Genomic DNA, 57,485 nt, shown 5'->3' with positions numbered 1-57,485 from the left:
CAAAGGCGCGTTTGCGCCGTGCCCACCTTTTTGTTGCGCTAGATCATGGTGGGCACGCTACGCTTTGCCCATCCTGCGGCTCTTCATTGATTGGCAGGGAATGCATCATGGGCAATGACTACGAAGACTCGCTGTCGATAGACGCACTCAACGATCGCATCGCGATCCTCGAGGACAATATCCGGCAGCTCATCGAGCAGGCCGCGGCCGCCTCCGGCGAGCAGAACGAGTCGCGGATCGCCGACCGGATCAACCAGCAGAACGATGAGCTCGACCGTCTCATCAAGATCCGCGAATCCCGCCAGAAGAAATAGCGGCCGCGGCACCGCGCATGCGGCCATACCCCGGCCGCCCTTGCGTGCGCGGCGTCGCTGCCCTTAGCTGGACCGAAATCGCAGGGCCAGGTTGAGCCCGCGCAATCGGGAGCGAACGGATGGGGCCGCTGAAGGGCATCAAGGTCGTGGATATGACCACCGTGCTGATGGGTCCCTATGCGACCCAGATGCTCGGCGACTACGGTGCCGACGTGATCAAGGTGGAATCGCTCGACGGCGACGTCACCCGCCTGATCGGCCCGATGCGCCATGCCGGCATGGGCCCGGTGTTCCTCAACACCAACCGCAGCAAGCGCTCGATCTGTCTCGATCTGAAGAAGCCCGCCGGCCGAGAGGTCGTGCTGCGGCTGCTGAAGGACGCTGACGTTCTCGTCTACAATGTCCGCCCGCAGGCGATGGCGCGGCTTCAGCTCGGCTACGACGTCGTCGCCGCAATCAACCCGCGCCTCGTCTATGCCGGGGTGTTTGGCTTTGGTCAGGACGGGCCCTATGCAGCAAAGCCCGCCTATGACGATTTGATCCAGGGTGCGACCGCGCTCCCCGCCTTGATGGCGCAGACCGGTGACGGAGTGCCGCGCTATGTGCCCAACGCGCTGGTCGACCGCATCGTCGGTCTCACTGCGGTCGGCGCGATCTGCGCCAGCCTCGTGCATCGGGATCGCACCGGACGCGGCCAGCGCGTCGACATCCCGATGTTCGAGACCATGGCCGGCTTCGTCATGGGCGACCACATGGGCGGGCTCACCTACGAGCCGCCGCTCGACAAGGGCGGCTACGCCCGCCACCTCTCGCGCGACCGCCGGCCCTACAAGACCTCGGACGGCTATCTCAGCGTCATCGTCTACAACGACAAGCAGTGGGAAAACTTCTTCAAGGCAACGAGCCGCGACGATCTGCGCGCCGATCCCAAATTCGCGACCTTCGCCGGCCGTGCCGCCAATATCGACGTCGTCTATGCCGAGCTCGCGCGCATCTTCGAGACGCGCACCACGGCCGAGTGGATCGATTTGCTGACCAAGGCCGACGTGCCCGTGATGCCGATGCACGACCTCGCGTCCATCCTGCACGACGAGCATCTGGAAGCCACCGGCTTCTTCCCGGTCGTGAACCATCCGACCGAAGGCCCGATCCGCAGCATGAAGGTGACGGCGACCTGGTCAGAGACCGAGGCGGAGCCGGTGCGACTCGCGCCGCGGCTCAACGAGCACGGCGCGGAGATTCTGCGCGAGGCCGGCTACTCCCCGGACGAGATCGCCGCCATGGTGCGCGACGGTGTCACGCCTCACCGCCGGAGCAGGGAGGGGCACCATGAGCTTCATCACCGGCGTCGGCCTCACACCCTACGGCAAGCACGAAGGCTCGTCCTCGCTCGACCTGATGAGCCGGGCCGCGCAAGCCGCGCTCGACGATGCCGGGCTGAAGCGTTCGGACATCGACGGCATCCTCTGCGGCTACTCCACCGTGTCGCCGCACATCATGCTGGCGACCGTCTTCGCCGAGCATTTTGGTATCCGCCCGTCCTACGCGCATGCCGTGCAGGTCGGCGGCGCCACTGGTCTCGCGATGACGATGCTGGCCCATCACCTCGTTGAAGCAGGCGTCGCGCGCAACGTCCTCGTCGTCGCCGGCGAGAACCGGCTCACCGGGCAGAGCCGCGACGCTTCGATCCAGGCTTTGGCGCAGGTCGGTCATCCCGACTACGAGGTGCCGCTCGGCCCGACCATTCCCGCCTATTACGGCCTGGTCGCCACGCGCTACATGCACGAATACGGCGTGACGGAAGAGGACCTCGCCGAATTCGCTGTGCTGATGCGCGCGCATGCCTGCACCCATCCCGGCGCGCAATTCCACGATCCCATCACGGTCGCCGATGTCATGGCGTCCAAGCCGGTGGCGATGCCGCTCAAGCTGCTGGACTGCTGCCCGGTGTCAGACGGCGGCGCGGCCTTCGTCATCAGCCGTGAGCGGACCGGCGAGGCCGGCGTGCGCATCCGCGGCTGCGCCCAGGCGCATACCCATCAGCACGTGACGGCCGCGCCCGCGCTCAGCGAGCTCGGTGCTGAAATCTCCATCGCCCGCGCCAAGGAGGCCACCGGCCTTGCGATCTCCGACGTGCGCTACGCCGCGATCTACGACAGTTTTACGATCACGCTCGCCATGCTGCTGGAAGACCTCGGCCTTGCCGGCCGCGGCGAGGCGGCTGCGCGCGTGCGATCAGGTCATTTCAGCCGCGACGGCGCGATGCCGCTCAACACCCATGGCGGCCTGCTCAGCTATGGCCATTGCGGCGTCGGCGGCGCCATGGCGCATCTGGTCGAGGCGCATTTGCAGATGACGGGGCGGGCGACGAATCGCCAGGTGCGCGACGCCTCGATCGCGCTGCTGCACGGCGACGGCGGCGTGCTGTCGTCCCATGTGAGCATGTTTCTGGAGCGCGTGCGATGAGCGAACGAATCGCGGACTGGACCAAGGGTGAGCAGGCCATCACCTTTCAGACCTGCGGCCCATGCGGCCATGTGCAGTATTTCCATCGCGCCTTCTGCGCGGCCTGCGGCGCACCCGATCCGCGCGATGCACGCGCCAGCGGCAAGGGCAGGGTCTATGCGACCTCGCTGGTCTGCCGCGCCGCCACGCCCGAGACCCGGGCGCACGTGCCCTACAACATACTGCTGGTCGATTGTGCCGAGGGCTTTCGCATGATGGCGCACGGCGAGACGAATCTAGCTATCGGCGATGAGGTCACCGCGAGCTTCCCGACGTTCGCCGGCAAGCTCGTGCCGTTTTTCAGCAAAAGGAAATAGTAGGATTCGTCATTCGGGGGCGGTCCAAGGGACCGAGCCTGGAACGGGATTCTGGGCCTGGCCTGTGCGAGAGCCACCCCGGAATGACGAAAACACTCTACGCAACTCTTTTGCTAACGCCCGTAGAACAAGATGCTGGCGATGACGAGCATCGCCGTCACCGCCAGCATATGCGCGAGCGCTCCCGAGGCCGCCCCCTTGGTGGCTTCCTTCATGCCTATTCTCCCTAGACTTGGGCGTGACTCATCGTTGCGCGCACTGCACACCCGACGGTCAATTGTTTTTACTCGGAACACCCCTTGCGAGTATTCACCGTGATTTGTCCCCACACGGCGAATATCGACTGTGCCAAGGTCGATCAGCAATGCGGCGGCATTTTGACTCGATGATGTTGCTGTTGCGGTAGCGAAGCACAGGGTTTGCGGCAACTTTCTTCAATCGCGACAAATCATCGGATTTTCCCGCGAGAATTCGCGGGTTTCTTTGTGGCCATCGATTTGGCCTTCGAAGCCTCCATCAGCGCATCCCTGATGTTGGTGAGGTGACGCGTCATGGCGTGGCTCGCCTTGCGTGGGTTCCTCGCTTGAACGGCCTCGAAGATGGCCTCGTGATCCCTGCGCCACATGGGCCGGTAGTCCTCCATCTGCATGTGGTTGTGAATCTCCTGCCAGATGCCGGACTCGGTCTGTGCGCGCCACAGCGAGTCGCTGATCGACACCAGCGCGCCGTTCCCGGTCGCCTCGGCCAGCACCATGTGGAAGCGGTGGTCGGACGTGTCGGCCTCGCGTCCCTGCGCATGTTCCCAGCGCATCATCGCGAGCGCTTCGGCGAGCTGCGCGAAGGCGGCCTCGGAGCCGCGCTGCGCCGCGATCGCCGCGATCTGCGGTTCGATCAGCTGGCGCGCCTCCAGGTTCTCGAATGGCCCAAAACCTTCGAGCACGTGCACGTCAGGTGCCTCCTGACGACTGATCACATAGACGCCGCTGTTACTGCGCACCTTCAGCATGCCGGCCATTGCCAGCGACAGGATGGCCTCGCGCACCGTCGGCCTCGACACGCCAAACGTCTTCGCGAGATCGCGCTCTGCCGGCAGGCGCTGGCCGATCCGGTAACTCGCCTGGATCATTGCAGCAATGCGCCGGGCAACGATCTCGAAGCTGCGTTCAGGCTTGGACGGGGGATCCTGCAACATCTTCGTGCTCATCAGTCCTTTTTTTGAGTTTGACAAGCTGCCGCTCGAAAGCCAAGCTGGTCAGACCAATTTGGACTGTCCAGTTTCGCGCGACCGGGGTTGGGAATACTCTGTCGGTGGGACGATGGAGGCTGCGCGCGTGTTCGACAGCAAGCCGAATTCAGCCGAGGCGCGTGACATCGCGTTCCATCTGCACTCGCAGACCAACCCCCAGCGACATGCAGAAATCGGACCGGTGATCATGGCGCGCGGCGAGGGCGTCCATGTCTTTGACGCGAACGGCAAGCGTTATCTGGAAGCGATGGCCGGGCTCTGGTGTACCTCGCTCGGCTTTTCCGAGACGCGCCTGAAAGCGGCAGCAGCGGCGGCCTACGACAAATTCGGCTTCTATCACAGCTTCAATCACAAGACGCCGGACAACACGATCGACCTCGCCGAGAAGCTGGTCGAGATCTCGCCGATCCCGGATGCTCAAGCATATTTCGCAACGTCAGGCTCGGAAGCCACCGAGACGATGGTGAAGCTCGCCTGGGTGTATCACGCGGTTCACGGCAAGCCCGGAAAGCGCAAGATCATCGCCCGCGATCGCGGGTTCCATGGCTCGACGATCGTTGCTGCTTCGATGTGCGGTCTGCCCCGCATGCACCGCGAATTCGGTCTTCCGCTCGACGGCTTCCTGCATACGCATTGCCCGGATGCCTATCGCGGCACGAGGCCCGGTGAGAGCGAGGCGGCGTTCGTCGGCCGGCTCGCAGCCGATCTCGAAGCAATGATCATGGCCGAGGGTCCCGATACGATCGCAGCCTTCATTGCCGAGCCGATCAACGCCGGCGGCGGCATCGTCGTGCCGCCAAAGGGATATTTCGCTGAGATCGAGGCGGTGCTGCGCCGTCACGACATCCTGGTGCTTGGCGACGAGGTGGTCTGCGGCTTCGGCCGCACCGGTAACTGGTTCGGCTGCCAGACGGTCGGCATGAAGCCGGACATGGTGGCGCTCGCCAAGGGCATCACCTCGTCCTATTTCCCGATGTCGGCCGTGTTGCTGGGCCGTCCGATCCGCGACGCGCTCAGCGAGATGAACAAGGGCGGCGAGCTGTTCGGCCACGGCTTTACCAATTCCGGACATCCGGTCGGCGCGGCGATCGCGCTCGAAACGCTGAAGATCTATCACGAGATGGATGTGGTGCCGCACGTCCGCCGCATGGGCTCGAGGCTCCGCGCCGGACTGGAGCAGATCGCGCGGGATTCGCGGATCGTCGGCCAGGTGAGGGGCGAGGGACTGATGATCGGGGTCGAGCTGGTCGCCGACCCCGCGACGCGGCAGGCCTTCGATCCCGCGCTGAAGGTCGGCGCGATGTTCGATGCGCTCGCAATCGAGAATGGCCTGATCATCCGCGCGATGGGCGACACGATCGGGTTCTGCCCGCCGCTGATCATCGACGAAGCCGGAGTTGACGAGGCGCTCGACCTGTTCGCGCGGACCTTGCTCAGCGCCGAAGCCAAGCTTGCCGAGACACGTCCATCTGCGTAACCCCTTGAGGAGACCATAGCATGCGCCGTCGAGACCTGCTCCGATCCACACTGGGCGCCGGTCTCGGCGTCGCCCTGGGCTCGAGTCTTGCGATGCCGCGGCTGGCCCGCGCGCAAGGTTCGCGCGTGCTGCGCTTCGTGCCGCAGGCCGATGCGGCCATCCTCGATCCGATGATCACGACCGGCCTCGTCAACCGCAATCACGGCTTCCTGATCTGGGACACGCTCTACGGCGTGGATGAGAAATTCCAGGTTCAGCCGCAGATGGTCGCCGGCCACACGGTCGAGAACGACGGCAAGCTCTGGACGATGACGTTGCGGGACGGCTTGAAATTCCACGACGGAGAGCCTGTACGCGGGCGGGATGTGGTGGCGAGCCTGAAACGCTGGGCCGCGCGCGATGCTTTCGGCAATTCGCTCTTCAATTTGGTGGACGAACTCTCGGCGCCTGATGACAAGACCGTGCGCTGGCGTCTGAAGTCTCCGTTTCCGCTGTTGCCGGAAGCGCTCGGCAAGGTCGGCGCCATCATCGCCTTCATCATGCCGGAGCGTCTTGCGCAGACGGACAGTGTTACGCCGGTCAAGGAGCTGATCGGCTCCGGTCCGTTTAAATTCCAGGCCGATCAGCACGTGCCCGGCGCGCGGCTGGTCTACACGCGTTTCGATGGGTATGTGCCGCGCCCCGAGGGTACGCCGAGCCTGCTCGCCGGTCCGAAGATCGCACATTTCGACCGGGTCGAGTGGCAGGTCATCCCGGACCCCGCGACGGCCGCGGCTGCGCTTCAGCAGGGCGAGATCGACTGGTGGGATCAGCCCATCGTCGACCTGTTGCCGAAGCTGAAGGGCAACAAGACGCTGACCGTCGAACTGCTCGACCCCATCGGTAATGTCGGCGTGCTGCGCTTCAACCATACGCAGCCGCCGTTCGACAACCCGGCCATCCGCCGCGCGGTGCTCTCCGCCATCAGCCAGAAGGAATTCATGTCCGCGGTTGCGGGCGACGACACCGGTCTCTGGCGCGACAAGGTCGGTTTCTTCGCGCCCGGCGGCATCATGGCAAACGATGCCGGCATGGACGCGCTGAACGGCCCCCGGGATATCGCCGCCGCGGCCAAAGCCATCAAGGACGCCGGCTACAAAGGCGAGAAAGTGTTGCTGATGGCGCCGGGCGATTTCCCTGTCATCGGGCAGATGAGCGAAGTCGCGGCCGATCTGTTCCGCAAGCTCGGTCTCAATGTCGACTACGCAGCGATGGACTGGGGCTCGATGCTGCGGCGCATGGGCAACCGCGACACACCGGACAAGGGCGGATATAGCGCCTTCTGCACTTATTCTGCGGGCGTCACGCAGCTGAACCCCTCGGCGCATAACTTCATCCGCGGCAGCGGTGACAAGGCGACCTTCGGCTGGGCAAAGAGCGAGAAGCTGGAGCAGCTCCGGGATGCATGGTTCGCCGCGCCCGATGCCGCCACGCAGACGAAGATTGGCGTCGAGATGCAGCAGCAGTGCTTCATCGATGTTCCCTATGTTCCGCTTGGTGTCTTCTATCAGCCGACGGCTTACAAGAAGAGCCTGACGGGCATGCTCAAGGGCCTGCCGTTGTTCTGGAACGTGCGCGGCGCCTGAAGAGGGATTTTCGATGCTTCCGATCACCGGTTATGCGGACCGCTGGAGCGTGCGCTCCGGCGACGACATCAACTTCATGATTGCGGTCAAGGGCGGCGGCCGCTATTCGGCGCGGATCGCCCGCATCATCTGTGGCGACCCGAATCCCAGGGGACCAGGCTATCGCGAGATTCCGGTCAAGTGGGACCTGGAAGGCCAGCACGATGGCATCGAGCAGACCATCGCCAAGGGCTCATGGGTCGATGTATCGGCGCTGACGCTGCCGGCGGGCCCGATCGCCTTTGCCGCGACTGTCTGGCCGACCTTGCTCGCCGCGGGCCAGCAGGCCGTTCTGAATTGGGCCGGCGCATGCGGCTCAATGACGCTCGGCGTCGGCAAGGCGGGCGCTTTCGTCCGGCTCGTGACCGGCGGGGGCACCATCGAGGTCGAGACCGGCGTCGGGCTCACCGAGCGGGCGTGGCACGACATCGCGTGCGTGTTCGACCCGGCAACCGGATCGTTGGCGATCGCACAGGCACCGCGCAAGATCAGGCTCGATCGCGACGAGTGCGCGACGAAATCGCTGAGCGCGCCAAAGGGCGCGTTGGCCGGCACGGGGGCGGCGGCGATTGCAGCGGAGCGCGCAGGCCGGGGCGTAGTCCACCATTTCAACGGCAAGATCGAACGGCCGCGCATCACCGATGGCAGCACCGGCCTTGACGGCATCATCGCCGTGCAGGCTTCTGGAACGGCGGCTCCGTCCATCGCCGAATGGGATTTTTCCATCGGCATTCCGACCGACTCCGCGACCGATATCGGCGCTGCCAAGGCGCACGGCACCTGCATCAATTTGCCGACGCGCGCGATGACGGGGTCGCGCTGGACCGGCGGCGTGACGCATCGCTGGACAGAAGAACCCAAGCTCTGGGGTGCGATCCATTTCCACGACGACGATATCGGCGATTCCGGCTGGCAGCCGTCGCTGACCTTCACCGTGCCGGAGGACTGGAAGAGCGGCGTCTACGCACTGCATCTCGAAAAGGATGGCACGCGCGACAACATCGTCTTCTATGTCCGCGCCCGGATACCGGGATCGCAGGCCAAGGTGGCTTTTCTCGCGCCGACCTTCAGTTACACGGTCTACAGCCAGTATCAGAAGAAGGGCAGGCAAGCCCTGATCACGGAGCGCTCGCTGGCCTGGGGCGCGCTGGCGCAGGCGCCGGACGGTCATCCCGAGTACGGCGTCTCGCCCTACAACTTCCACTCTGACGGCAGCGGCGTGGTGATGTCGACGATGCGCCGGCCGCTGATCGACAAGCGTGTGAACCAGATCCATCTGGTCGATCCCAGCGACTACGGTTCCGGCCTCTACTGGATCTCCGCCGACAGCGCCATCACCGATCTGCTGACCCGCAAGGGTATCGACTTCGAAGTCATCACCGATCACGACGTCCATGCCGAAGGCGTCGATCTGCTGTCCAAATATTCTGTGGTTCTGACCGGGCAGCATCCGGAATATCACACCCATGAGACGCTCGACGCGCTCGGCGCCTATCTCGGCAATGGCGGCCGCTTCATGTATCTCGGCGGCAACGGCTTCTACTGGAAAGTGGTGCCGCATGCGACAGGCACCTGGGCTTTCGAGCTGCGCCGCGCCGAGGGCGGCATCCGGCTCTGGGAAACGCTGCCCGGCGAGAGCTATCACGCGTTCGACGGGTCCTATGGCGGCCTCTGGCGTCGGCTCGGCCGCCCGCCGCAGGCGCTGGTCGGCGTCGGCTTCAGCACGCAAGGGGAGTATATGGGTTTCCCCTACACCTTCCTCGACGGCATTCTCGATTCCCGCGTCGCCTTCATGCGCGAGGGGATCGAGGATCTGGCGAAGCCCGGTGCCAAGCTTGGCGAGCGCGGCTTCATGGGCGGCGGCGCAGCGGGTCACGAGCTGGATCGGGCGGACACGCGCCTTGGCACCCCGCATCATGCGATCATCGTCGGCCGCGCAGTCCTCACTGATCCGACCTATCAGCCCGTCAACGAAGAGCGCTACGACCATACATGGCCGGCATCGCGCGAGGACATCATCCGCTCCGACCTGACCTTTTTCGAGACGCCGAATGGCGGTGCGGTGTTCTCCGTCGGCTCGATGAATTTCATCGGCGCGTTGCCGGTCGACGGCTACAACAACGTGGCAGCCCTGCTGGTGACCAACATCGTCAGGCGCTTCGCCGATTCGACGCCATTCCCGGTGCCGAAGGCCCCCGCACAAGGGGGATGACCTCACGCGACGATGTTGCTCTTGGGCCGGTGCGAGAATACTCTTGGGACCTCTGCTCGAAAAAACGACAACAAGACCAAGACCCAAGGTGACTGATGGCCCGCATCAACTACAGCGACCCGTTCAAGGCGTCCGACCGCACCCGCGAAATTCTCGACAAGAACCGTAACGCCAACATCTTCCGCATGATGGCGCACTCGCCGAGCTATTTTGAACAGTACTGCCGGCTCGGCGGAGCCATCCGCCACAAGGGTGAGCTCGATCCCATCGTGCGCGAGCTCGCGATCACCCGCACCGGCATTTTGTGCGAGGCGCCGTATGAGATCGTCGCGCACAAGCGCATCGGCAAGAATGTCGGCGTCACCGACGAGCAGAACGAAGCGCTGGAGAATTGGCAGGCCGCGACCTGCTTCAACGAGGTGCAGCGCGCCGCACTCGCCTTCACCGACGAGATCGTGAAGCTGAAGAAGCCGACGGATGCGACGTTCAAGGCGATCGCATCGAAGCTGACACCGGCCGCGCTGGTCGAGCTCCAGCTTTCGGTCGGCTTCTATATCATGACCTCGAAATTTCTGGAGACTTTTGAAATCGATCTCCAGCCTGTCACGGAAGTGGTGGGCTGATCCAAAAACTGTGGCGAGGTCTGCCGATGACGATCGATGAATACGCGGTCTGGGCCGCGAGCATTGCGAAAGTCGATGAGCATCCGTCCAACGAGCGGCTGTCCTATCTCGGGCTCGGCCTCGCCGGCGAATCCGGCGAGGTCGCCGACCACATCAAGAAGCTGCTGCGTGATGACTGGCTCGACAAGGCGGGCCTCGTCGATGAGCTCGGCGACGTCATCTATTACTGGGCGTGCCTGTGCGCCGCGACCGGCCAGCAGCCATCCGAATTGCTCAAGGCGAGCGCGGCCAAGATCAAGCGACGGCTGAGCGAAGCCGCGAGCCGCTGACCCGGATCAGCGCGCTTACGTCGACGTCAGAATGTCGACCTTGGCATTGGCGACGATCAGGCGGTCGGCGAGGAGCTGCGCCAGATTGCGCATGATGCGCTCGGAGGCCCTCGGGTGCTGCTTGCGGAAGCGCTCGAAATCCTTCAGCGGCACCTCGAATGCGGTCGCCGCCATGTCCGCGAAAACATCGGCCGAACGCGTCGGCTCCAGCAGCGCCATCTCGCCGAAGGCCATACCGGCGGTCAGCGTCGCCAGCCGCACGCCGTCGGGCAGGGTGACATGTACGGCGCCGCTGCGCAGGAAGAACAGGAAATCGGCGGGGTCGCCTGTCATGATGATCTTTGCCCCGGATGGAAAGGTCCGGATCGTGCAGATCGAGGCGAGGTCGGTCAGCTCTTCCTCGCTCATGCCTGATAGCAGCGGCTGTTCGGCAAGCTCGGTGGTCTCGTGGAAATCGATCGAGCCGCCATAGCGGTAGACGATCTGGTCTTCCGCCCATTCGATCGCGGTGTCGAGCAAATAGAAGTCGCGGACGTTCTTCAGCTCCGCCGTCCATTCCCGCAGGCTGTCCCATTCCTTCGACGCACGCCTGACCCCCGACAGTACGACGGTCACGTTCAGCCCCGCCAGCTCCTCGAACGCCTCGGCCACGAGCCGCGCCCCGGCGCGCGTGGTGGAGGTGACGCGGTGGAGATCGAAGATCACGATTTGCGGCCGCGGCTGTCCGGCCAGCCTGCGCGAGACATAGTCGACCGCCGACAGCGACAGCGTGCCGACCAGCTCGATGACCCGCACCTCCTGCTCATGCCCGGCCAGAATCTCGCGCTCCTGCGGCCGGCGCACGCGCCGCGACGGGCTCTTGCCGATGTCGTAGTCGGCGATGACGGCGTTGCGCGCATCGTCGCTGCGGTTGAGCATGTGCAGGTCGTAATGCGAGGACAGCGCCTCGCAGACCTTGATGCCGCGCACGCTGTTGCCGTGCTTGTCGAGCTTCGGCGAATAGCTGCCGAGCCCGAGCCGGGCAGGGAGTGCGGCCAGGATGCCGCCGCCGACGCCGCTCTTGGCGGGGATGCCGATCCGGTAGATCCATTCGCCGGCGTAGTCGTACATCCCCGACGACGTCATCACCGACAGCGTGCGCGAGATGGCGTAGGGCGTCAGCACCTGCTCGCCCGTGACCGGATTGACGCCGCGATTGGCGAGCGTCGCCGCCATCACCGCGATGTCGCGCGCCGTGACCAGCACCGCGCATTGCCGGAAATAGACGTCGAGCACGCCCGCGACATTGTCCGAGATTACCGCATTGGTCTTAAGGAGGTAGCCGATGGCGCGGTTGCGGTCGCCGGTCTGGCTCTCCGAGCTGTAAACGGCCTCGTCCACGGCGAGATCGCGCCCCGCAAAGCGGCTGAGCGCGAGCCGGATCTGCTCGAAGGCGTCCGTGCCCTTGCTGTCATAGATCAGCCCGGTGCAGGCGATCGCGCCGGCATTGACCATCGGGTTGAACGGATGGTTCTCGGAATTGAGCCGGATCGAGTTGAAGGGATCGCCCGAGGGCTCGACGCCGATCGCGCTCTCGACGCGGCCGGCGCCCAGGAGGTCCAGCGCCAGCGCGAACACGAACGGCTTTGACATCGACTGGATGGTGAAGGGCACCCGGCTGTCGCCGACCTCGTAGACATGGCCGTCCAGCGTCGCGAGGCTGATGCCAAAATGGGCAGGGTCGGCCTTGCTCAGCTCGGGGATGTAGTCGGCGACGGCGCCGGAGGTCTCGGCCGAGAATTCGTTGAGACAATTGCCGAGAAACCGCAGCAAAGGCGGCTTCGAGCGGGTCCAGGCGGAGGCGGCAGGCGAGTGGGTTGTCATCGCCTGTCTTTGTGCAACGCAATCAGGGCACGCGCAACCCGTCCGGCACCACGGCCTGCCGCCGGACCAGCAGCAGGGCGATCAAAACCGTGGGCACGAGGATCGCGAGGCCCAGCAGCGTGACCTGCATCTGCGACAGCGGCATGATCCCGCCGCCCGGGGTGGCCACGACAAAGCCGCCGATCACCAGCAGCACCCGCAAAGGCCACTCCATCAGGCCGGCGCCGCGAAGGTCGCCGACAAAAGCCTGGTAGCCCTGGATGCCGCCGCAGATGAAGACGATGCCGAAGCAGGCAAGTCCGGTCAGCCCGAATGCCTCCAGATACGGGTTGCTGCCCTGAAGCAGCAGCGCCGGATTGAGCACGAAGAAGAACGGGATGAAATAGATGATGCTGCCGACCCACATGCTCTCCCAGCCCGTCTTCATCGCGGGAGCGCCGGCGATGCCGGCCGCCGCGAAGGAGGCGATCGCCACCGGCGGCGTGATCGAGGACAGCATGCCCCAGTAGAAGATGAACATGTGCACGGCCATCTTGTTCAGCCCGAGCTTCTCCAGCGCCGGCGCCACCAGAATGGCCAGGAAGATGTAGCAGGAGGTCGTGGTCAGCCCGAGCCCGAGGATCAGGCTGGTGATGGCGCACATGATCAGCAGCAGGAAGGCATCGCCCCCGGCGATGCTGAGCAGATCGTTGGCGAGGCTCGAGATCACGCCGGTGAGCGAGAAGGCGCCGATCAGCAGGCCACAGCCGGCGAGGATCGCGATCAGCTCGACGAAGGTCTTGCCGTTGAGTTCGAGGAAATGCAGCCAGCGCGCGCCACCCCAGTTCTTGCCGGGGAAGAATTCGTTCAGCGCGGCCAGCAGGCACATGCCCCACAGCGCGGCGTTGAGCACGCCGAACCAAAACATCGTAGCCGTTGCCGCGATCGAACCGGCGAGCACCAGCGTATTGCCGAGCCTCCAGCGCGCCGGCCCGGACCATTGATGCAGGATCACGAGCAGCACGGAGGCATAGAACGGCGCGTGGCTCTCGCGCTTGAAGTACAGCAGCATCACCACGAGCACGACGATCACGAAGAGATAGTACCAGCCCTCTTTGAAAGCGTCCCAGAAGCGCGGCAGCTCGGCGCGCGGCAGGCCCTTCAGTTTGTGGCGGGCGGCATAGGCGTCGACCTGCGCGAACAGGCCGACATAATAGAGGATCGAGGGGATGGTCGCGGCGAGCGCGACGTCGGCATAGCCGGTGTTCATGAACTGCGCCATGACGAAGGCGGTGGCGCCCAGCACGGGCGGGGCCAGCACGGCGCCGGTCGAGGCGCAGGCCTCGATCGCGCCGGAATAGGACGGCGTGAACCCCGTCTTCTTCATCGCGGGGATCGTCATCGTTCCGGCGGTCAGAACATTGGAGACGATGCTGCCGCCGACGGTGCCGAGCAGGCCGGAGGCGAACACGCAGACTTTTGCCGCGCCGCCGCGGAAAGTGCCGCACATCGCAAAGGCGATGTTGATGAAGAACTTTCCCGCACCCGTCATCATGAGCGCGGTGCCGAACACCAGGAAGCCGATCACGGTGTCGGCAAAGGCCTGGATGGGAATGCCGAGCAGGCTCTCGCCGGAGAGCATGTGATAGGACGTGGTCTGTGCCAGCGTCGATTGCGTGCCGCGGAACGGCCCGAGCCAGGAAGAGTCCGCAAACAGCGGATAGAGCGTGAAGGGCAGCACGCTGAGCAGCAGGCTCCAGCCGCCGGTGCGCCGCAGCGCCTCCATCAGCACGAACCACATCACGAGTCCGGCGGCGATGACGTTGCTCGGCGCGCCATCGAACTCCCAGCCGAATTGCGCGGCCTTGCGGATGTTGAGCATCAGCCAGATCGCCGAGCCGAAGGTCGCGGCGAACAGCAGCAGGTCGTACCAGGGGATGCGGTCGAGCGGCGCCTTCTCCGATCCCGGAAAGATCAGGAAGGTGAACGGGAGCATCAACGCGATCAGCAGGTAGAAATATTCGGTGTTGAGCTGGGTGTAGTCGATGAAGAAGCGCAGCGAGAATTGCTGGTTCACACACAACAGAATGGTGGCCGCGGTGGCCGCCATCAGCACCCAGCGCCACGCGCCCTTCAATGTGCGGACGCGCGTGACCTCGGCTTCCTGCAGATCGGCGGCGGCGCCGAGATGCGGATCTGCGAACTCAACCTTCGTCGCCGGCGCTGCCGCAGTCTCTGACATCGGCGCTCTCCTCAAACAGTTCTGCGGCAGTCAGCTTGACGGTCAGTCAAACCCGTTCGGCATGTCGGCCTTGGCCAGCGCCGTGGCGCGCGCCTTCATCCATCCCTCGAGGAAGGCCTTTTCGTCCGACGGCGGATTGGACTTGCCGTAATCCGCCCACGCCGCGCCAAGCACGTCCTGACGCTTGAACAGCTTGTTGTTGTGCGCGTCCTGCGCATCAGACCATTGCCCGGCTTCTTTCAAGGCCTTCACCGCGCCGGGATGCACGGGCACCACCCAGTTCTTGGTCTGCCGGTCGGCGGCGAGCCCGCCGGCGCCGGGCGCGGAGTCCTTGTAGGCGTCGTAGTTGACGGTCATCGCCTTGGTCATCGCATAGACCTGGTCGGCCGGTTGCGAGGCATAGGCGACGAAGATCGGATAGGGGTAGTTGCCGAGCTCGATCGGCTTGTCCGGCGTGATGCCGGCACCGCAGGTTGCGGTCTGCGGGAAGAAGAACGAACCGACCTTCTGCATCCGCGCCCAGCCTTCCTTGTCCTTGGCGGGAAGCGGCGGCCAGACCAGGCCGCGCGGCGAGGTCTCGGCTTCCTTGGCAGGGCCGGTGATGGTGGTGCCGAAGGCGGCGTCGGTGTCGTTGTTGATCAGGCCTTTCCACATCGCGCCGTAGCTCGCGAACTCGACGACCTTGACGTCCTTCTGCGTCAGGTCTGCGAAGGCGAGCACCGCGAGCGAGTTCTGGTTCAGCGCGGGCGAGCCGACCACGAATCCGACGCGCTTGCCTTTCAGGTCTTTCAGATCTTTCACGCCGCTATCGGCTGCGACCCCAAGCGAACCGCAATTGCAATCGACGCTCGAGAGCATGATCTGGAGCGGCTGCGGGCCCCATTCCTTCGAGCCGAACTCGAACACGCCTTCCTGCGCGAAATAGGTACCCGATCCCATCGCCGATGACGCCGCGCGCTTGGCGCGCAATGGTGCAAGCCGCGCGACGTCGTTGCCTGCGGGCAGCACGCGCACATCGGTGCCGTATTTGTCCTTCATCATCTTGCCGACGCCGACCGCGATGTTGAAGCCGGCGGTGCCGGTGTCATAGGCGGTGAACGTCAATGTCGCCGGCAGCTTGATGTCTTCGGCGATTGCATAGCTTGTAGACGCAAAAGAAATGCCCGCAACCAAGGCAGGCGCGAGCATGGTCAGCCCACGAAGCATGTTTCCCTCCAATGATCCTCGCGTTTGCCGCGAAGAGTTTCATTCTTTGTTTGAAACAGTTTTTTGTTTGAAACGGATCATGTCATCGCGATCAGGCGATGGCAACGCCGTACCGCGAACGCGGCGATGAGGCAGACAGATTGTCGCGGAAGCCACGGATAATGCAGTCAGTTCGCGACGATCGCGATCGCCTGTCCTTCGGCGACGACGTCGTCGAGCTTGACGAGCAGCGATTTGATCGTGCCGCTCGCGGGCGAGGGCACAGGTATCTCCATCTTCATGGCTTCGACGACTACAACGTCATCGCCATCCGCAACGGTTCCTCCAACTTGCACGGGAGTTGCGCAGATGCGACCCGCGACCTCCGTGACGATCTTAATTTCTGGCATGCCATCGCCTTTTTGTTGTCGTCGCAAAATGCCTGAGGTAGCGTCGTCTGCAAGTGGAATTTAATTCCGCAGAGCGGAACGAACGGTAGGGAACATGGGACGACGATCGGAGCGGTTAAGCAGGCAAGGTGCGCTCGCTGGCGATGCCGGCGAGGGTGATGTCATCCAGGTGGTGTCGCGCGCGTTCGACGTGTTGCGATGCTTCGAGGGCCACGAGGCCCGACTCGGCAATCTCGAGATTTCAAATCGCTGCGGCCTGCCGCGCTCGACGGTGTCGCGGCTCACGCACACGCTGACGCGGATGGGGCAACTCGTGTACCTGCCGCGCGACCAGAAGTATCGCATCGGTCCGAGCGCGGTGGCGATGAGCGCCTCGATGATGAAGGGCGCGCAGCTGCGCAGCATGATCCGGCAGCGGCTCCAGGAAGTCGCCGAGCAATTGCCTGGCACTGTCGGCTTCGTCGTCCCCGATCGCTTCCATCTGGTCTATCTCCAGTTCGCGCGCTCGGCCTCGGCGCTCGGCCTGCACGAGGGCACCGGCAGCCGCATCTCGATGGCCTCGACGGCCGCGGGCGCGGCCTACACGGCGGCGCTAGCGCCTGAAGTCGGCGATGCCTTCATTACGGACATGGAACGGGAAGCGCCCGAAGCTGCAAAGATCCTGCGGCCCCGCATCGAGGCCAACAGGCAGTCGTTGCTCGAGCGCGGTTATGTCACGGCCTGCGGCCTGTGGAGCCCGCACATCAACGGCCTCGCGGTGCCGATCTGGTCGCCGCAATACCAGACCTTCGTCGTCATCACGATCGGGCTGTTGTCGTCGATGTATGACGAGCAACGTCTGCATGCGGAAGTCGCGCCGTTGATGGTCGCGCTCGGCCGCTCGCTCGGAAGCCTGATGGAGGGCGCGGAAGGCGACGTCTTCAACAACCGCATCTCGCGCAAACCGGTCGCAATGGCCGTGCATAACAATAACAAGCCGATCAATTCGGAGGGAGTGAATGAACTGGAAGCCGGAACTCGACGAGCTCGCCCGGCGCGAAGCCTTCGCGCGGGAGATGGGCGGCGTTGACAAGGTCAAGCGTCAGCATGACCAGGGCCGACTGACTGTTCGGGAGCGTATCGACAGACTGATCGACAGCGGCAGCTTTCACGAGATCGGTGCCGTCTCCGGCATCGGTGAGTACGATTCCAGCGGCGAGTTGCAGAAATTGACGCCGGCGAACTGCGTGTTCGGCCGCGCGCGCGTCGAAGGCCGCACGGTCGTCGTGGTCGGCGACGATTTCACCGTCCGCGGCGGCTCGGCCGATGCGTCGATCTCAGCCAAGCCGTTGATGGCGGAGGAGATGGCGCACGACTTCCGTCTGCCCATCGTCCGCATCATCGAGGGCTCCGGCGGCGGCGGCTCGGTCAAGACCATCGAGACCAAGGGCGCGGCCAATCTGCCGGGCGGCATCGGCGGCACGCGCTGGTATCGCTTCACGACGGAGAATTTGTCGCGCGTGCCGGTCGTCGCGCTCGGTCTCGGCTCGGTCGCTGGCCTTGGCGCGGCGCGCCTTGCCGCCAGCCACTATTCCATCATGACCCGGAAGTCCGCGATGTTCGTCGCGGGGCCGCCGGTGGTGAAGGCGTTGGGGCAGGACCTCACCAGGGAGGAGCTCGGCGGCGCTGACATCCAGACTCGCGCCGGCGCGGTCGATCACGCCGTCGATACGGAAGAAGAGGCGTTCGCCTGCGCGCGGCGTTTCCTCTCTTATCTGCCGTCATCGGTCTACGAACTGCCGCCGACCTTGCCCTGCACCGACAATCCGGAGCGCACCGAAGAAGCCCTGATGAATGCGGTGCCGCGCAACCGCAAGCAGGTCTACAAGATGCGGCCGATCGTCGAATCGGTCGTCGACAAGGGCTCGTTCTTCGAGGTCGCCAAGAATTTCGGCAAGCCAATCATCGTCGGTCTCGCCCGGCTCGAGGGCAGGGCGGTGATGGTGCTTGCGAGCGACAGCTTTCACTACGGCGGCTCGTGGACCGCGGATGCGTGCCAGAAAGTGGTGCGCTGGGTCGACTTCGCGGAAACCTTCCACCTGCCGATCGTCTATCTCATGGACTGCCCGGGCTTCATGATCGGCCTCGATGCTGAGAAGGCGGCCACCATCCGCCACGGCGTCCGCGCCATGGCCGCGGTCAACCAGACCACCGTGCCCTGGTGCACCGTGATCCTCCGCAACGCCTTCGGCGTCGCCGGCGTGGTGCATCAGCCGGCCGACCGCTTCTCGATCCGCTACGCCTGGCCCTCGGCCTACTGGGGCTCGCTGCCGCTCGAAGGCGGCATCGAAGCCGCCTACCGCGCCGACATCGATGCGGCCGAGGACAAGGCGGGCAAGCTCAACGAGATCCAGGAACGGCTGAACAAGCTGCGCTCGCCGTTCCGCTCGGCCGAAAAATTCTGGGTCGAGGAGATCATCGATCCCAGGAAGACAAGGTCGCTGCTGTGCGAGTTCGCGAGGCTGGCCGAGCCGTTGCGGAAGGCGGGGCCGCCGGAGAACTTTTCGATCAGGCCGTAGGTTGCGGTCATGGCGAGCAACCGGGGGCGCGCGAAGCGAAGTCCCGATGACGGGCTCCGCGAAACAATCCAGACTTTACCCGCGGAGGCCGTCTGGATTGTTTCGTCGCTTCGCTCCTCGTGGAGCGGCGCGGTGCAAGTCGTGATGCGTGGAACCATTTCCGGCGCTGTGCATTCAAACGCGCATGAGGAACCTGTATTTCGGCATCGGGGCTCTCGCCGCCGCGCTGGTTCTCTTTACGGTTTGGCTGGGCCAGCATGAACGGGAGGCATCAATCGATCGCCTCGAGCAATGGGTGATTCCACGCCCGCCACCTGAGCGCTAAAGGAATCGCGGCCGTCACTGACGGCCCTATCGAAATACCCGCAAACACATTCGTTGTAAGCCGCCACGGAAACGGCCACGCCTTCGGCCGGACAGATCGACATTTTAGACCTGCCGGGGATGTCACTGCCGCCGGTCTTCAGCGGCAGCGACATGAGGATTGACGATTAGCGCTTGGGCAGCGAGGCCATCACTTCGCCCGCGTCGCCATCCTCCAGACAGGGGGTGACGGTCAATGGGAGCAGGTCAGCCCACTGTGCGAGCCAGCGATACATCGCCTTTGGATCGCTCGATTCAGAGATCGCAAATCCCTGTCCGTTCATGCCATGCCACCGGCCCAGCATCTTGACGCCTTCGGGTGGCGCTCCGCCGGTTTCCAGAAAGCGGCTGACGGCTGCATTGAAGGTGCCTTGAGGTACACTCCAGGTTGTAATGAATTTCATGCGATTCTCCCATAATCTGAATTATTGGATGAATGCCGCGGCTGCGCCGCCCGCGCACAATAGCGCTGGCGTGTCGAATAACAACGGCGAATGAAGCCGTGGGTTAGTGCGATGGAGGCGCCGTAGCGGACTTGGTCGTGTGTCACCGGCGTCCGCCGGAGAACATGACGATACGGCCGTAGCGGCGCGAACGGGGAACTCATTGGGGCTGCCGACCTATCCCGTCTCTGATAAGATCATCTCGGGAATGAGACCGGGAGGGCTCGCTCATGTCGGCTGTCGATGCGAAGATCGTCCGCACCATGTGTCCGATGAACTGCCACCCGACGTTTTGCGGAATGCAGGTTGAGGTCGAGAGCGGTCGGCTCAAGACGCTGAGCGGAGACAAGGATAATCCGGACAGTGCCGGGTTTCTTTGCGTTCGCGGGCGCGCGACCAGCGAGATCTTCGGCAATCCGAAGCGACTGCTCTACCCCCAGATTCGCGACGATCGCCGCACCGACATCTGGCGCCGCGTAAGCTGGGACGAGGCGCTGGATTTCATGGCGAAGCGAATGCGGTCGGCTGGACCCGAGGCGGTGGGTCTATGGGCGGGGCATGGCGGCTTCACCGTGGGCAGTGCCGTGACGGTGCAGTTGATGCAGCGTTTCGCGCATATGTATGGATGCCAGAACTGGCATCCTGCAATGGTCTGTTGGGGGCTTGGCGGTTTTGGAGTGGGTCTGACGGGCGCGCTCAAGGTCAATACCAAGGAGGATATGGCTGAGAACTCGAACATGATCGTGCTTTGGGGCGCGAACATTTCGAGTCAGCCCAATACCGCCCGTCATATCGTCGCGGCTCGGCGTCGCGGGGCAAAAGTCATCACGATCGATGTAAGGAGAACGGAAGCGGCGGCTCAATCGGATGAAGTTTTCCTGATCCGCCCTGGATCGGACGCTGCGTTCGCTTTGGCCGTCATGCACGTCATCGTCACTGAAAAGCTCTATGACTCTGAGTTTATCGAAGCGCATACCGTCGGCTTCGCGGAATTGTCGTCTCACGTTCTGCCCTTCACGCCGGCCTGGGCAGCGGCCGAGACCGGTCTTGAGGAGGGCCAGATTGCGTCGTTCGCGAGAGCGTACGCGTCCACGCGACCAGCCATGATCCTTCTCGGCGGCAGCTCCATGCACAAGAGTGCCAACGGCTGGCACGCGGCGCGTGCGATCAGCTGTCTGCCGGCGTTGACCGGCAATTTTGGGGTTGCAGGCGGCGGTCTCGGCCCACGTCATGGCGCCCACAGTGCGGCCATGTGCAATCTGAATACGGGTGTGACGCGCGCGCCGGGCAATTATGTTGCCAATCAAATGCCCGACATCGCAAAGGCCTTGTCAGACGGGCAGCTCAAGGTTTTGCTCCTGCTGGGGACCAACATGCTGTCGTCCTTCGCGGACGCCGGTGAAATCTCCCATGGTCTCGACAAGACGGGTCTGGTCGTTTGCGTCGATCTGTTCATGAATGAAACGGCGCGGCGTTTCGCCGATGTGCTGCTGCCTGGAACCGCCTGGGTCGAGGAATTGGGATTTAAGGTGACGAACACGCACCTCTATCTGATGGAGCGTGCACTGGAGCGGGAGGGAGAGACGCGCCCGATCTATGAAATCCTGAGTTCTTTGGCAGACTCCCTCGGGCTTGCTGACTTCTTTCCGTGGGCGTCGATCGAAGAGGTGATCGATTTCATCTTGAATGACACGACAACCGGCCATGCGACTGTTGCGTCGCTGCGCGCTGCCGGTGGCTTTTTGCCTCTTAACGTGCCCGCGGTCGCCTATGCGGATCGGAAATTCGATTCACCGTCCGGGAAGATCGAATTCTGCTCGCCGCAGGCGGCAAGGCTCGGGCTTCCGCCACTTCCGGTGCACGGCGGCGACCAGGCTTCGCCCTATCCGTTGTCGCTGAGCTTCGGAAGGACGCTGACGCATTTTCATTCGTTCTATGACGAGGGCCAGGCTCTCCCGGCATTGGCAAAGCACAATGTCGCCCCGCAACTCTGGATATCGCCGGTGGATGCAGAGGCGCGTCAGCTCAGCAACGGGGATGCGATCAGGATTTACAATCAGCGGGGCGAGTTCGCGGCAAAGGCCTGCGTCACCGACGACGTCAAGCCCGGGGTGGTCTGGATGCGCGATGGCTGGGTTGGCCTCAATCATCTCACGTCCGGCGACGCGGTCCTGACCGGAGACGCTCTCAGTCTTTTTCACTTCTCCGTTGGCCAGTCCGACTACGGCGCCCGCGTGGAGGTCGCGCGAAGGCAGGCATCGTTGTAGACGAGGCTATCCGGCGTCGATCACAGCCGCAGCACCTTGCCCGGATTCATGATGTTCTGCGGATCGAGCGCGCGCTTGATCGTGCGCATGATGTCGAGCTCGGTCTTCGAGCGGTAGTGACTGAGCTCGTCGAGCTTGTCGATGCCGATGCCGTGCTCCGCCGAGATCGAGCCGCCCATGGAGGTGATGAGATCGTTCACGGCCCGCGTGATGGCGGACGAATATTGGGTCGGCGTCTGCTGATCCATGCCTTTGGGGCCCATGAACGAGAAATGCAGATTGCCGTCGCCGATGTGCCCCAAAGGGTAGGGGCGAATGGTCGGGAGAATGTCGAACACGGCCTTGAGCCCCTGGTCGATGAACCCGGGAATCCTGGAGATGGCCACCGACACGTCGTAGCTCAGTCCCGGCCCCTCGGCACGGGAGGCCTCGGCGACGCTTTCCCGGATGCGCCACATGTTGCGCGATTGATTTCCGGTGTGCGCGATCACCGCGTCGAGCACGCGGCCGGCCTCGAGCTGATCGGCGAGAAACTGCTCCAGCTTCTCGGTCATGCCCTCGGTCCCGTCCTGCCGGGCCCGTGAGGACGACCATTCAAGCAGGAGGTACCATGGCGTGTCCGCCTTGAGAGGATCCTGGGTGCCGGGAATATGGCGCAGCACCATGTCGATGGCGCTGCGGCTCATCAGCTCGCAGGAGCCGACATTGTCCCCTGATGCCGCATGGGCTTCGGACAGGATCTCCAGCGCTGCGCGCGGATCGCGGATCGCCAGCCACGCCGTGCAGACATCCTTCGGCGCCGGCCATAGCTTGAGGACGGCCTTCGTGATGATGCCCAGCGTTCCCTCGGCGCCCATGAAAAGGTGCTTGAGGTCGTAGCCCGTGTTGTCCTTCTTGAGCGCACGCAGTCCGTCCCAGACGTCCCCGTTGGCCAGCACGACTTCGAGCCCCAAGACGAGATTGCGGGCATTCCCATAGCGCAGCACCTGCACGCCGCCGGCGTTCGTCGACAGATTGCCGCCGATCATGCATGAGCCCTGGGCACCAAGGCTGAGGGGCAGGAACCTGTCGTGACGGCTTGCGGTCTCCTGAAGCGTCTGGAGAACGCAGCCGGCCTCGACCGTCATCGCGTAACCGACGGCATCGACGTCGAGCACGCGGTTCATGCGGCCGAGCGACAACACGATACCGGTGTGCGCCGGCCAGGGCGTGGCCCCGCCCATCAGACCGGTGTTGCCACCCTGCGGCACGATCGCGACGCCGTGCTCGTGGCAAAGCCGGACCACTTTCGAGACTTCCTCGGTGCTGCCAGGACGAGCGACGGCGCCCGCGCCGCCAACCAGCAATCCGCGCCAATCCGTCACGAACGGCTGCTTGCCGTGCTCGTCCTCGATCAGGCCCTTCTCGCCGACGATCGCGCGCAACGCGTCGCGCATCCGGGCGGTCAAAGGAGCGGTCGGGATGGTGGGTAGGGACGACGGGAAGGCAGCCGGCATTTTGTTTCCCCTGGCGCATCTTGGTGTGCACTGCGCACGTAACGTGCGGGGACATTCTCCACGTTTGCGGCGGGGAGTCTAATGGCAATATGTCTCGAAGCGGGGGACGGTGGACGAACGCCTCGAGCAGGTGCCCGTCACCGACGGCGCTTGGTTTCGGCCGAGCGGGATCCTAGTGGATGATCTGGTTCAGGAAACCCTTGGCCCGTTCCGTGCGCGGAGCCCGGAAGAATGTCTCCGGATCCGCTTCCTCCACGATGCTTCCGCGATCCATGAAGACGACCCGATCGGCGACCTCGCGGGCGAATCCCATCTCGTGCGTCACGCAGACCATCGTCATTCCATCTCGCGCCAGCTCGACCATGGTGTCCAGCACTTCCTTGACCATCTCGGGGTCGAGAGCGGACGTCGGTTCGTCGAACAGCATGATCTTGGGCTGCATGCACAGCGCCCGCGCGATGGCGACGCGTTGCTGCTGGCCACCCGACAATTGTGCGGGATACTTGTCCGCCTGATCCTGAATGCGGACCTTCCGCAGCAAGCCGAGTGCGCGATCGCGCGCTTCCGCCTGCGAGATGCCGCGAACCTTCATCGGAGCCAGCATGCAGTTCTCGGCGACCGTGAGGTGCGGAAAGAGGTTGAAGCTCTGAAAGACCATCCCGACCTCGCAGCGCACGCTGTTGATGTCGGCCATGCGGTTGCTCAATTCGACACCGTCGACGACGATCCTGCCGCCGTCGTGTTTCTCGATATGGTTGATGCACCGGATGAGCGTCGACTTGCCGGAGCCCGAAGGACCGCACAGGACGATCTTCTCGCCCTTGCCGACCCTGAGATTGACGTCGTTCAGCGCATTGAATGCGCCAAATCGCTTCATCACATTCTCGACGAGGACGATTGCATTGGGCTGCGTGGCATTGCTGACAGTCGCTTGAGGCATGTTCGTCTCCCGAATACGAGGCCGTTTGGTATCCCGATGATCATCGTGCCGTGGCAAGGCCATATCGCTTGCGAAGGGTGGCGACGCACTGGGAGGCCGCCGAGCTGATGACGAGGTAGGCCACCGCGACGACGAGGTACATCTCGACGAGACGTCCATTGAGCTGAGCGAGCTTGGAAGCCGCGCCCAGAAGATCCGTCAACGACAGCACGTAAACGAGAGACGTGTCCTGAAACAGGATGATCGTCTGGCTCAGGATGATCGGGCTCGCCACGCGAAGGACTTGCGGCAGAACGACATGGCGATAGGTGTCGTAAGTCGACAGCGCGAGCGCCTGGCAGGCCTCGAACTGACCTTTGTTCACGGCCCGCAGTCCGACGCGGATGATCTCGGAGTAGTAGGCGGCTTCAAACAAGCCAAAGGTGATGAACGCCGTGTAGGTCGCCCCGATCGGAATCGGGCGGCCGCTGCCGCTCAGGTGCCCAAGCACGATCGGCACCAGGAAGAAGAACCAGAAGAGAACCAGGATCAGCGGGATCGACCGGATGATCGCGACGTAGCCGCGGACGATCTGCGCGAACACCGGGACCTCGAAGTGCTGTACCAGCGCAAGACAGGTTCCGAGCACCATGCCGATGGCGAATGCGGCCGCCGTGAGCGAAAGCGAGAACAGCAGGCCCGACCAGAGATAAGGCCACGACTGCGCGACGATCGAGAAATCGAGGGTATTCATTTCACGGTCTCCATGGCGCCAGGCAGAGCGCTGCCTTGCTGCATGTCGGCGGCGAGATCCTGTTCAGCAGTGAGCTTCACCGGGGCGCTCCCCGGAATCCTGACGGCCTTGTCGATGAGCGTCATGATCTGATACGCAACCAGCGCCAGGCAAAGATAGATGATCGTCGCCGCGCCGAATGCCGAGAATGTCTGGAACGTTGCCTCGCTGATCTGGCGCGCCTGTGCGGTGAGCTCCATCAAGCCGATCGTGAGTGCGACGGAGGTGTTCTTGTATATTCCCATCACCTCGCTGGTGAGGCTCGGCACGATCAGGCGCAGAGCCTGCGGCACGACGATGTACCGATAGGTGAGGTAGCCACTGAGGCCGAGAGCGTTGGCGGCCTCGATCTGCCCCTTAGGAAGCGCTTCGATGCCGGCCCGGACCTGCTCGGCTATCCGAGACGCCGTGTAGAGTCCGAGGCAAAGGAGAGCCGGGAAGAACGATGCCCAAGGCGGCGGCATCTGCTTGATGGCATTTCCGAGCGCGGTCGGCACCACCTCCGGGAAAACGAAGTACCAGAGGAACATCTGCACCAGGACAGGGATGTTTCGGAATATCTCGACGTAGAGCCGGGCCGGAATCGAGACGAAACGATTCTGGACCGTGCGGCCCACGCCGACGAACACGCCGATGCCGAATGCGATCCACCAGCCGAAGAAGGCCAGAGCCAGGGTCCAACCGAGACCCGACAGAAGCCAGTCGATATAGCGCTGGCCGTCTGCCGCCTGTTCAAAAAGCACTCCGAACATCGCGAGCCTCCGGGTTGCAGGTGCGGACGAGGATGACTTTCCGGGACGATCAGCTCCGTCAATCAGTCGACGGCATCGCTGGGATGTGCGATCCGCTCCATCAACTCATCGGTGAGCGGGAATGCGAGGTTCTCACCCTTGGGCGGGATCGGCCTGGTGAACCATTTCGCGTAGGTCTTCTCGAATTGGCCGGATGCCATCTGCTTGGAGAGAACGTCGTCGACGAGCCTCTTGAAGCCGGCATCGCCCTTGGTGAACATCAGCCCATAGTAGATCTTCGCGTAACCCTCGGAAAGGAACAGGAGCGTGTCCGGATTCGGCGCCGCAGCCTTGAGCCCGGCGAGAAGGATATCGTCCTCCATGAAGGCGACGGCACGGCCGGTGTTCAGCATGAGGAAAGATTCCGCATGGTCCTTGGCCTGGACGATGTTGAGGCCGAGCTGCTCCTTGACGTTGACGCTCTGCGCGAAACCTACCGCGTTGGAGCCTTGCGTGGCGACAACCGTCTTGCCTTTCAGGTCGCCGGCGGTCTTCACGCCACTGGCGGCCTTGACGAGCCAGCGCGGCTGGCTGACGAACGTTGCGACCGAGAACGAGACCTGTTCCTGCCGCTTCTTGTCGTTGGCGGTGCCGCCGCATTCGATGTCGACAGTCCCGCTCTGGATCAGGGGAATCCGGTTCGAGGAGTTTACCGGCGTGTAGTTGACTTTCAGACTGGGCAACTTCAGCTCCTCCTTGATGCGATCGACGATCGCCGCGCAGAGATCGAGCGAGAAGCCGATCGGCTTCTGATCCGGCCCGAGGTACGAGAACGGTATCGAAGCCTCACGGTAGCCGATCGTGATCGAGCCGCCGGATTTGACCTTGTCGAGCGTCGGGCTGTCGGCTGCCGCGGCCGGGCTTGCGTTGACAGCCAGGAGCGCCGGGAGAAGTCCCAATAGCTGAACGAGCTTCTTCATGGTTCTTGCCTTCCCATCGTTTGTCAGATTCAAGCTGCGACGGACGGGCGTCCGAGCCCTCGCCGGCGGATGACGTCGATCAGGCGATCGATGTCAATGGCGTTGTTGAACATGCCGAGCGAGACGCGAATGCCATCTCGTTCGGGCGACACGCGCACACCGTTCTCCTCGAAATGGCCGAGCCAGTCTGCCGCGGGCAGGGCGATGACGTAGATGTGCGGAGCGCGATGCTTGCGCTCGCGCGGACCAACGAGGCGGACGCCCAGCTCGTCCAGGCGCGCAATCAGGTGATCGCCGAGATCGAAGCAGTGGTTCTGGATGTTCTGCACCCCGATCTGCTCGATCATGTCGAGCGAAGCACCGAGGGCGTGGACTGCGGGCAGGTTGAAGTTGCCGAGCTCGAAGCGCCTGGCGGCCGGCGAGGGCGCCATTCTGTCGGCACGCGCGATGAGATCGCTCGGCATCTCGGCGAGGCTCGCAGCCGCCAGATAGGCCGGCTCGAGCTCTTTGAGCGTCTTGTCCCAATAGAGCAGCCCGAGCCCTTGCGGAACCAGTAATCCCTTGTGGCTGCCGGAGCCGATGAAGCTTGCGCCGATCGCCTTGGCGTCAACAGGCACGACTCCGATGGCCTGCATCACGTCCACCACGAAGTGGAGCTTGTTCCTGACGCACATCGCGCCGACGCTCTCGATATCAAAGCGGTGACCGGCGTGAAAAGTCACATGCGACATCGAGATCGCACGCGTCCTTTCGTCGATGAAGGGAGCAAAGCTGTCGGCGTCGACGACTTCCGTCATCGGGATGAAGCGGACCTCGACGCCTTTCCGTTGCAGATTGAGGAACGCGTAGGCGTTGTTCGGATGATCGCCGTGGATCATCAGGACGTTGTCGCCGGCCTGTAGCGGCAGTGCGTTTGCCGCAATGTTCATGCTTTCCGACGTGTTTTTCGTGAAGGCAATCTCATCCGCCGTCACACCGAGAAAGCGGGCGACCTTGGCACGGGTCTGCTCGACCCGATCGAGCCAGATGCTCTTCGGACCGGCTGTCTCGAAGCCCTCGCGCAGGAAAAGCTCGATCGCGGCCTTCACGGGACGCGCGAGCGGCGTTTGAAACCCGGAATCCAGATAGACCATCCGTTCGACGGCGGGGAATTCCTTCCTCACGGCGTCCACGTCATAATGACGAGACATGCACATCTCCTGTTGAGCGCGCCGGCAGAACTTGGCTCCCGGCCAAGCGGCGGAGCGCGATTTTCGGAACGGCGAGACCGCACTGCACAATTTCTGGTCAATCGCCGGTGACGCCAAGAATATGAGCTTTCAGGATTTCGACAATCGATTATGTCGAATTTCAATAGGTTTTATTCCGAAAAATGATAATACTTGGCGTTGATCTTGATTTCACTTCCAGTTTTGGCCGGGTGGGAAATGACGAAGCGAATTGGGAAGGATGGACCGTTGGACCGGGCTTTCGCGATCGTTCGGCATGTTGCCGACCAACGCAAAGCCGTCTCGGCCGCGGAGATCGCAAAGGCTCTTTCGCTGCCGCTTCCAACGGCACACAGGTTGATCGGAAACCTCGAAGACCGCGGATTGCTTCAGAAGGCGTTGGGTACCAAGCGGTACGTTGTGGGCAACCAGCTCGTCACACTGTCGGCCACCGTCATCGGCGCTGCGTTTCGTACTGCGCGGCGGCATGCGGTGCTTCGGGCGGTCGCGGGAGAAATCGGCGAACAGTGTGAGATCGGCGTCGTACGCGACAACGTCGTTGCCTATGTCGACAGCGTTCGCGTTTCGGAGCCGCAAGGTCTCCAGTTCAATCCGGGGGAAGCGGCGCCGTTACACTGCACGTCGACCGGAAAGATCTATATGAGCAGACTGCCCGAGCGGATCCGGGCGAAGCTGTGCCGCGCGCTACCCCTGACCAAATTCACCGAAACGACGATTGTCGATGTCCACGCGCTGATGAAGGTTCTCGAGGAGACGCGACAACGCGGCTGGGCCAAGACAAACGAAGAGTACGTCAAGGGGGTGGTGGGGTGCGCCGTCCCCATTCTCTCGCCGGATCGGGAATTGATCGCTTGCCTCGGCGTCTCTGTACCGGTGGCCCGCGTGAGCTTCGCCGAACTGGACCGGTTCATAGCGCCGCTTCAAAAGGCCGCCGCTCTGCTATCCGACACCATTCTGCAAGTTGAAGACGACGATGGCGCAGATGCCCAATGATGGCATGATGCCTGGGCCTCTGCGCCATAGCCGCCGTTAGCCGGGCCGACGTGCCTGCCGCGCGCTGGTGCTGCGCAGCCCGCCGGGCGCCCCCACTCACGCCGGGGTTGAGGCCGTATTGACCTCACCGGAGGCCGTTTACCCCTCAATCTCTGCGATCGCGTTTAAGCGACGTTAATGATGTCCTCTCGATATGGAACATCCCACTCCGTTGCACTCCCTGTTTGCGGATTGCCCGTAAGTGTTGATTAAGAAGGCCATATCCATATTCCAGCCTGCGATTGGCGGGCTGACCGGCAGCGGTAATCCCACCGGTTGCCCCGATCAAAGACTTTAGGAATTGCTCTCTGCCGCCACGACGGCAATCAGGATGAAGGTCATGCTCCGCCGGGTAGTGCTCCGTTTCGCAAGAGACCGGAAGGCCAACATCGCCGTTATCTTCGCCCTCACGATGGTCCCGATCGTCTTTCTCCTGGGCATGACGCTCGACTACACGCAGGCCGTCCGCAAGCGCGAGCAACTGAACGCAGCCGCCGACGCGGCCGCGATCGCAGCCGTGCGGCCGGCGATGCTGACCCAGACCGACAAGACGGTCGTCCAGGCGACCGCCGCAGCCGTCTTTGCAGCGAAGGCGAATCTTCCCGGTCTGACGGCGACGCCGACGCCGACCATCACCGTCACGGATTCCGGCCTCGCACGAAGCATCACGGTTTCGTACACTGCGCAGTCCGTCAATAATTTCCCCAGCGTTCTCGGCAAGCAGACCTGGGACGTCTCTGGCTCCTCAACGGCGAAGGCGTCGAGTGCGCCCAACATGAATTTCTACCTGCTGCTGGACGACTCGCCGTCGATGGCGCTTGCTGCGACGCAGGCCGACATCACCAACATGATCGCGGCCACGAAGAACCAGCCCAGCTACGCGAAGAATTGCTCGTTCGCCTGCCATGAGGCGCGTCCCAACAACGCAACTGCCAGCTCGACGAACAAGGACAATCTCACCGTCGCACGCGCAAACAACATCACGCTGCGCATCGATCTCGTGACCAACGCCGTTACGCAATTGCTGAAGGGACCCTGGACGTGCCCGCAGGCGGGTGTGACGGGCGGCGTCATGCAGTGCATGTCGGCGCTCAACAACACGACCTACAAGGCCGCCATCTACACCTTCGACTACGCCCTCAACACGATTCAGGTGCTGACCACGCCGGACACCGCCGCCACGAAGATCAACAACATTCAGCTCCTGACGGTCGACCACCAGAACTGCCCCATTGTCGATAGCAAGGGCAACTGCACCTACACCACCGACTACGGCACGGATATCTCGGGCGGGCTCACGGGCGTCAACACCGTGATGCCTGCGCCAGGCACCGGCACCAATCAGGCGGGCGATACGCCGCAGGAAGTGGTCTTCCTCGTCACCGACGGCGTCGAGGACAAGCTCATCCCGAAGACGGGGGGCTCCTGCGACCCCAATGCCACCTATGCGCTTCCGACAGCCAACTCGACGACCTTGCGGTGCCAGCAACCGCTCGACACGACGGTCTGCACGACGATCAAGAACCGCGGCATTCGCATCGCGGTCCTCTACACCGAGTATCTGCAGCTGAGCGACAGCTGGTACACGAGCCGCATCTCGCAGTTCAACAATCCATCCTCGTCGACCGGTACGATCGCGACACGGCTGCAATCGTGCGCGTCGCCCGGCCTGTATGCGAGCGTGCAGACAGGTGGCGACATTTCCGCGGCGCTGACCAACCTCTTCATCAAGGTTGCGTCCAGCACGGCCAGCCTCGTGCAGTAGGGAAGGGGCCATGACCCGACAGGTCACGACAACGAAAAGACGCCGCAACCGCTGCGCCGCCTTCGCCGGCGATAGCCGCGGAGCCACGGCCGTCGAATTCGCGCTCGTTGCCGCGCCGTTTCTCGCCCTCATCATCGCGCTCATCCAGACGTTTCTGGTTTTCTTTGCCCAGCAGATGCTTGAAACCGTGGTGCGCCAGTCGGCGCGTCTCGTCATGACGGGGCAGGTTCAGTCGGCGCAGATGAACCAGGCGGTTTTCAAGCAGAAGGTCTGCGATCAGATCGTGATCCTGTTCAATTGCAGCGGCCTGATGGTCGACATGCAGGTCGCGACGTCCTGGTCTTCCGCGAACACGGCGACGCCCACGCTGACCTTCGACGGCTCGGGCAATGTGACCAACAGCTGGCAATACAATCCGGGCGATTCCGGCGATATCGTCGTTCTCCGCGTCATGTATGTCTGGCCGGTCGTGCTCGGGCCGCTCGGCTTCAATCTCTCGAACCTTAGCAATGGCAACCGGCTGCTCATGTCGTCCGCCGCGTTCCAGAACGAGCCAGGAGCTACCTGATGATCTCCGCCCTGTCGTCTCGCGCTCGGCAGATGTTGACCGATGTACGCGCTGTTGCAGCGACGGAGTTCGCCATCGTGACGCCGTTCATGCTGGTGCTCTATGTCGGCGGCGTCGAGCTCGGGAACGGGCTCGCCATGAACGTCAAGGTCAGCGCGACCGCGCACAGCGTTGCCGACATGATCTCGCAGAACACGGCCGTCACGTCGACCCAGATGGACGGCATTCTCGCTGCGGCGAGCTCCATCATGGCTCCCTATCCCATCAAGAACGGCAGCACCTCGCTGATGACGATCACGGTCTCCGAGGTCTCGACCGACAGCAATGGCAACGCGACGGTGCAATGGAGCAAGTCGACCAGTACGTCGGGAGCGAGGGCCGCCGGTCAGCAGATGACCTTGTCGTCCTTTACCGCGCCGGGCGGTACCAGCAATGCCAACATCTCGCTCATCCTGAGCGAGGTGTCCTACGACTACGCGCCCAACCTCGGCTTCACGATCGCCGGCACGGTGAAGCTGTCCGACAGCTATTACCTGTTCCCCCGCTGCTCGACGAACACCCCCGCCACGTCGAGTTTTCCCTATTACGACGTGAAATATCCGGCGGCGAAGACCTGCACCTGCGTGCAGCACTTGCAGCAGAAGACCTGTTAGTTTCACGGAACGCGGTCGAAAGAAGCCGGATGCCGCTGAGGCAGGCTTCTGTCCCGATTTCCTCCCGGCCCCTGTGCGGAATTGCGCACCGGGCCGGATGACATTGGAGTAAACGCTTACGCCGCCACAGTGGCGCGGTCGAGCGCTGCGATCAGCTTTGCCGCGATGGGATGGTCGGACCGCGGATTCTGGCCGGTGATCAGCTCGCGGTCCTCGACGACGTAAGGCTCGAAATCGACGGCGCTTCGGCTGACCTCGGCACTCGCAGCTCCCAGCGCGTCCGGCATGGTGAAGTAGATCTTGCCGTGCAGGAACTGCTCCTCGATCGGTATCTCTTCCGAGGCGGTGAACACCGTCATCTTGTAGCCCGCATATTGCCAGCCCTTGCCCAGCTCCGCGACCTTGGCCTTGTCGCCGGCGATCAGGGCGGCGCGATAGGCCTTGGCGTCGGGCAGGGCGGCCAGAGTTGCGATCGGTCCGTGGCAGAGCAGCGCCGTGATCTTCTTCCGTTCGTGGAAATATCGCAGAATCTTGCCGAGCTCGGGATCCTGCATGAGGTCGACGACCGGACCCTGCCCGCCGGGGACAAAAACGGCGGCATATTGATCCAGTCCTCCGTCCACGATCGCGCGCAACGTGCGCACGTTGGTCATCGACGGGTCCTTGTCGAAGAAATCGCGTCCCCGCCGGTAGGCCTTCTCGTCGCCGCCGAAATGGGCCGCATGATCGGAGGCCGGATCTATGTACGGTTGCTTGCCGTTCGGCGTCGCCAGCACCACCTCGTAGCCGGCATCGATCACGGCCATCGCCGGCACGACGGTTTCATTGAGGTATTGGCCGGTCGGTCCGGTGCCGCCGCCCTGGATTTCGATACGGGTGGCATTGGAGCCGACAACGAGCACTTTTCCTTTGGACATGGTGTCTCCTGCGATTTGCTTGATCGTCTTGCGGTTAGAACTTCATAACAATCCGGCCGACGCGAACGGCAACCTGACGCGACGACCGTTCTGGCGTTTCAAGCAACGACTGGAGCAGATCGGGCGGAGCACGCCGCTTCGCTCCGCAAGCTCGCCCCGAAGGCTCCTGCGGAGGGAATAATCTGTCGCTGCCGAAGAAGTAAGCGGCTTCGCTGATGGCGCGCGCGCCAGCCTCCCAACGTCATTCCGCGCGCAATTTAGGGGATGCGGCGTAGTCTGGCCATGTGGCGCGATCGGCCTGGAGCGGATGCATCGTGCGATTTTGCAATGATGCCATCATGCTCCTGTTTTGCCCGACGAGTCAAGTTTACTTCGGTAAAACGTAAGTCATTGATCCGCCACGCGCCGGCTACTGTGCATGGGGTTGTTTTCGCAGTTTTTGTTTGGAGCAGCCCGCGCGGGGTGCTTTACGCGCTCTCCGTCTCCCGGTGCACGTCGTGCACCACGAGGCCCATGCCTTCGTCCGGCATCTTGATCCAGTCGCGGCGCTTCAGCGTGCGCTTGGTGTCCTCGTAGCCGCTCGTCCAGTGCTCGCGCATCGAGGTGCCCGAGAACTCATGGTCCTTGGCGTCGCCCTCATAGGCCTTCTGCTGGTAGATCAGGTGCAGGATCGCGATCTCCGGCATGCGGCGCAGGCTCGACTTGAGCTGGCGATCCTCGTCGGAGAGCTGCTCGTCCGGGACTTTCGCCAGGGCCTTGTAGAGCAGAACCTTGAGGTTGTGGGTGCGGCGGTAGACGTCGGTGTTGTGGCGCGTGCGCGAGGAATACATGATGTCCTTGTGGCGGGCCATCACGTCCTGGATCGAGCGCGGCAGCACGCCCCGTGCGCTGAACAGGTCGACCTGGAACACCAGCGAGTTGAGCGCATCCTCCTGGTCGAGCAGATGCTGGAGCGGCGTGTTGGAGACGATGCCGCCGTCCCAGAAATGATCGGTTCCGATCCGCACCATCGGCAGCGCCGGGGGCAGGGCGCCGGAGGCCATGATGTGCTCCGGCTCGATCTCGTCATGGGAGTTGTCGAAATAGATGAAGTTGCCCGAGAGCACGTTGACCGCGCCGACCGCGAAACGGACCTTCTTCTCATTGATGAGGTCGAAGTCGACGAGCTCCAGCAGGCTCTCCTTCAGCGGCATCGTGTCGTAATAGCTGGTGGCGGTGCGCGCGCCGACCGGGCTGAACCAGGGATTGACCTGGTGCGGGGTGAAGAAGCCGGGCTGGCCCATCGCCGACGTCATCCACGCACTGGTGAGATTGCGCCACTGGCGGAAGATGTCGCCGTCGGGCGTGTAATGCCAGATCTTGCGGTTGGTGATGCGCTCCCAGAAGATGCGCAGCGCCTCCAGCCGCTTCTCCGGCTTGTTGCCGGCGATGATGGCGGAATTGATTGCACCGATTGAAACACCGCAGACCCAGTCGGGCTCGATGCCGGCTTCGTGCAGCGCCTGGTAGACGCCGGCCTGGTAGGCGCCGAGCGCGCCGCCACCTTGCAGCACCAGCGCGACGCGGTCGCAGCGTTCGGGGCGCCAGCCCCGTGCGGGAGGCTGATGCGTCTGATGAGCCGGTTGCGACGTGCGGGCGTCCATGGGTGCCTCCTAGCGTGGACCAAACGATTGCGTCCGGCAGTGACGGCGTGATGACAATTTCAGCGCCGATGCATCGTCTGCATGCAGGCCGACCGCAGCGGGAATGGCGGGAGGTCGTGCGCCTGACGGAAATCCTTCACATCGCGGTCAATGACGGTGGCTAGCAATTTGCGATCCAGGCCTGACGCCGCCGGGCGGGCATCACACACAGGAGATCAGGATGCGCAGGGAAGACGTGCTGAGACTTCCGTCCATGCCGGCGGCGGGGCCGAGCTATCCGGCCGGGCCCTATCGCTTCGTCAACCGCGAATTCCTCGTCATCACCTACGAGACCGATCCGGAGCTGATCCGCGCCGGCCTGCCTGAGCCGCTGGAGCCGATCGACCAGCCAATCGTGCATTACGAATGGATCAAGATGCCGGACTCCTCAGGCTTCGGCAGCTACACCGAATCCGGCCTCGTCATTCCCGCACGCCTCAACGGCGAGGAAGTCAATTTCGTCTCGCAGATGTATCTGGACGATGATCCGCCGATCGCGGCGGGCCGCGAGATCTGGGGCTTTCCCAAGAAATACGCCCATCCCAAGCTCGAGATCGTCAAGGACACGCTGACGGGCACGCTGGAATATGCCGGCCAGCTCGTCGCCATGGGCACGATGGGCTACAAGCACGAGAGCATGGCCGGCAACGGCGATCGCACCCGTGCGACGCTGTCGAAGACGCAGATCAATCTGAAGATGATCCCGGGCGTCGACGGCCGTCTCGAAGTCTGTCAGCTCGTCGCGATCAACCTCATCGACATCGTGCCGAAGGGCTCCTGGATGGGGCCCGGCCGGCTGCATCTGGTGCCGCATGTCAACGCGCCGGTCGCGGATTTTCCGGTCCGCCGCTGCCTGGGCGCGCACCACTACATCGCCGATCTCACGCTGCCGTTCGGCCGCGTCGTGCACGACTACGTCAAGGAGGCCGAGGCGGTGGCCGCGACGGGGCTGGCCGCGGAGTAGGGTGGCACCATCATCAAACTGTAACAAAGCCGTAATTGAGTACCCGTGAGAGGTCCGGAAGATGCCGTCAGCCATCTTCCGGAAGCGGGGCATTTGTTGACGGTTGGGGTTGGCCATGGCTGAGCCGGCGAAGCTTGTCAGCGCGATATCGGATTCCGTGCCTGCCATTCCCGGCCTGGTCTGGGCGTTCCGGCTGCACGGCGACGGCAGTGCCGAGGCGCTGCCGATCGACCAGCCGATCGAGTTCAGCCATGACGGCCGGCTCTGGCTGCATTTCAACCTGACCGATGCGCGCGCACGGCCCTGGATCGCAGCGTCACGGCTGCCGCCGCTCGCGCGTGACCTTTTGCTGTCCAACGACACTTTCCAGCAGCTTCACGTCATCGACCACTGCGTCTACGGCGTCTTCTCCGATCTCGTGCGCGACATCGACAGCGCGACGGAAGAGACCGCGTTCCTGCGTTTCGCCATGACCGAGCATCTTCTCGTCAGCGGCCGGCATCAGGCGCTGTGCTCGGCCGATGCGACGCGCCGCGTGCTCGAAGGTGGCTACCGCGTCGACAACGTCGCCCATCTCCTGGAAAAGATCGTCGACGAGGTCGCCGACACGCTGGACCGGATGGCGGACAAGCTCGGCCAGGAGGTCGACGACATCGAGGAACGGATTTTGGCCGACGACGCCAAGCCGGAGATGCGCCGCAATCTCGGCCGGCTGCGCCGGACCTGCGTCAGGTTGCATCGCCAGCTCACCGGCCTGCGCGTGCTGTTCCACCGCCTCGATCAGAAGAACACCGATCATCTCGCGCCGGCCTTGCGCATCCACGCCGGCAAGCTGGCGCAGCGGCTGGACGGGCTCGATCACGACATCGTCGAGCTCCGCGAACGCAGCCGCCTGCTCGAGGAGGAGCTGCGCTTCAAGAACGAGGAGGAGAGCAACCACCACCTCCACACGCTCTCCATCGTGACCTCGCTGCTGCTGCCGCCGACCCTGATCACCGGCATCTTCGGCATGAACACCAAGGGCCTGCCGCTCACCGACGTCGAGAGCGGATTTCTCTGGGCGGCGCTCCTGATGGCCTCGTCGGTCGGCGCGGCCTATCTGTTCATGCGGCGCACGGGTATCTTCAGGTAGCGTACGCAGCCGGTATCAGCCGTGATCGGGACGTCCCACAGATTTCCGCTGCGAAATGCGGCCGCGATAGTGCTGGCCTCAACGGTGGCGAGCACCGGCGCGCTCGCCGGCGCCAAGGACGAAAGCGCGGCCGCATGGCTGGCGCCAAAGTGGTTCAACGAATGGCATGACGGGCTCGCCGACAAGGGCCTGAATTTCGGCGCCACCTATATCGCCGACAACATCGCCAACGTCTCCGGCGGGGTGAAGCGTGGCGCCATCCATTTCGGGCGCCTCGATCTCTCGGTCGATGCCGATCTCGACAAGCTCGTCGGCTGGACCGGCGGCCGCTTCTACGCCAATGCGTTCGTGATCTACGGCCAGGGGCTCTCCCGCAACTACGTGATGAACCTCGCCACCATCAGCGAGATCGAGGCACTGCCGGACCAGCGGCTCTACAACGCCTATTTCGAGCAGAGCTTCTTTGGCGACCGCCTGAACATCAGGGCCGGCCAGCAGGCCGCCGACGTCGAGTTCTTCGACAGCCAGACCGACGACCTCTTCATCAACGGCACTTTCGGCTGGCCCGCGATCAAGGCGAGCAACCTTCCGGCCGGCGGCCCGGCACCGCCGATCGCTGTGCCCGGCATCCGCATCAAGGCGGCGCTGACCGAGAACATCACCGTGTTCGGTGCGGTGTTCAACGGCGATCCGTCGGGTCCGGGCGATCAGGATCCGCAGCTGCGCGACCACCATGGCCTGGCGTTCCGCGTCAACGATCCGCCGTGGGTGATCGGGCAGGTCCGCTTCAACTACGACATCGATATCGGCGGCCGGCCGCTCGCCGGCAATTTCACGCCGGGCGCCTGGAAGCATTACGGCTCGTTCGACAGCCAGCGTTTTACGGCCGAGGGGCTCTCGATCGCCGATCCCGGCGGAAGCGGTGTACCTGCAAGACTTCGCGGCAATTACGGTATCTTCGCCGTCATCGAGCAGGTGCTCTATCGCCCGCCGGAGGTGAAGGACAACAGCATGTCAGCCTCGATCCCGGGCGTCACCGCGTTCGGCCGCATCGCCTACAGCCCGCCGGACCGCAATCTGATCGACCTTTATGTGGACGGCGGCATCGGCTTCGTCGGCTTCACGCCAGGTCGTCCGCTCGACCGCTTCGGCGTGGCGATGGCCTATATGCGGATTTCGAACACCGCGCGCAATCTTGATCTCGATACGCAGGCCTTCACCGGCATCCAAAGCCCGGTGCGCAGCAACGAGACGCTGATCGAGATGATCTACGAGGCGCATATCAAACCGGGCTGGCTGATCGCGCCTTACTTCCAATACGTGTTCCGCCCCTCCGGCGGCATCCCCAATCCGAACGATCCGACCGGCGTGGCGCGGATCGGTGACGCCGCAGTCTTCGGCGTCACCACCACGATCAGGTATTAGGCCATCGCCGGCTTCGGCTCGGCCTTTGGTTGCCGCGACAGCGCCAGAACGATCAGCGAGGCGAACACGCAGAGCGCGCCGGCGATGAAGAACGCGGGCAGATAGCTCTCATAGACCGTCCGCGAGAAACCGGCGCCGAACGCCGCGGTGCCTGCGCCGAGCTGATGGCCGGCAAAGATCCAGCCGAACACCAGATTGGCGCGCTCGGGTCCGAACTTCTGCGCGGTGAGCCGCACCGTCGGCGGCACCGTGGCGATCCAGTCGAGCCCGTAGAACATCGCGAAGATCGACAGCCCGTAGAACGAGAAGTCGCTGAAAGGCAGGAAGATCAGCGAGAGCCCGCGCAGGCCGTAGTACCAGAACAACAGGTAGCGGTTGTCGTAGCGGTCCGACAGCCAGCCCGACATGATGGTGCCGAAGAAGTCGAAGATACCCATCGCGGCGAGCAGGCCTGCCGCCTGTACCTGCGGGATGCCGAAATCGAGGCACATCGGGATCAAATGCACCTGGACAAGGCCGTTGGTCGACGCGCCGCAGACGAAGAAGGTCGCAAACAGGATCCAGAACGCGCGCGACTTCGAGGCGTCGCGCAGCGTGCCGAGCGCCACGCCGGTGATAGAGCCATGGCTGACCGGCGGGGCCGGCAGGGGCTCGGTGCCTTCGTCGCCGAACGGGCGCAGGCCCACATCGCTCGGCCGGTCGCGCATCGCAAGGAGAACCGCCACTGCGGAGACGCCGAGTGCGATGCAGACGAAGCCGAGCGCGAGCCGCCAGCCGTAACGCTCGGTCAGGCTTGCGAGCAGCGGCAGGAATACGAGCTGGCCGGTGGCGACGCTCGCGGTCATGATGCCGACGACGAGGCCGCGCCGCGCGGCGAACCAGCGCGTCGCTATGGTAGCGCCCAGCACCAGCGCGGTCATGCCGGTGCCGATGCCGATCACGACGCCCCACAGCAACACGAGCTGCCAGACTTCAGTCATGCCGAGCGAAAGGACCAGCGCCGAGACGACGATGAGCTGGGCGGTCAGCGTGACGTTGCGCAGGCCGTAGCGATTGAGCAGGGCGGCCGCGAAGGGCGCCATCAGCCCGAACAGGATGAAGCGGATCGACAGCGCGGAGGAAATCTGCGCCGTGCTCCAGCCGAACTCGTGCTGAAGCGGGACGATGAACACACCGGGCGCACCGACCGTGCCGGCGCTGATCAGCGCGGTGAGGAAGGTCACGCCGACCATCACCCAGCCGTAGTGGATATTGCGGCGGCCGAGTGTCGCCGCGAGCCAGTTCGAGATCATTGGGCCTCAATGTTTGATGGGCAGGCTTTGAGACACCTGCACGAGCTTGTAGAATGGCACGGGACGCGTCTGTCGAAAATGACAGAGTTCCCTCATTTTCGGACGTTTCTAGGTCAGTGCGTCAGACGCTCCACGGCGATGGCCGTGGCTTCACCGCCGCCAATGCAGAGTGCCGCAACGCCGCGCTTGAGGTTTTGCGCCTCGAGCGCGTGCAGCAGCGTCACGATCAGCCGCGCGCCGGTGGCACCGATGGGATGGCCAAGCGCGCAGGCGCCGCCGTTGATGTTCAGCTTCTCGCGCGGGATGCCGAGGTCGCGCTGCGCCGCCATCGCCACCACGGCGAAGGCCTCGTTGATCTCGAACAGGTCGACGTCGCCGGCGCTCCAGCCGACCTTGTCGAGCAGCTTGCGGATCGCCGGGATCGGAGCCGTCGTGAACCATTGCGGCTCCTGGCTGTGGGTGGCGTGGCCCTTGATCTCGGCGATTGCCGGCAGGCCGTTGCGATCAGCCAGCGAGCGCTTCGTCAGCACCAGCGCCGCGGCGCCGTCGGCATTGGCGGAGGAGGCGGCCGGCGTGATGGTGCCGTTGGCGCGGAACGCCGGCTTCAATCCGGGGATTTTCGCAGGATCGACCTTCAGCGGATGCTCGTCATTGGCGACGATGCGCGGGCCTGCTTTCTCGGTCAGCGTGAGCGGCGCGATCTCGGCCTTGAACGCGCCGCTCTCGACCGCCTTGCGCGCACGGCTCAGCGTCTCCATCGCATAGGCATCCTGGTCCTTGCGGGTGAACTGATAGGCTTCCGCGGTGGCCTCGCCGAAATCGCCCATGGAACGGCCGGTCTCGTAGGCATCCTCCAGCCCGTCCATCATCATGTGGTCGATGATGCGGTCGTGCCCGGCGCGGTAGCCACCGCGGGCCTTGGCGAGCAGATAGGGCGCGTTGCTCATGCTCTCCATGCCGCCGGAAACGACGATCTCGGCCGAGCCTGCGCGGATGATGTCGTGCGCCAGCATGGTCGCCTTCATGCCGGAGCCGCAGACCTTGTTGACGGTGGTGGCGCCCGTGGCGTCGGGCAGGCCGGCCGCGCGCGCCGCCTGGCGAGCCGGCGCCTGGCCTTGTCCGGCCGGCAGCACACAGCCCATGAAAACTTCATCCACCTTCTCGGGCGCAAGCTTGGCGCGCTCCAGCGCGGCGTTGATCACATGCGATCCGAGCTTGTGTGCCGCTAGCGGCGACAGCTCGCCCATGAAGCGGCCGAGCGGGGTGCGGGCGGCGGAGACGATGACGACGGGATCGGCGGCTTCGGCCATGATGAAACTCCCAGCGATGACGGAAAAGATTATGGTCATCATATGATGCGGCGCAAAAAATGCAACCGCGGCCGGCATGAGAAATTGTCGTGGTTCGGATGAGATTTGGTCGTTCGATTGGAGGAGGGGTGCGGCTTGGGCTGCGGCTAGGGGGGCGGTAGCCGCCACACCAAACACTGTCATCGCCCGCGAAGGCGGGCGATCCAGTACTCCGAGGCAGCTGTGATGAATCGAGGGGCCGCGGCGTACTGGATGCCCCGCCTTCGCGGGGCATGACACTGTCTTTGGATTATCTCTTCCTGTTTACGAAAGCCTGCATCAGCCGCGTCGGCTCGTCCGTCAGGAACGACTCGCCGAACACCTTGACGCTGAGATTTACCGACTCCGTCAGCGGTAATTCCTCCCATTGCCGCAGCAGCGCCTTTTGCGACCGCAGCGCCTCCGGGCCGCATTCGAGCAGCGCCTTCACGACGTGTTCGACCTCGGCATCCAATCCACCCTCCGGTGCGACCTTGTCGATCAGTCCCCAGGCCAGCGCCGTCGGCGCGTCGATGTTCTCCGCCGTCATCACCAGCCAGCGGGCGCGGGCCCAGCCGATCAGGCGCGGAAGCAGGGCGGCGTGGATCACCGAGGGGATGCCGACGCGGACCTCCGGCATGCCGAAATGCGCATCGTGTGCAGCGATTCTGAAATCGCAGGCGGCGGCGACTTCGAGGCCGCCGCCGAGGCACCAGCCCGGCATCCGCGCGATCACGGGGGCCGGGAATTGGCGGACGGCCTCGCAGAGATCACGCAGGCGGCTGATGAAGGCTTCGGCTGACCTCTGGTCGAGCTTGGCCATCTCCTTGATGTCGGCGCCGCCGATCATGCTCTTCTCGCTCTGGCCGCGCAGCACCACGACGCGGATGCTGCGGTCAGTCGCGAGGGTCTGCAGGCCTTCGCTCACGGCATCGGTGACGGGCGAGCCCAGAATGTTCAGCGGGCCGGCGTTGCAGATCGCGACATGGACGACGCCGCGCGCATCGCGCGTCACGCCGCAGTGATTGTTGAGCATTTCCATCGGAGCATCTCGGAGTTTCGTGGACATGCGCGAGGCGCGCGGGTCGGGATCACTTCGGTGCCGAAACGCTCTGCTTGTCAAGCGGGTGGGAGACGGAGTTGCCATGGCGAAGTTCGTGACATAGTATGACATATATCATACAAAGGGGCCGCCATGACCTGTAACGATCAACTCGACCTGTTTTCGCCCGCGCAGCGGCGTGAGCGCGTGGTGGACTGGCAGGTGCCTGCGCCGGTTGCAAAAGCAGCGATGGGGCTTTCAGGCATGGACGCGATGCTGGGAATCCGCGACGGCCGGTTGCCGCCGCCGCCCTTCGCAAAATTGATCGGTTTCACCATGGCCGTGGTCGAGCCGGGCCGGATCGTGATGGAACTTGAGCCGCGCGAGGATCTCGAAAATACCATTGGCCTCCTGCACGGCGCGACCGCCGCGGCGCTGATTGATACCGCCATGGGCTGCGCGATTTCGACGCGGCTGGAGCCCGGGCAATCGTCCGTGACCCTCGACCTGAAAATGACGTTCCTGCGCCCGCTGTCGGTCCGTTCCGGGCTAATCTCGGCCGAAGGCAAGATCATCAAGCTGGGGCGTCAGGCCAGCTACACGGAAGGCTTCGTGCGCGACGGCAAGGGTGCGCTCGCAGTCCATGCAACTGCAACCTTTTCCATGATCGGCGCGACAACTTAACATGAATTAATGCACCGCCTGGTCCATTTCTGTGTTATGAGATGATCTCCGACATTCAATGAGACCCGCATGCGCTATTCCCGGGAACACAAGCAGGAAACCCACGACCGAATCGTGAAGAAGGCCTCCGTGCGGCTGCGCGAAAAAGGCGCTCACGGCATCGGCGTCGCCGACCTCATGAAGGAGGCGGGCCTGACCCACGGCGGCTTCTACGCGCATTTCGACTCGCGCGAGGCGCTGGTGATCGAGGCCTTTGCCTACGCCATGGACCGCTCGATGGAGCACTGGCGGAAGCAGTCCGATCAGGTCGCGCCCGAAAAGCAACTGACCCAGATCGTCGAGACCTATCTCTCGGCGCTGCATCGGGACAATCCCGGCCACGGCTGCTCGATTCCCGCGCTCGGCGCCGAGATCGCCCGCGAGAGCCCGAAGACGCGCAAGGCCTTTGCCGGAAAGCTCGACGAGATGGTCGAGATGATGACCGATTTCATCCCCAACCTGCCGCGCAAGGCCGCGCGCAAGCAGGCGATCGCGACATTGGCCACGATGGCCGGCACCATGTTGCTGGCGCGCATCGCAGGATCGAGCGAGCTGTCGGACGAGGTGCTGAAGGCGGGCAAGGACAGCGCGCTCGATGGCGCGAAGCGCGAGCCGAAGGCGGCTGCGGCGAAAAAGGTGAAGCAGAATTAGGCCAACTACGCTCTCAGAACCTCATCCTGAGGAGACCGCGAAGCGGTCGTCTCGAAGGATGGCTGCGGGCGAGATGTCGGCCTGCATGGTTCGAGACGGCGCTTCGCGCTTCCCCACCATGAGGGTTTGGCAGTGCCGTAGGGTGGGCAAAGCGAAGCGTGCCCACCATGCAGCCGCGAGTGTGGAGAGATGGTGGGCACGGCGCTAGGGCGCCTTTGCCCACCCTACGAGACCGTCGTTACCTTCCCGCAAACAACGCCCGCTCGCGCTCCACGATCTCGCCGATGTAATCGGCCACCGCGCGGATCCGCGCGAGATCCTTGCTGTCCGCGTGCATCAGCATCCAGAACGTCCGCGTGATCGATATCTCCTCCGGCAGCACGGCCACCAGTTGCGGATAATCACTCGCCATGAAGTGTGGCAGCACGGCGATGCCGAAGCCCGCGAGCGTGGAGTTGAGCTGCGCGATCAGATTGGCGCTGCGGAAGCGCGCCGAAATCCGCGGCGATACCTGCGGGAGGTAATCGAGCTCGGGCGTGAACAGGAGCTCCTCGATATAGCCGACGAAGCGATGCTGCGGCAGGTCCTGCCGCGAGGTGATCTTCGGGAAGCGGTCGAGATAGGCCGGCGCCGCATAAAGCCCGAGGCGGTAGTCCAGGAGCTTGCGGCCGACGATGCGGCCTTCCTTCGGCATGGTCAGGCTGATCGCGATATCGGCCTCGCGCTTGGAGAGACTGAACAGCCGCGCGGTGGCCACAAGTTGCAGATCGAGGTCGGGGTAGCGGTCGGCGAACGGCGCCAGCCGCGGCGCCAGGAAGGCGGTACCGAACCCGTCGGGCGCGCCGATCCGCACCGTTCCGGTCAGCCGTGCCACCGAGCCGCCGACCTGCTCCTGGTTGGCGACGATGGTCGATTCCATGGCTTCCGCGCTGTCGGCGACGCGCTGGCCGGCCTCGGTGAGGAGATAGCCGGTCTTGCGCCGGTCAAACAGCTTTGCCGAGAGGTGTCTCTCCAGCCGGTCGACACGGCGGATCACGGTGGCGTGGTCCACTCCGAGCTGTTTAGCAGCAGCCGAAACCGAGCCGCCCCGCACGATGGCCAGCACGAAGCGGAAGTCGTCCCAGTCGATGCTACCTTGATCCAGCATTTTCGCACATCTATGGTGCATTATCTCAGACTTGAATCCTATAAAATGCAGGTCGATAGGATTTGTCAAAGCGTTCACGCTCGACCTCAGGAGATCATTCCATGCGTTCAATCGGACATTTCATCGGTGGCAAGGAGGTCAAGGGCACCTCAGGCCGGACGGCGGACGTATTCGAGCCGATGACCGGTGACGTCCAGGCCAAGGTGGCGCTGGCGTCCAAGGCCGAGGTCCGCGCTGCCGTGGAGAACGCCCGTGCCGCCCAGCCGGAATGGGCTGCGACCAACCCGCAGCGCCGGGCCCGCGTCATGATGAAATTCGTGGAACTGGTGCAGCGCGACTACGACAAGCTCGCCGAGCTGCTCGCGCGTGAGCATGGCAAGACCGTGCCGGATGCCAAGGGCGACATTCAGCGCGGCCTCGAAGTCGCGGAGTTCGCCTGCGGCATCCCGCATCTGATGAAGGGCGAATACACCGAAGGCGCCGGCCCCGGCATCGATATCTATTCCATGCGCCAGCCGCTCGGCGTCGTCGCCGGCATCACGCCGTTCAATTTCCCGGCGATGATCCCGATGTGGAAGTTCGCCCCCGCCATCGCCTGCGGCAATGCCTTCATCCTGAAGCCGTCCGAGCGCGACCCCGGCGTGCCGATGATGCTCGCCGAGCTGATGATCGAGGCGGGCCTGCCGGCCGGCATCCTCAACGTCGTCAACGGCGACAAGGAAGCGGTCGACGCCATCCTGGACGATCCCGACGTCAAGGCCATCGGCTTCGTCGGCTCCACGCCGATCGCGCAATACATCTACGAGCGCGCAGCCCAGACCGGCAAGCGCTGCCAGTGTTTTGGCGGCGCCAAGAACCACGCCATCATCATGCCCGACGCGGACATGGACCAGGCGGTCGATGCACTGATCGGCGCCGGCTACGGCTCGGCCGGCGAGCGCTGCATGGCCGTCTCCGTCGCCGTTCCCGTCGGCAAGTCCACCGCCGACCGGCTGATGGAAAAGCTGATCCCGCGCGTCGAGTCGCTCAAGATCGGCACCTCGATCGATCCGTCCGCCGACTACGGTCCGCTGGTCACGCGCGAGGCGGTCGAGAAGGTCAAGAGCTACATCGACATCGGCATCAAGGAAGGCGCGACGCTCGCCGTCGACGGCCGCGGCTTCAAGATGCAGGGCTACGAGAAGGGGTTCTATCTCGGCGGTTCGCTGTTCGACAACGTCACCAAGGAGATGCGGATCTACAAGGAAGAAATCTTTGGGCCCGTGCTCTCGGTCGTGCGCGCGCACGACTACAAGGAAGCGCTGGCGCTGCCGTCGGACCATGACTACGGCAACGGTGTCGCCATCTTCACCCGCGACGGCGATGCCGCGCGCGACTTCGCGGCCAAGGTCAATGTCGGCATGGTCGGCGTCAACGTGCCGATCCCGGTGCCGATCGCCTACTACACCTTCGGCGGCTGGAAGAAGTCGGGCTTCGGCGATCTCAACCAGCACGGCCCGGACTCGGTCCGCTTCTACACCAAGACCAAGACGGTGACCTCGCGCTGGCCGTCTGGCGTCAAGGAAGGTGCGGAGTTCTCGATCCCGCTGATGAAGTAACCCTCTCAAGAGCGAGGCCGGGGATGCAGTTCGCTCTGAACGAGGATCAGGTCGCGGTTCGCGACATGGCGTTGGCGTTTGCAGCCGAGAAGATCGCGCCGCACGCGTTGCGCTGGGACGAGGAAAAGCATTTCCCCGTCGACGTGATGCGCGAGGCGGCGACCCTCGGCATGGGCGGCATCTACATCCGCGAGGATGTCGGTGGTTCCGCCATGACGCGGTTCGACGCGGCGCTGATCTTCGAGGCGCTGGCGACGGGCTGTCCGACCACCTCGGCCTTCATCTCCATCCACAACATGGCGTCCTGGATGATCGATGGCTTCGGCAGCGACACCCAGCGCCACAAATGGTTGCCGAAACTCTGCTCGATGGAGCTGATTGCGAGCTACTGCCTGACCGAGCCGGGTGCCGGCTCGGACGCCGCGGCGCTGCGCACGCGCGCGGTGCGCGACGGCGATCATTACGTCCTCAACGGCCAGAAGCAGTTCATCTCCGGCGCCGGCGGCACGGATCTCCTTGTCGCCATGGTCCGAACTGGCGGTGACGGCCCCGGCGGCATCTCGACCGTCGTGATCGACGGCAACACGCCCGGCGTCTCCTACGGCGCCAATGAGCGCAAGATGGGCTGGAATGCGCAGCCGACCCGCGCCGTGATGTTCGAGAACGCCCGCGTGCCGGTTGCCAACCGGCTGGGCGAGGAGGGCATCGGCTTCAAGATCGCGATGGCCGGCCTCGACGGCGGCCGCCTCAACATCACCGCATGCTCGCTCGGCGGCGCGCAGACCGCGCTCGACAAGGCGCGCACCTACATGAAGGAGCGCAAGGCTTTTGGAAAACGTCTCGACGAATTCCAGGCATTGCAATTCCGGCTCGCCGATATGGCGATCGAGCTCGAGGCCGCGCGCACCTTCCTGTGGCGCGCAGCGGCTGCGCTCGACCGCAAGGACCCCGATGCCACCATGCTGTGCGCGATGGCAAAGCGCTTCGGCACCGATGTCGGTTTCGAGGTCGCCAACCAGGCGCTCCAGCTCCATGGCGGCTACGGCTATCTCAGCGAATACGGCATCGAGAAGATCGTGCGCGATCTGCGCGTGCACCAGATCCTCGAAGGCACCAATGAAATCATGCGGCTCATCGTGGCGCGCAAATTGATCGAGGGCGCGCGATGAGTTCAGTGGAGGAGGGCGATCTGGTCGCCCGTGTCGAGGGCGCAGCCGGCGTGATCCGGCTCAATCGCCCCAAGGCCATCAACGCCGTGACGCTGGAGATGTTTCGCGACATCGAAAAGGCGCTCGACCGCTTCGAGGCTGATCCGGCTGTCGCCGTGATCCTGCTGGAGGGGGCCGGCGAGCGCGGCTTGTGCGCCGGCGGCGACATCCGCACGCTCTGGGAAAGCTCGAAGGTCAACGGCGACCTCGGCAAGATCCTGTGGCGCGAGGAATACATCCTCAACGCCCGGATCAAGAAGTTTCCGAAACCGTATGTCGCGTTCATGGACGGCATCGTGATGGGCGGCGGTGTCGGGCTCTCCGCCCACGCCAGCCACCGCGTCGTCACCGACCGCACCAGGCTCGCGATGCCCGAGGTCGGGCTCGGCTTCTTCCCGGATGTCGGCGGCACCTTTCTGTTGTCGCGCTCGCCGGGCGAGATCGGCACGTATTTCGGCCTGACCGGCCAGACCATGAACGGGCCCGATGCGATCCACGCGAGGTTCGCCGATGCCGTGGTGCCGGCCGCCAAATGGCCGGAGCTGCGCAACGCGCTGACGAAGGTTGGTCAGGGGGCGACTGCGGCCGATGTCAGCAAGCTCATTAACGGCTTTGCGACCGGAGAGGCCGCGGGGCCGGTCGCCGCGAAAGAGCCTGTTATCGACGCGCTGTTCGGCTTCGACCGCATGGAGGACATCGTCGCTGCGCTCAAGCGCGACGGCTCCGAGTTCGCGCAGGCCACGCTGAAGACGCTCAACGAGAAATCGCCGCGCGGCATGGTGGTGACGTTGAAGCTGCTGCGGCTCGCGCGCACTGCATCGAACCTGGAAGAGTGCCTGGTGCGCGAATATCGCGCTGCGCTGGAGGTCTTCCGCAGCGACGATTTCCGCGAAGGCGTGCGCGCGGCTGTGATCGACAAGGACCGCAATCCGACCTGGTCGCCGCCGCGCATCGAGGACGTGACGCCGGCGATGATTGCGCCGTATTTCGCCGAGATCGGCGCCGACGAACTGAAGTTCAACTAATCAACGAAACGTCTAGCGGAGGATATCGATATGGCCACGATCGCATTCATCGGTCTCGGCAACATGGGCGGCCCGATGGCGGCCAATCTGGTCAAGGCCGGCCACAAGGTGGTGGCGTTCGATCTCGTCGAAGCCTCCCGCAATCAGGCCAAGGCCGATGGGGCCGGCATCGCCGATAGCGCCACTGGTGCGGTGAAGGGAGCCGATGTCGTCGTCACCATGCTGCCGGCCGGCAAGCACGTGCTCGGCGTCTGGAGCGAGGTTGTTCCGGCCATGGCCAAGGGAGCGCTGATCATCGACAGCTCCACCATCGACGTCGAGAGCGCGCGTCAGGCGCATGCGCTGGCGGCCAAGCATGGCGTGCTCTCGGTCGATGCGCCGGTGTCCGGCGGCACGGGGGGTGCCAAGGGCGCGACGCTCACCTTCATGTGCGGCGGCGAGGAGAGTGCGTTTGCGGCGGCAAAGCCGGTGCTGGAGAAGATGGGCAAGAAGATCGTGCATTGCGGCGGCGCCGGCGCCGGTCAGGCGGCAAAGATTTGCAACAACATGATCCTCGGCATCTCCATGATCGCGGTGAGCGAGGCCTTTGCGCTCGGTGAGAAGCTCGGCCTCTCGCATCAGGCGCTGTTCGACGTTGCCTCGACCTCGTCGGGCCAATGCTGGTCGCTGACGACCTATTGCCCGGTGCCGGGCCCGGTGCCGACCTCGCCCGCCAACAACGATTACAAGCCGGGCTTTGCCTCGGCGCTGATGGTGAAGGATCTGACGCTGGCGCAGGACGCCGCCAAGGCCGCGGGAGCGGCCACGCCGCTCGGCAAGCATGCGCAGGAGATCTATCAGTCCTTCGATGCCGCCGGGCAGGGCGGGGTGGATTTTTCTGGAATTATCAAGCACGTTAGGGGGCTAGCCGGGAAAGCCTAATGACGACATTTCAGGACGCGCGCGCGTTTCTGCTTAAACACCGCACGGATTACGAGACAGCGGTCAAAGACTTCCGCTGGCCCGATCCGGTTCCCTTCAATTGGGCGCTCGACTGGTTCGACGAGCTCGCGAAGGATGCGGACACCAAGGACCGGCCCGCGCTCTGGATCGTCGATGCCGCACAGGACAAGCAAACCAAGCTGTCTTTCGCGGCGCTCTCGCAGCGCTCCAACCAGGTCGCCAACTTCCTGCGCGCGCAGGGTCTGAAGCGCGGCGACCACCTGCTGCTGCTGCTCGGCAATGTGGTGCCGTTGTGGGAGACGATGCTGGCGGCGATGAAGCTCGGCGTCGTCGTGATTCCCGCCACCACGCTGCTCACCGCGGACGAGCTGCGCGACCGGCTCGATCGCGGCAAGGCGAAGGCGGTGGTGGCAGCGCAAGACCAGGTCGCGAAATTCGCAAGCCTCGGTGCTGAGAATATCGTCCGCATCGTCGTCGGTGCGGCCTCCGATGGCTGGCTTGCCTATGACGAGGCAGCGAAGGCTTCGGAGAGCTTTACGGCTGACGGTCCGACCAATGCCGACGACCCGATGCTGCTCTATTTCACCTCGGGCACCACGGCGAAACCAAAGCTGGTGCTGCACAGCCAGCGCAGTTATCCCGTCGGCCATCTCTCGACCATGTATTGGATCGGGCTGAAGCCGGGCGACGTCCACCTCAACATCTCATCGCCCGGCTGGGCCAAGCACGCCTGGAGCTGCTTCTTCGCGCCGTGGAATGCGGGTGCGACCGTGTTCGTGGTCAACCAGCCGCGCTTCGATGCCAAGGGTCTGCTCGCCACCATCGGCCGCTGCGGCGTCACCACGCTGTGCGCGCCGCCGACGGTGTGGCGGCTGTTCATCCAGGAGAACCTTGCGGCGTTCAAGGTGAGCTTGCGCGAGGTCTGCGGCGCCGGCGAGCCGCTCAATCCGGAAGTGATCGACCAGGTGCAGGCCGCCTGGGGTCTCACCATCCGCGACGGCTACGGCCAGACCGAGACCACCGCACTGGCCGGCAACTCGCCGGGGCAAAAGATCAAGGTCGGCTCGATGGGCCGGCCGCTGCCGGGCTATCGCGTGCAGGTCAGCGACGCCGACGGCCATCCGGCGAAGGAAGGCGAGGTGGCCCTGGTGCTGGGGGCTGACCGTCCGGCCGGCCTGATGCAGGGCTATCAGGGCGACAACGGCAAGCTCTCGGGCGCGGAAGGCGCGCTCTACCGCAGCGGTGACGTCGTGTTCGCGGACGAGGATGGCTATCTCACCTTCGTTGGCCGTTCCGACGACGTGTTCAAATCCTCCGATTATCGCATCAGCCCGTTCGAGCTCGAGAGCGTGCTGCTCGAGCATGAGCTCGTCGCAGAAGCTGCGGTGGTGCCGAGCCCGGACCCGATCCGGCTCGCGATCCCCAAGGCCTTTGTGCTGCTGACATCAGGTGCGGAGCGCTCGCCCGAGACCGCGCTCTCGATCTTCAGGCATCTGCATACGCGCCTTGCACCGTTCAAGCGCATCCGCCGCCTTGAAATCGTCACCGAGCTGCCGAAGACGATCTCGGGCAAGATCCGCCGCGTGCAGCTCAGACGACTGGAGCGCGACGACGACCGCAACGATCCCCTGCGCGGTCGCGAATTCCGGGAAGAGGATTTTCCGGAGCTGCCGAAAACACGGAGTGAGACTTAAGTGAACGAAGTCTGGAAGAAGCCGCCGATTTCCCTCGAAGCCTATCAGGCCATGGTCGGCAAGGAGATCGGCGTGTCGTCGTGGCACCTGGTCGATCAGCCCCGCATCGACACGTATGCCGACGTGATCGAGGATCACCAGTTCATCCATGTCGATCCGGAGCGCGCGAAGAAAGAGACCGCCTTCGGCACCACCATCGCCCACGGCTTCCTGACGATGTCGCTGCTGTCGATCATGTCCTATGAGGTGATGCCGGTCATCGCCGGCACCACGATGGGCGTCAATTACGGCTTCGACAAGCTGCGCTTCATCTCGCCGGTGCGCTCAGGCAAACGCGTCCGCGGCCGTTTCGTGCTGGCGGAAGCCAAGCTGCGCAAGCCCAACGAGTTGCAGTCCCGCACCAACGTCACGGTGGAGATCGAGGGCGAGGACAAGCCGGCGCTGGTCGCCGACTGGCTGGGGTTGATCTATTTCGCCTGACCCGATGCGTCGTTGCCGGGCTTGACCCGGCAACCCATCGCTGCTCAAAAGCTGTCCAAATCGCGCTCGGTGCACCCTCTCCCCTTGTGGGAGAGGGTGGCGAAATCGAGCGGAGCGAGATGAAGCCGGGTGAGGGGTATCTCTCCACACGCTCATCTGCCGAGAGAGACCCCTCATCCGGCGCTTCGCGCCACCTTCTCCCACAAGGGGAGAAGGGAAGAAAGCACAAGGAAGCACAATGGCAATTAGGTTCGACGGACGTGTCGCCATCGTCACCGGCGCGGGTAATGGCCTCGGACGCGCGCATGCGCTGGGGCTGGCCAGCCGCGGCGCGAAGGTCGTCGTCAACGATTTCGGCGGCGCGCGTGACGGCAGCGGCGGCTCGTTGTCGCCGGCCGAAGCCGTCGTCGAGGAGATCCGCAAAGCCGGCGGCACCGCGATGGCCGACGGCGCCGACGTCTCCAATTTCGAGCAGGTCACCGCCATGGTCGAGCGCGCCACCAAGGAGTGGGGCAGCGTTGACCTGATGTGCGCCAACGCAGGCATCCTGCGCGACAAGTCGTTCGGCAAGATGGAGGCCGCCGATTTCCAGAAGGTGCTCGACGTGCATCTCGTCGGCACCTTCTATTGCTGCAAGGCGGCCTGGGCCGGCATGCGCGACCGCAATTACGGGCGCATCGTGCTGACGACCTCGTCCTCCGGCCTCTACGGCAATTTCGGCCAGGCCAATTACGGCGCGGCCAAGTCCGGCATGGTCGGCCTGATGAACGTGCTGGCCGAGGAAGGCCGCAAGACCGACATCCGCGTCAACATCATCTCGCCGACCGCGGCGACCCGCATGACGGAAGAGCTGCTGCCGCCACAGGCGCTGCAACTGATGAAGCCGAACGCGATCACGCCCGCTGTCGAATACATGCTGAGCGAGGACGCACCGACCCGCACCATCATGGGCGCCGGTGCCGGCTCCTTCGCCGTGATCAAGATTGTGGAGAGCGAAGGCATCAACCTGCCGGAATCCGAATGGACGCCGGATGCGGTCGCCGCGCATTTCGCCGAGATCAGCGACATGTCGAAGGCGAAGGCGCTGCAGGGCGCGTTCGAGCAGACGCAGAAATACGTGGCGCAGGCCGCGGCACGAGCGGGGATCAAGCTCTGACTGACGTCGCCGTCATCGGTGCCGGTCCCGCCGGGCTGATGGCGGCGGAGGTGCTGGCGCAGGGCGGCGCCCGCGTCACTGTCTACGATGGCATGCCGTCCGCGGGCCGCAAATTCCTGATGGCCGGTCGGGGCGGGCTCAACCTCACCCACAGCGAGCCGCTGCCGGAGTTCATGGCACGCTACCGCGAGGCAGCACCAAGGCTGCGAGCGGCAATCGAGGCGTTTTCCCCTGAGGCGCTACGGGTCTGGAGCGAAGCACTGGGCGAGCCGACCTTTGTCGGCACTAGCGGCCGTGTGTTTCCGAAGGCATTCAAGGCCTCGCCGTTGTTGCGCGCCTGGCTGCGGCGGCTCGATGCCGCGGGGGTACGCTTTGCCTTTCGTCATCGCTGGATCGGCTGGGACGGTGAGGGGCGGTTGCTATTTCGCACCAACGATGGGCAAAGGCCGATCGAAGCCAAAGCCACTGTGCTGGCGCTCGGCGGCGCAAGCTGGCCGCGGCTGGGCTCCGACGGCGGCTGGGCCGATATCCTTGCGTCCAAAGGCGTTGCGATCTCGAAGCTGCGGCCGGCTAATTCCGGCTTCACCGTCGCATGGTCCGACGTGTTCCGCGACCGCTTTGAGGGCCAGCCGCTCAAGGGCGTGGCGCTGACGATCGGGGCGCATACGGTCCGCGGCGAAGCCATGATCACGCGCAGCGGCATCGAAGGTGGCGCCATCTACGCGTTGTCGGCCGAGCTGCGCGAGGCGGTGCTGGGTCTCGGGCAGGCGACGTTGACGATCGCATTGCGGCCCGAGCTCGACGTGGCCGCGCTGACCACGCGCCTGTCGGGCACGCGCGGCAAGCAATCGCTCGCAAATTTCCTGCGCAAGGCGGCGCAATTGTCGCCGGTGGGCATCGGCCTGATGCAGGAGGCCGCCATCGCATCCGGCCGGCCGCTGGCGACGTTCTCGCCGGCGGAGCTTGCGAAGCTGATCAACGCCATTCCCGTTCAGCTCACCGGCGTTGCACCGATCGAGCGCGCCATCTCGACGGCGGGCGGGGTGACCTTCGACGAGCTCGACGACCACTTCATGCTGCGCAAGCTGCCGGGCGTATTCGCCGCCGGCGAGATGCTGGACTGGGAGGCGCCGACCGGCGGCTATCTGTTGCAGGCGTCGTTTGCGACGGGGGCGGTGGCCGGAAGGGGCGTGTTGCGATGGCTCGCGTCGTCCTGATCACGACGTGCCGGTCCTGGTCAGAAGATCGGTGAGAAGACCTAGCACACCAAAGCTCGCCGCGACCACGCAGACAGCGGTCCAGCCGCCAAAACTCCAGGCCAGCGAGGCCGCTGCGGAGCCGACGCCGCCGCCGATGAAGAACAGCGCAACGAACAGGCCGTTGATGCGGCCGCGCGCCTCGGGGTGCAGCAGATTGATGGCGCGGCGGCCGAGCGTCTGGTCGGCGGTGATGCCGACGTCGAGCAGGATCGTGCCGAGGCTCAATACCAGCAGAGCCGCCATGCGGGACTCCATCGCACCGGCCACGGCGCAGAGCGCGAGCGAGCCGATGATGAGCAGATGCGCCACAAGAAACAGCGGGCGCGCCCAGCCCTTATCGCCCCAGCGGCCAGCGAGCGGTGTCGCCGCGGCGCCTGCGACGCCGATCAGCGCGAAGGCCGCGATGCCCTTGGAGTCGAGGCCGAATGGCGCCTCCGGCAGGCGCAGCGCGACCGCCGACCAGAAGGCGGTGAAGGAGGCCATGACCAGCGATGCGGTCCAGGCCCGCACGCGCAGCACAGGTTCTTCCCGCAGCAGCTTTGGGAACGAGCGGAGCAATTCGCCGTAGCCGACGCGGGCTGCCGGTCGCAGCGTCGGCAGATAACGGCCGAGCGCACCTGCGAGGAACGTCATCAGGATGGCTGAGGCGAGATAATAGGCACGCCAGCTCCAGAGATCTGCGATCAGGCTCGCTGCTGGCCGCGACAGCAGGATGCCGATCATCAATCCACTCATGACTTCACCGATGGCCTGGCCGCGACGCTCGGGCGCCACCATCGAAGCCACGAGCGGAACCATCATCTGGATCGCGGCGCAGGAGGCGCCGAGAATGAACGTGGCGAGCAATAGCAGCGACGGCGTCGGCGCGAGCGCCGTTGCCAGCGCCGCGAAGATCGCGCAGCCGAGCGTGCGCAGGATTAGGCGCCGGTTCTCGATGAGATCGACCAGCGGCACCAGCAACAACAGGCCGAGCGCATAGCCGAGCAGCGTTAGCGTGCTGACGAGGCCAGCCTGCCAGGCGGTCATGGCCAGCGACCGGCCGATCAGGGGATGCGTGCTTGGTGGTTTCGGAGATGGTCATGGGACCTCGCGGGCAGGGTACGGGGTCCCCTTTAAGCGGGGTGACTAATATGCTACAATTCAATTAAGCCTATAAAGAATATGCGAGTTAGTTATGAATACCCATGACCTCGTCGCCTTCGTCGCTGTGGTCGAGACCGGATCAATCGTTGCCGCCTCGACGCGCCTCAATCTCACGCAGCCTGGCGTAACCCGGCGCATCCAGAATCTCGAGGAGATGCTGGGCGCGCAGTTGTTGGACCGGCTGTCGAAACCGTTGAAGCCCACGGCCGCAGGTCGTGAGGCCTATGAGCAGGGCCGGCGCCTTCTTCGGATGCTGGACGACCTCAAGTCAGGCGTCGCCAATGACGGCGTTGTACGCGGCGAGTTCAGGCTCGGCCTCACGCCGTTTCTCTCCGAGGCCGGACTCAGCGCGCCGCTCGACGCGGTGCGTGCCGAATTTCCGGCACTGAGCGTGCGCGTCGTCTCGGGCTGGTCGCCCAACCAAGTCGAGCGGGTCAGCCGCAACGAGCTGGATGCCGCCGCGATCTGCCTGCCTGACGGGGCAACGCCGCCTGCCGATCTCGTCGCCGACGATCTCGGGTCGCAGCCGGTGGTGTTCGTCGTCGCGCGCGACATGAAGATTCCGCGCACCGTCGACCTGGAGCGCCTGTCGCAGCTCTCGTGGGTGATCAACCAGGACGGTTGCGGATTTCGCGACACACTCAAGCGTCGCTTCGATGCAGAGCATTTACCGTTCACCGTCGCTGTGGAGGCGCTGGACAGCGAGCTTCGGCTGTCGCTGGTGTCACGCGGTCTGGGCGTCGGCCTGGTCACGCCGATCGGGCTGAAGCGCAGCGCATTTCGCGACAAGCTCAAGCCGGTCGCTGCGCGGGAGTTCAATCCCGCCGTGCGCGCATGGCTGGTGCATCGCCCGCCGGCCGGGCGACTGACTCGCCCGATCAACCTGTTCCGCGACGGACTGGATCGGGAGCTGCAAGCTCTAATTCGCGCCTAGCGCAGCTTCCCGCGCGCCGCCACCGGCAGCGTGCCGATGATCTCCTCGCCGCGCACCATCACCACCTCGTCCATCATGTTGACGACGACGCAAACGTGATTGGGCACGATGCGGACGACGTCGCCGACGTTCGGCCTTGTGTTGCTGCGCGAGAGGTCGAGGAAGCCGTGTTCTTCCGCGAAGCGCGCAATTTTGGCCTCGGGGTGCTCCAGGATCAGGCCGTGGCCGTCGAGCCCGCCGGTGTCCGTCGTCAGCGTCTTCGAGCCGGCGTCCAGAATGCCGCGCTCGGGTGCGGCGCGGCTGACGACGGTCGAATAGATGTGCAGCGCGCAATCGTCCCAGGTGGCGGAGCCCGCGGCGACCTGCATGCGGTCGTTGTAGATATAGGTGCCGAAGCGGTGCTCGGTGCCGCCCTTGAGCTTGCCGATATTCTTCAGGTTCGGCGTGCCGCCGGTCGAGACGATTTTGGCATCCAGCCCGTGCGCGCGCACGCCGGCCAGCGCCTCGTCGTAGAATTTCTGCGCGTCGGCCCAACCGGTCTCGGTCGGGTACAGCATGAAACCGGCGAATTCGAGCCCCTTGGACGCGGCGATCTCGCGGGCCAGCGCAATCGCCTCAGCCGGGGTCTCGACGCCCGCGCGCTTGCGCCCCGTGTCGCATTCGACCACGACCGAGAGCGGACGCCCCGAGGCCGCGGCTGCCCTGGGCAGGCCGGCGACGACCGTCGAATTGTCGGCCGCGACCGTCATGTTCGCCTTCGCCTGCAGCGCGCCCAGGCGTGCCATCTTCTCTTCGCCGAGCAGATTGTAGCTGATCAGGATGTCGTCGATGCCGGCATTGGCCATGATCTCGGCTTCGCCGAGCTTCTGGCAGGTGATGCCCTTCGCGCCCGCCGCGACCTGCAGCTTCGCGATCGTCGGGTTCTTGTGCGTCTTGATGTGCGGCCGGTTGGCGACACCCGCATAGTCGCAGGCCTTCTGGATCCGCGCGATGTTGCGCTCGACCCGGTCCATGTCGATGACGGCGCAGGGCGTGCCATATTCACGGGCGATCTTGGCGGCGAGGGGAGTGGTCATGTCATCTCTCTATTTCTGGACCCGTAGAATGGGTAGAGCGAAGCGAAACCCATCCTACAAATTACGCTTGCTCGATTTCTTCGCGGAGCATTTCCAGTTCGAGCCAGCGCTCTTCGGCGGCGGACAATTCGTCATGCGCCTTGGCGATGGCGGCGGAGGTGTCGTCGAATTTCTTGCGGTCTTTGGTGTAGAGATTGGGATCATCGAGGAAGCGCTGCAGCTTGGCAATGTCGGCGTGCAGGGTCTCGATCTTCTTCGGCAGCGTTTCCAGCGCGTGCTTCTCGTTGAAGCTCAACCGCCGCTTTGCCGTGGCAGGCGGAGCAGCCAGCCGCTCCTCTTTCTTCTCCGCGGGGGCTTGCGCCTTCGTGGTCTCGCGCTTGAGGTCGGCACCGCGCTGCGCCAGCATGTCGCTGTAGCCGCCGGCATATTCGGTCCACTTGCCGTTGCCTTCGGGGGCGATCACGGACGTGACGACGCGGTCAAGGAAGTCGCGGTCGTGGCTGA

At 64.2% G+C, this 57,485-nt stretch carries 50 protein-coding genes and 1 pseudogene (1 of these 51 cut by a window edge); 30 read left to right on the top strand and 21 right to left on the bottom strand.

The genetic code is table 11. The annotated features are described in order from the left end of the window. Positions 1–107: 107 nt before the first annotated feature. The 4 genes and pseudogenes from CT676_RS08245 (at position 108) to CT676_RS08230 (ending at position 3,136) form a co-directional block, all read left to right on the top strand. The gene (locus tag CT676_RS08245; RefSeq protein WP_014495977.1) at positions 108–314 is read left to right on the top strand and encodes a hypothetical protein; all 207 of its coding nucleotides are present in this window, start codon (positions 108–110) and stop codon (positions 312–314) included. 119 nt (positions 315–433) lie between these two features. Beyond that, positions 434–1,615, top strand: a pseudogene (locus CT676_RS08240) (CoA transferase); the annotation flags it as partial. Between the two features lie 28 nt (positions 1,616–1,643). Then, the gene (locus CT676_RS08235; RefSeq protein WP_135214351.1) at positions 1,644–2,780 is read left to right on the top strand and encodes a thiolase family protein; all 1,137 of its coding nucleotides are present in this window, start codon (positions 1,644–1,646) and stop codon (positions 2,778–2,780) included. Then, positions 2,777–3,136, top strand: coding sequence for an OB-fold domain-containing protein (locus CT676_RS08230; protein ID WP_135214350.1), 360 nt, complete (start codon positions 2,777–2,779; stop codon positions 3,134–3,136). The genes CT676_RS08235 and CT676_RS08230 overlap by 4 nt, the downstream gene beginning before the upstream one ends. 448 nt (positions 3,137–3,584) lie before the next feature. Here CT676_RS08230 and CT676_RS08225 read toward each other — a convergent pair whose 3' ends face one another. Further along, positions 3,585–4,340: a FadR/GntR family transcriptional regulator gene (locus CT676_RS08225; RefSeq protein WP_135214349.1), complete on the bottom strand. Its 756-nt coding sequence runs from the start codon at positions 4,338–4,340 to the stop codon at positions 3,585–3,587. A 127-nt stretch (positions 4,341–4,467) separates the two neighbouring features. Between CT676_RS08225 and CT676_RS08220 the strand changes: the two genes are divergently transcribed. The 5 genes from CT676_RS08220 to CT676_RS08200 all read left to right on the top strand — a co-directional run bounded on the left by CT676_RS08220 (position 4,468) and on the right by CT676_RS08200 (position 10,687). Further along, entirely contained in the window at positions 4,468–5,859 is a 1,392-nt protein-coding gene (locus CT676_RS08220; RefSeq protein WP_244623111.1) for an aspartate aminotransferase family protein, read from the top strand. 20 nt (positions 5,860–5,879) lie between these two features. After that, positions 5,880–7,484, top strand: coding sequence for an ABC transporter substrate-binding protein (locus CT676_RS08215; RefSeq protein WP_135214347.1), 1,605 nt, complete (start codon positions 5,880–5,882; stop codon positions 7,482–7,484). 13 nt (positions 7,485–7,497) lie between these two features. Beyond that, entirely contained in the window at positions 7,498–9,735 is a 2,238-nt protein-coding gene (locus tag CT676_RS08210) for a N,N-dimethylformamidase beta subunit family domain-containing protein (protein WP_135214346.1), read from the top strand. A 95-nt stretch (positions 9,736–9,830) separates the two neighbouring features. After that, positions 9,831–10,358, top strand: coding sequence for a carboxymuconolactone decarboxylase family protein (locus tag CT676_RS08205; RefSeq protein ID WP_028146557.1), 528 nt, complete (start codon positions 9,831–9,833; stop codon positions 10,356–10,358). A gap of 26 nt (positions 10,359–10,384) precedes the next feature. After that, on the top strand, positions 10,385–10,687 hold the full coding sequence (locus tag CT676_RS08200) for a nucleoside triphosphate pyrophosphohydrolase family protein (protein ID WP_014495972.1): 303 nt from the start codon (positions 10,385–10,387) through the stop codon (positions 10,685–10,687). A 15-nt stretch (positions 10,688–10,702) separates the two neighbouring features. On the opposite strand, the gene glsA is transcribed toward CT676_RS08200, so the two are convergent. The 4 genes from glsA to CT676_RS08180 all read right to left on the bottom strand — a co-directional run bounded on the left by glsA (position 10,703) and on the right by CT676_RS08180 (position 16,366). Beyond that, positions 10,703–12,550 (bottom strand): glutaminase A, encoded by a 1,848-nt coding sequence (glsA, locus tag CT676_RS08195; RefSeq protein WP_135214345.1) that lies wholly within the window; start codon positions 12,548–12,550, stop codon positions 10,703–10,705. A 22-nt stretch (positions 12,551–12,572) separates the two neighbouring features. Further along, positions 12,573–14,771, bottom strand: coding sequence for a TRAP transporter permease (locus tag CT676_RS08190; RefSeq protein ID WP_244623110.1), 2,199 nt, complete (start codon positions 14,769–14,771; stop codon positions 12,573–12,575). Between the two features lie 42 nt (positions 14,772–14,813). Beyond that, positions 14,814–15,977: a TAXI family TRAP transporter solute-binding subunit gene (locus CT676_RS08185; RefSeq protein ID WP_135214344.1), complete on the bottom strand. Its 1,164-nt coding sequence runs from the start codon at positions 15,975–15,977 to the stop codon at positions 14,814–14,816. Positions 15,978–16,144: 167 nt separating this feature from the next. Beyond that, positions 16,145–16,366: an acetyl-CoA carboxylase biotin carboxyl carrier protein subunit gene (locus CT676_RS08180; RefSeq protein WP_135214343.1), complete on the bottom strand. Its 222-nt coding sequence runs from the start codon at positions 16,364–16,366 to the stop codon at positions 16,145–16,147. 94 nt (positions 16,367–16,460) lie between these two features. Between CT676_RS08180 and CT676_RS08175 the strand changes: the two genes are divergently transcribed. Next, positions 16,461–17,435: a helix-turn-helix domain-containing protein gene (locus tag CT676_RS08175; RefSeq protein WP_085401976.1), complete on the top strand. Its 975-nt coding sequence runs from the start codon at positions 16,461–16,463 to the stop codon at positions 17,433–17,435. Further along, a complete protein-coding gene (locus CT676_RS08170) occupies positions 17,365–18,924 on the top strand; it encodes a carboxyl transferase domain-containing protein (protein WP_135214342.1) in 1,560 nt (519 codons plus the stop codon). Before CT676_RS08175 ends, CT676_RS08170 begins: the two co-directional genes overlap by 71 nt. Positions 18,925–19,415: 491 nt before the next feature. On the opposite strand, the gene CT676_RS08165 is transcribed toward CT676_RS08170, so the two are convergent. Then, entirely contained in the window at positions 19,416–19,691 is a 276-nt protein-coding gene (locus CT676_RS08165; protein ID WP_038941960.1) for a DUF3303 family protein, read from the bottom strand. 269 nt (positions 19,692–19,960) lie between these two features. Here CT676_RS08165 and CT676_RS08160 point away from each other — a divergent pair, with 269 nt between their 5' ends. Continuing rightward, complete coding sequence (locus tag CT676_RS08160) at positions 19,961–21,997, top strand: molybdopterin-dependent oxidoreductase (protein ID WP_135214341.1); 2,037 nt, start codon at positions 19,961–19,963, stop codon at positions 21,995–21,997. A gap of 20 nt (positions 21,998–22,017) precedes the next feature. Here the strand turns inward: CT676_RS08160 and CT676_RS08155 are convergent, their stop codons facing one another. The 6 genes from CT676_RS08155 to CT676_RS08130 all read right to left on the bottom strand — a co-directional run bounded on the left by CT676_RS08155 (position 22,018) and on the right by CT676_RS08130 (position 28,106). Continuing rightward, positions 22,018–23,493: an FAD-binding oxidoreductase gene (locus CT676_RS08155; RefSeq protein WP_135214340.1), complete on the bottom strand. Its 1,476-nt coding sequence runs from the start codon at positions 23,491–23,493 to the stop codon at positions 22,018–22,020. 172 nt (positions 23,494–23,665) lie between these two features. Further along, positions 23,666–24,433: an amino acid ABC transporter ATP-binding protein gene (locus CT676_RS08150; RefSeq protein ID WP_063983835.1), complete on the bottom strand. Its 768-nt coding sequence runs from the start codon at positions 24,431–24,433 to the stop codon at positions 23,666–23,668. 40 nt (positions 24,434–24,473) lie between these two features. Continuing rightward, the gene (locus CT676_RS08145; RefSeq protein ID WP_135214339.1) at positions 24,474–25,166 is read right to left on the bottom strand and encodes an amino acid ABC transporter permease; all 693 of its coding nucleotides are present in this window, start codon (positions 25,164–25,166) and stop codon (positions 24,474–24,476) included. Continuing rightward, positions 25,163–25,957: an amino acid ABC transporter permease gene (locus tag CT676_RS08140; RefSeq protein WP_135214338.1), complete on the bottom strand. Its 795-nt coding sequence runs from the start codon at positions 25,955–25,957 to the stop codon at positions 25,163–25,165. The genes CT676_RS08145 and CT676_RS08140 overlap by 4 nt, the downstream gene beginning before the upstream one ends. Before the next feature lie 62 nt (positions 25,958–26,019). Further along, positions 26,020–26,916: an amino acid ABC transporter substrate-binding protein gene (locus CT676_RS08135; RefSeq protein ID WP_135214337.1), complete on the bottom strand. Its 897-nt coding sequence runs from the start codon at positions 26,914–26,916 to the stop codon at positions 26,020–26,022. Between the two features lie 29 nt (positions 26,917–26,945). Next, complete coding sequence (locus CT676_RS08130) at positions 26,946–28,106, bottom strand: aminotransferase class V-fold PLP-dependent enzyme (protein ID WP_193560874.1); 1,161 nt, start codon at positions 28,104–28,106, stop codon at positions 26,946–26,948. A gap of 237 nt (positions 28,107–28,343) precedes the next feature. Here CT676_RS08130 and CT676_RS08125 point away from each other — a divergent pair, with 237 nt between their 5' ends. From CT676_RS08125 to CT676_RS08110, 4 genes are all read left to right on the top strand, one after another. After that, positions 28,344–29,138 carry an IclR family transcriptional regulator gene (locus tag CT676_RS08125; RefSeq protein WP_135214426.1) on the top strand — a complete coding sequence of 265 codons (795 nt, stop codon included), beginning with the start codon at positions 28,344–28,346 and terminating at the stop codon, positions 29,136–29,138. A gap of 379 nt (positions 29,139–29,517) precedes the next feature. After that, a complete protein-coding gene (locus CT676_RS08120) occupies positions 29,518–30,942 on the top strand; it encodes a pilus assembly protein TadG-related protein (RefSeq protein WP_071917521.1) in 1,425 nt (474 codons plus the stop codon). A gap of 10 nt (positions 30,943–30,952) precedes the next feature. Further along, complete coding sequence (locus tag CT676_RS08115; RefSeq protein ID WP_135214335.1) at positions 30,953–31,510, top strand: TadE/TadG family type IV pilus assembly protein; 558 nt, start codon at positions 30,953–30,955, stop codon at positions 31,508–31,510. After that, on the top strand, positions 31,510–32,163 hold the full coding sequence (locus CT676_RS08110) for a TadE/TadG family type IV pilus assembly protein (RefSeq protein ID WP_028157690.1): 654 nt from the start codon (positions 31,510–31,512) through the stop codon (positions 32,161–32,163). Before CT676_RS08115 ends, CT676_RS08110 begins: the two co-directional genes overlap by 1 nt. Positions 32,164–32,279: 116 nt before the next feature. Here CT676_RS08110 and CT676_RS08105 read toward each other — a convergent pair whose 3' ends face one another. Then, positions 32,280–33,080 (bottom strand): type 1 glutamine amidotransferase domain-containing protein, encoded by an 801-nt coding sequence (locus CT676_RS08105; protein ID WP_135214334.1) that lies wholly within the window; start codon positions 33,078–33,080, stop codon positions 32,280–32,282. 467 nt (positions 33,081–33,547) lie between these two features. After that, on the bottom strand, positions 33,548–34,723 hold the full coding sequence (locus CT676_RS08100) for a patatin-like phospholipase family protein (protein WP_135214333.1): 1,176 nt from the start codon (positions 34,721–34,723) through the stop codon (positions 33,548–33,550). A 220-nt stretch (positions 34,724–34,943) separates the two neighbouring features. On the opposite strand from CT676_RS08100, the gene CT676_RS08095 reads away from it, so the two are divergent. From CT676_RS08095 to CT676_RS08085, 3 genes are all read left to right on the top strand, one after another. Further along, a complete protein-coding gene (locus CT676_RS08095) occupies positions 34,944–35,726 on the top strand; it encodes an acetoacetate decarboxylase (RefSeq protein WP_028153388.1) in 783 nt (260 codons plus the stop codon). A 115-nt stretch (positions 35,727–35,841) separates the two neighbouring features. Further along, positions 35,842–36,858 carry a transporter gene (locus CT676_RS08090; protein WP_135214332.1) on the top strand — a complete coding sequence of 339 codons (1,017 nt, stop codon included), beginning with the start codon at positions 35,842–35,844 and terminating at the stop codon, positions 36,856–36,858. 21 nt (positions 36,859–36,879) lie between these two features. Beyond that, on the top strand, positions 36,880–38,283 hold the full coding sequence (locus tag CT676_RS08085) for a carbohydrate porin (RefSeq protein ID WP_135214331.1): 1,404 nt from the start codon (positions 36,880–36,882) through the stop codon (positions 38,281–38,283). Here CT676_RS08085 and CT676_RS08080 read toward each other — a convergent pair. The 3 genes from CT676_RS08080 to CT676_RS08070 form a co-directional block, all read right to left on the bottom strand. After that, entirely contained in the window at positions 38,280–39,575 is a 1,296-nt protein-coding gene (locus tag CT676_RS08080) for an MFS transporter (protein ID WP_085401962.1), read from the bottom strand. The genes CT676_RS08085 and CT676_RS08080 overlap by 4 nt on opposite strands. 113 nt (positions 39,576–39,688) lie before the next feature. Beyond that, positions 39,689–40,885 carry an acetyl-CoA C-acyltransferase gene (locus CT676_RS08075; RefSeq protein ID WP_135214330.1) on the bottom strand — a complete coding sequence of 399 codons (1,197 nt, stop codon included), beginning with the start codon at positions 40,883–40,885 and terminating at the stop codon, positions 39,689–39,691. Positions 40,886–41,174: 289 nt separating this feature from the next. Next, positions 41,175–41,945, bottom strand: coding sequence for an enoyl-CoA hydratase (locus tag CT676_RS08070; protein ID WP_135214329.1), 771 nt, complete (start codon positions 41,943–41,945; stop codon positions 41,175–41,177). Positions 41,946–42,098: 153 nt separating this feature from the next. Between CT676_RS08070 and CT676_RS08065 the strand changes: the two genes are divergently transcribed. Together CT676_RS08065 and CT676_RS08060 are read left to right on the top strand one after the other, a co-directional pair. Next, the gene (locus CT676_RS08065) at positions 42,099–42,629 is read left to right on the top strand and encodes a PaaI family thioesterase (RefSeq protein ID WP_085402205.1); all 531 of its coding nucleotides are present in this window, start codon (positions 42,099–42,101) and stop codon (positions 42,627–42,629) included. Positions 42,630–42,698: 69 nt separating this feature from the next. Then, positions 42,699–43,319 carry a TetR/AcrR family transcriptional regulator gene (locus tag CT676_RS08060; protein ID WP_135214327.1) on the top strand — a complete coding sequence of 207 codons (621 nt, stop codon included), beginning with the start codon at positions 42,699–42,701 and terminating at the stop codon, positions 43,317–43,319. 238 nt (positions 43,320–43,557) lie between these two features. Here the strand turns inward: CT676_RS08060 and CT676_RS08050 are convergent, their stop codons facing one another. Further along, positions 43,558–44,466: a LysR family transcriptional regulator gene (locus tag CT676_RS08050; RefSeq protein WP_028157678.1), complete on the bottom strand. Its 909-nt coding sequence runs from the start codon at positions 44,464–44,466 to the stop codon at positions 43,558–43,560. 101 nt (positions 44,467–44,567) lie between these two features. On the opposite strand from CT676_RS08050, the gene CT676_RS08045 reads away from it, so the two are divergent. The 8 genes from CT676_RS08045 to CT676_RS08010 all read left to right on the top strand — a co-directional run bounded on the left by CT676_RS08045 (position 44,568) and on the right by CT676_RS08010 (position 53,786). Next, entirely contained in the window at positions 44,568–46,064 is a 1,497-nt protein-coding gene (locus CT676_RS08045) for a CoA-acylating methylmalonate-semialdehyde dehydrogenase (RefSeq protein WP_135214326.1), read from the top strand. 23 nt (positions 46,065–46,087) lie between these two features. Then, positions 46,088–47,233: an isobutyryl-CoA dehydrogenase gene (locus CT676_RS08040; protein ID WP_135214325.1), complete on the top strand. Its 1,146-nt coding sequence runs from the start codon at positions 46,088–46,090 to the stop codon at positions 47,231–47,233. After that, a complete protein-coding gene (locus tag CT676_RS08035; RefSeq protein WP_135214324.1) occupies positions 47,230–48,297 on the top strand; it encodes an enoyl-CoA hydratase/isomerase family protein in 1,068 nt (355 codons plus the stop codon). Before CT676_RS08040 ends, CT676_RS08035 begins: the two co-directional genes overlap by 4 nt. A 24-nt stretch (positions 48,298–48,321) precedes the next feature. Next, positions 48,322–49,218: a 3-hydroxyisobutyrate dehydrogenase gene (gene mmsB / locus CT676_RS08030; RefSeq protein WP_275552104.1), complete on the top strand. Its 897-nt coding sequence runs from the start codon at positions 48,322–48,324 to the stop codon at positions 49,216–49,218. Then, positions 49,218–50,933 carry an AMP-binding protein gene (locus tag CT676_RS08025; RefSeq protein ID WP_135214322.1) on the top strand — a complete coding sequence of 572 codons (1,716 nt, stop codon included), beginning with the start codon at positions 49,218–49,220 and terminating at the stop codon, positions 50,931–50,933. The genes mmsB and CT676_RS08025 overlap by 1 nt, the downstream gene beginning before the upstream one ends. Next, complete coding sequence (locus tag CT676_RS08020; RefSeq protein ID WP_014495943.1) at positions 50,934–51,413, top strand: MaoC family dehydratase; 480 nt, start codon at positions 50,934–50,936, stop codon at positions 51,411–51,413. A 238-nt stretch (positions 51,414–51,651) separates the two neighbouring features. Next, entirely contained in the window at positions 51,652–52,569 is a 918-nt protein-coding gene (locus CT676_RS08015) for an SDR family NAD(P)-dependent oxidoreductase (RefSeq protein WP_071914878.1), read from the top strand. Beyond that, on the top strand, positions 52,566–53,786 hold the full coding sequence (locus tag CT676_RS08010) for a TIGR03862 family flavoprotein (protein ID WP_167767999.1): 1,221 nt from the start codon (positions 52,566–52,568) through the stop codon (positions 53,784–53,786). Before CT676_RS08015 ends, CT676_RS08010 begins: the two co-directional genes overlap by 4 nt. Here CT676_RS08010 and CT676_RS08005 read toward each other — a convergent pair whose 3' ends face one another. Then, a complete protein-coding gene (locus CT676_RS08005) occupies positions 53,787–54,854 on the bottom strand; it encodes an MFS transporter (protein WP_135214320.1) in 1,068 nt (355 codons plus the stop codon). Between the two features lie 148 nt (positions 54,855–55,002). Here CT676_RS08005 and CT676_RS08000 point away from each other — a divergent pair, with 148 nt between their 5' ends. Beyond that, entirely contained in the window at positions 55,003–55,905 is a 903-nt protein-coding gene (locus CT676_RS08000) for a LysR family transcriptional regulator (protein WP_135214319.1), read from the top strand. Here CT676_RS08000 and CT676_RS07995 read toward each other — a convergent pair. Then, on the bottom strand, positions 55,902–56,981 hold the full coding sequence (locus CT676_RS07995) for a D-TA family PLP-dependent enzyme (protein WP_135214318.1): 1,080 nt from the start codon (positions 56,979–56,981) through the stop codon (positions 55,902–55,904). The genes CT676_RS08000 and CT676_RS07995 overlap by 4 nt on opposite strands. A gap of 61 nt (positions 56,982–57,042) precedes the next feature. After that, a protein-coding gene (locus CT676_RS07990) for an ATP-binding cassette domain-containing protein (protein WP_135214317.1) crosses the window boundary here: on the bottom strand, positions 57,043–57,485 show its end. 1,369 nt of this gene lie beyond the right edge of the window; only the last 443 of its 1,812 coding nucleotides appear in the window; its start codon lies off the right edge, out of view; it ends in the stop codon at positions 57,043–57,045.

It is taken from the genome of Bradyrhizobium sp. MOS001, assembly GCF_004634465.1.
Taxonomy (GTDB): domain Bacteria; phylum Pseudomonadota; class Alphaproteobacteria; order Rhizobiales; family Xanthobacteraceae; genus Bradyrhizobium; species Bradyrhizobium barranii.
The sequence above is the reverse complement of the archived record's forward strand: the minus strand, read 5'-3'. Positions and strand labels throughout refer to the sequence as shown.

Bases quoted from the DNA above. Each gene is read 5' to 3' on its own strand.
- CT676_RS08200 (WP_014495972.1), top strand. From the start codon at position 10,385: ATGACGATCGATGAATACGCGGTCTGGGCCGCGAGCATTGCGAAAGTC.
- CT676_RS08105 (WP_135214334.1), bottom strand. From the start codon at position 33,080: ATGTCCAAAGGAAAAGTGCTCGTTGTCGGCTCCAATGCCACCCGTATC.
- CT676_RS08230 (WP_135214350.1), top strand. From the start codon at position 2,777: ATGAGCGAACGAATCGCGGACTGGACCAAGGGTGAGCAGGCCATCACC.
- CT676_RS08135 (WP_135214337.1), bottom strand. From the start codon at position 26,916: ATGAAGAAGCTCGTTCAGCTATTGGGACTTCTCCCGGCGCTCCTGGCT.
- CT676_RS08065 (WP_085402205.1), top strand. From the start codon at position 42,099: ATGACCTGTAACGATCAACTCGACCTGTTTTCGCCCGCGCAGCGGCGT.
- CT676_RS08175 (WP_085401976.1), top strand. From the start codon at position 16,461: ATGGGACGACGATCGGAGCGGTTAAGCAGGCAAGGTGCGCTCGCTGGC.
- CT676_RS08050 (WP_028157678.1), bottom strand. From the start codon at position 44,466: ATGCTGGATCAAGGTAGCATCGACTGGGACGACTTCCGCTTCGTGCTG.
- CT676_RS08150 (WP_063983835.1), bottom strand. From the start codon at position 24,433: ATGCCTCAAGCGACTGTCAGCAATGCCACGCAGCCCAATGCAATCGTC.
- CT676_RS08190 (WP_244623110.1), bottom strand. From the start codon at position 14,771: ATGTCAGAGACTGCGGCAGCGCCGGCGACGAAGGTTGAGTTCGCAGAT.
- CT676_RS07995 (WP_135214318.1), bottom strand. From the start codon at position 56,981: ATGACCACTCCCCTCGCCGCCAAGATCGCCCGTGAATATGGCACGCCC.
- CT676_RS08130 (WP_193560874.1), bottom strand. From the start codon at position 28,106: ATGTCTCGTCATTATGACGTGGACGCCGTGAGGAAGGAATTCCCCGCC.
- CT676_RS08245 (WP_014495977.1), top strand. From the start codon at position 108: ATGGGCAATGACTACGAAGACTCGCTGTCGATAGACGCACTCAACGAT.
- CT676_RS08080 (WP_085401962.1), bottom strand. From the start codon at position 39,575: ATGATCTCGAACTGGCTCGCGGCGACACTCGGCCGCCGCAATATCCAC.
- CT676_RS08090 (WP_135214332.1), top strand. From the start codon at position 35,842: ATGGCTGAGCCGGCGAAGCTTGTCAGCGCGATATCGGATTCCGTGCCT.
- CT676_RS08185 (WP_135214344.1), bottom strand. From the start codon at position 15,977: ATGCTTCGTGGGCTGACCATGCTCGCGCCTGCCTTGGTTGCGGGCATT.
- CT676_RS08015 (WP_071914878.1), top strand. From the start codon at position 51,652: ATGGCAATTAGGTTCGACGGACGTGTCGCCATCGTCACCGGCGCGGGT.
- CT676_RS08225 (WP_135214349.1), bottom strand. From the start codon at position 4,340: ATGAGCACGAAGATGTTGCAGGATCCCCCGTCCAAGCCTGAACGCAGC.
- CT676_RS08070 (WP_135214329.1), bottom strand. From the start codon at position 41,945: ATGGAAATGCTCAACAATCACTGCGGCGTGACGCGCGATGCGCGCGGC.
- CT676_RS08145 (WP_135214339.1), bottom strand. From the start codon at position 25,166: ATGAATACCCTCGATTTCTCGATCGTCGCGCAGTCGTGGCCTTATCTC.
- CT676_RS08155 (WP_135214340.1), bottom strand. From the start codon at position 23,493: ATGCCGGCTGCCTTCCCGTCGTCCCTACCCACCATCCCGACCGCTCCT.
- CT676_RS08235 (WP_135214351.1), top strand. From the start codon at position 1,644: ATGAGCTTCATCACCGGCGTCGGCCTCACACCCTACGGCAAGCACGAA.
- CT676_RS08160 (WP_135214341.1), top strand. From the start codon at position 19,961: ATGTCGGCTGTCGATGCGAAGATCGTCCGCACCATGTGTCCGATGAAC.
- CT676_RS08075 (WP_135214330.1), bottom strand. From the start codon at position 40,885: ATGGCCGAAGCCGCCGATCCCGTCGTCATCGTCTCCGCCGCCCGCACC.
- glsA (WP_135214345.1), bottom strand. From the start codon at position 12,550: ATGACAACCCACTCGCCTGCCGCCTCCGCCTGGACCCGCTCGAAGCCG.
- CT676_RS08025 (WP_135214322.1), top strand. From the start codon at position 49,218: ATGACGACATTTCAGGACGCGCGCGCGTTTCTGCTTAAACACCGCACG.
- CT676_RS08165 (WP_038941960.1), bottom strand. From the start codon at position 19,691: ATGAAATTCATTACAACCTGGAGTGTACCTCAAGGCACCTTCAATGCA.
- CT676_RS08000 (WP_135214319.1), top strand. From the start codon at position 55,003: ATGAATACCCATGACCTCGTCGCCTTCGTCGCTGTGGTCGAGACCGGA.
- CT676_RS08170 (WP_135214342.1), top strand. From the start codon at position 17,365: ATGAACTGGAAGCCGGAACTCGACGAGCTCGCCCGGCGCGAAGCCTTC.
- CT676_RS08140 (WP_135214338.1), bottom strand. From the start codon at position 25,957: ATGTTCGGAGTGCTTTTTGAACAGGCGGCAGACGGCCAGCGCTATATC.
- CT676_RS08215 (WP_135214347.1), top strand. From the start codon at position 5,880: ATGCGCCGTCGAGACCTGCTCCGATCCACACTGGGCGCCGGTCTCGGC.
- CT676_RS08115 (WP_135214335.1), top strand. From the start codon at position 30,953: ATGACCCGACAGGTCACGACAACGAAAAGACGCCGCAACCGCTGCGCC.
- CT676_RS08035 (WP_135214324.1), top strand. From the start codon at position 47,230: ATGAGTTCAGTGGAGGAGGGCGATCTGGTCGCCCGTGTCGAGGGCGCA.
- CT676_RS08110 (WP_028157690.1), top strand. From the start codon at position 31,510: ATGATCTCCGCCCTGTCGTCTCGCGCTCGGCAGATGTTGACCGATGTA.
- CT676_RS08040 (WP_135214325.1), top strand. From the start codon at position 46,088: ATGCAGTTCGCTCTGAACGAGGATCAGGTCGCGGTTCGCGACATGGCG.
- CT676_RS08100 (WP_135214333.1), bottom strand. From the start codon at position 34,723: ATGGACGCCCGCACGTCGCAACCGGCTCATCAGACGCATCAGCCTCCC.
- CT676_RS08180 (WP_135214343.1), bottom strand. From the start codon at position 16,366: ATGCCAGAAATTAAGATCGTCACGGAGGTCGCGGGTCGCATCTGCGCA.
- CT676_RS08095 (WP_028153388.1), top strand. From the start codon at position 34,944: ATGCGCAGGGAAGACGTGCTGAGACTTCCGTCCATGCCGGCGGCGGGG.
- CT676_RS08125 (WP_135214426.1), top strand. From the start codon at position 28,344: ATGACGAAGCGAATTGGGAAGGATGGACCGTTGGACCGGGCTTTCGCG.
- CT676_RS08005 (WP_135214320.1), bottom strand. From the start codon at position 54,854: ATGACCGCCTGGCAGGCTGGCCTCGTCAGCACGCTAACGCTGCTCGGC.
- CT676_RS08060 (WP_135214327.1), top strand. From the start codon at position 42,699: ATGCGCTATTCCCGGGAACACAAGCAGGAAACCCACGACCGAATCGTG.
- CT676_RS08210 (WP_135214346.1), top strand. From the start codon at position 7,498: ATGCTTCCGATCACCGGTTATGCGGACCGCTGGAGCGTGCGCTCCGGC.
- CT676_RS08045 (WP_135214326.1), top strand. From the start codon at position 44,568: ATGCGTTCAATCGGACATTTCATCGGTGGCAAGGAGGTCAAGGGCACC.
- CT676_RS08120 (WP_071917521.1), top strand. From the start codon at position 29,518: ATGCTCCGCCGGGTAGTGCTCCGTTTCGCAAGAGACCGGAAGGCCAAC.
- CT676_RS08205 (WP_028146557.1), top strand. From the start codon at position 9,831: ATGGCCCGCATCAACTACAGCGACCCGTTCAAGGCGTCCGACCGCACC.